This is a genomic window from Pseudomonas viridiflava (genome assembly GCF_003702045.1).
Classification (GTDB): domain Bacteria; phylum Pseudomonadota; class Gammaproteobacteria; order Pseudomonadales; family Pseudomonadaceae; genus Aquipseudomonas; species Aquipseudomonas viridiflava_C.
In genome coordinates this window covers 54,914-110,994 of record NZ_RBTP01000011.1, presented here as the reverse complement: position 1 = coordinate 110,994, position 56,081 = coordinate 54,914, and the positions used below count along the sequence as shown (strand labels likewise).

56 protein-coding genes (1 of these 56 cut by a window edge) are annotated in these 56,081 nt (G+C 58.4%); 35 read left to right on the top strand and 21 right to left on the bottom strand.

Annotation, left to right across the window (positions count from 1 at the left end; genetic code table 11):
• From cobT to ALP40_RS01960, 6 genes are all read left to right on the top strand, one after another.
• On the top strand, positions 1-869 hold the 3' portion of the coding sequence (gene cobT, locus ALP40_RS01980) for a nicotinate-nucleotide--dimethylbenzimidazole phosphoribosyltransferase (RefSeq protein WP_122206622.1). 184 nt of this gene lie to the left of the window's left edge; the window shows 869 of its 1,053 coding nt (coding positions 185-1,053); its start codon lies off the left edge, out of view; it ends in the stop codon at positions 867-869.
• Entirely contained in the window at positions 866-1,438 is a 573-nt protein-coding gene (gene cobC / locus ALP40_RS01975; RefSeq protein ID WP_122206621.1) for an alpha-ribazole phosphatase family protein, read from the top strand. The genes cobT and cobC overlap by 4 nt, the downstream gene beginning before the upstream one ends.
• Before the next feature lies 1 nt (position 1,439).
• Complete coding sequence (locus ALP40_RS01970; protein ID WP_122206620.1) at positions 1,440-2,171, top strand: adenosylcobinamide-GDP ribazoletransferase; 732 nt, start codon at positions 1,440-1,442, stop codon at positions 2,169-2,171.
• Positions 2,172-2,275: 104 nt separating this feature from the next.
• Complete coding sequence (locus ALP40_RS01965) at positions 2,276-3,484, top strand: MFS transporter (RefSeq protein ID WP_122206619.1); 1,209 nt, start codon at positions 2,276-2,278, stop codon at positions 3,482-3,484.
• Complete coding sequence (locus tag ALP40_RS25695) at positions 3,481-3,603, top strand: hypothetical protein (RefSeq protein ID WP_258198104.1); 123 nt, start codon at positions 3,481-3,483, stop codon at positions 3,601-3,603. Before ALP40_RS01965 ends, ALP40_RS25695 begins: the two co-directional genes overlap by 4 nt.
• 61 nt (positions 3,604-3,664) lie before the next feature.
• Complete coding sequence (locus ALP40_RS01960) at positions 3,665-4,216, top strand: glutathione peroxidase (protein WP_122206618.1); 552 nt, start codon at positions 3,665-3,667, stop codon at positions 4,214-4,216.
• Between the two features lie 406 nt (positions 4,217-4,622).
• On the opposite strand, the gene ALP40_RS01955 is transcribed toward ALP40_RS01960, so the two are convergent.
• From ALP40_RS01955 to ALP40_RS01940, 4 genes are all read right to left on the bottom strand, one after another.
• Positions 4,623-5,897 carry an OmpP1/FadL family transporter gene (locus ALP40_RS01955; RefSeq protein ID WP_181114842.1) on the bottom strand — a complete coding sequence of 425 codons (1,275 nt, stop codon included), beginning with the start codon at positions 5,895-5,897 and terminating at the stop codon, positions 4,623-4,625.
• A 158-nt stretch (positions 5,898-6,055) separates the two neighbouring features.
• Positions 6,056-6,535, bottom strand: a complete 480-nt coding sequence (locus ALP40_RS01950; protein WP_122206616.1) for a hypothetical protein — start codon at positions 6,533-6,535, stop codon at positions 6,056-6,058.
• A 272-nt stretch (positions 6,536-6,807) separates the two neighbouring features.
• The gene (locus ALP40_RS01945; protein ID WP_122206615.1) at positions 6,808-7,032 is read right to left on the bottom strand and encodes a hypothetical protein; all 225 of its coding nucleotides are present in this window, start codon (positions 7,030-7,032) and stop codon (positions 6,808-6,810) included.
• A gap of 482 nt (positions 7,033-7,514) precedes the next feature.
• On the bottom strand, positions 7,515-7,820 hold the full coding sequence (locus ALP40_RS01940; protein WP_122206614.1) for a hypothetical protein: 306 nt from the start codon (positions 7,818-7,820) through the stop codon (positions 7,515-7,517).
• Positions 7,821-8,583: 763 nt separating this feature from the next.
• Here ALP40_RS01940 and rmuC point away from each other — a divergent pair.
• Together rmuC and ALP40_RS25935 are read left to right on the top strand one after the other, a co-directional pair.
• Entirely contained in the window at positions 8,584-9,948 is a 1,365-nt protein-coding gene (gene rmuC / locus ALP40_RS01935; protein ID WP_181114844.1) for a DNA recombination protein RmuC, read from the top strand.
• A gap of 180 nt (positions 9,949-10,128) precedes the next feature.
• Positions 10,129-10,251, top strand: a complete 123-nt coding sequence (locus ALP40_RS25935) for a PA1414 family protein (protein WP_308812324.1) — start codon at positions 10,129-10,131, stop codon at positions 10,249-10,251.
• Between the two features lie 84 nt (positions 10,252-10,335).
• Here the strand turns inward: ALP40_RS25935 and ALP40_RS01930 are convergent, their stop codons facing one another.
• Positions 10,336-10,650 (bottom strand): hypothetical protein, encoded by a 315-nt coding sequence (locus tag ALP40_RS01930; RefSeq protein ID WP_122206612.1) that lies wholly within the window; start codon positions 10,648-10,650, stop codon positions 10,336-10,338.
• A 209-nt stretch (positions 10,651-10,859) separates the two neighbouring features.
• Between ALP40_RS01930 and ALP40_RS01925 the strand changes: the two genes are divergently transcribed.
• Positions 10,860-11,462 carry a tRNA-uridine aminocarboxypropyltransferase gene (locus ALP40_RS01925; RefSeq protein WP_122206611.1) on the top strand — a complete coding sequence of 201 codons (603 nt, stop codon included), beginning with the start codon at positions 10,860-10,862 and terminating at the stop codon, positions 11,460-11,462.
• A gap of 99 nt (positions 11,463-11,561) precedes the next feature.
• Positions 11,562-12,521 carry a DMT family transporter gene (locus ALP40_RS01920; RefSeq protein ID WP_122206610.1) on the top strand — a complete coding sequence of 320 codons (960 nt, stop codon included), beginning with the start codon at positions 11,562-11,564 and terminating at the stop codon, positions 12,519-12,521.
• A gap of 19 nt (positions 12,522-12,540) precedes the next feature.
• On the opposite strand, the gene ALP40_RS01915 is transcribed toward ALP40_RS01920, so the two are convergent.
• On the bottom strand, positions 12,541-13,155 hold the full coding sequence (locus ALP40_RS01915) for an NAD(P)H-dependent oxidoreductase (protein WP_122206609.1): 615 nt from the start codon (positions 13,153-13,155) through the stop codon (positions 12,541-12,543).
• On the bottom strand, positions 13,148-14,542 hold the full coding sequence (locus tag ALP40_RS01910) for a class II fumarate hydratase (RefSeq protein ID WP_122206608.1): 1,395 nt from the start codon (positions 14,540-14,542) through the stop codon (positions 13,148-13,150). The genes ALP40_RS01915 and ALP40_RS01910 overlap by 8 nt, the downstream gene beginning before the upstream one ends.
• A gap of 169 nt (positions 14,543-14,711) precedes the next feature.
• On the opposite strand from ALP40_RS01910, the gene ALP40_RS01905 reads away from it, so the two are divergent.
• From ALP40_RS01905 to ALP40_RS01875, 7 genes are all read left to right on the top strand, one after another.
• Positions 14,712-15,239 carry a DUF2059 domain-containing protein gene (locus tag ALP40_RS01905; protein WP_122206607.1) on the top strand — a complete coding sequence of 176 codons (528 nt, stop codon included), beginning with the start codon at positions 14,712-14,714 and terminating at the stop codon, positions 15,237-15,239.
• 12 nt (positions 15,240-15,251) lie between these two features.
• Positions 15,252-15,545 (top strand): BolA family transcriptional regulator, encoded by a 294-nt coding sequence (locus ALP40_RS01900; protein ID WP_122206606.1) that lies wholly within the window; start codon positions 15,252-15,254, stop codon positions 15,543-15,545.
• Between the two features lie 170 nt (positions 15,546-15,715).
• The gene (locus tag ALP40_RS01895; RefSeq protein ID WP_122206605.1) at positions 15,716-16,669 is read left to right on the top strand and encodes a rhodanese-related sulfurtransferase; all 954 of its coding nucleotides are present in this window, start codon (positions 15,716-15,718) and stop codon (positions 16,667-16,669) included.
• Between the two features lie 3 nt (positions 16,670-16,672).
• A complete protein-coding gene (locus ALP40_RS01890) occupies positions 16,673-17,305 on the top strand; it encodes a DsbA family protein (protein ID WP_122206604.1) in 633 nt (210 codons plus the stop codon).
• Positions 17,306-17,339: 34 nt separating this feature from the next.
• Entirely contained in the window at positions 17,340-19,124 is a 1,785-nt protein-coding gene (locus ALP40_RS01885) for an ABC transporter ATP-binding protein (protein WP_181114846.1), read from the top strand.
• 123 nt (positions 19,125-19,247) lie between these two features.
• Positions 19,248-21,710, top strand: a complete 2,463-nt coding sequence (locus ALP40_RS01880; protein WP_122206602.1) for an EAL domain-containing protein — start codon at positions 19,248-19,250, stop codon at positions 21,708-21,710.
• Between the two features lie 30 nt (positions 21,711-21,740).
• Positions 21,741-22,526, top strand: a complete 786-nt coding sequence (locus ALP40_RS01875) for a TenA family transcriptional regulator (RefSeq protein WP_122206601.1) — start codon at positions 21,741-21,743, stop codon at positions 22,524-22,526.
• Between the two features lie 30 nt (positions 22,527-22,556).
• On the opposite strand, the gene ALP40_RS01870 is transcribed toward ALP40_RS01875, so the two are convergent.
• The 5 genes from ALP40_RS01870 to ALP40_RS01850 all read right to left on the bottom strand — a co-directional run bounded on the left by ALP40_RS01870 (position 22,557) and on the right by ALP40_RS01850 (position 27,308).
• Entirely contained in the window at positions 22,557-23,483 is a 927-nt protein-coding gene (locus tag ALP40_RS01870; RefSeq protein ID WP_122206600.1) for a GGDEF domain-containing protein, read from the bottom strand.
• 260 nt (positions 23,484-23,743) lie between these two features.
• Positions 23,744-24,484, bottom strand: coding sequence for a YciK family oxidoreductase (locus tag ALP40_RS01865; RefSeq protein WP_122206599.1), 741 nt, complete (start codon positions 24,482-24,484; stop codon positions 23,744-23,746).
• A gap of 27 nt (positions 24,485-24,511) precedes the next feature.
• On the bottom strand, positions 24,512-25,183 hold the full coding sequence (gene mupP, locus ALP40_RS01860; protein WP_122206598.1) for an N-acetylmuramic acid 6-phosphate phosphatase MupP: 672 nt from the start codon (positions 25,181-25,183) through the stop codon (positions 24,512-24,514).
• Positions 25,184-25,186: 3 nt separating this feature from the next.
• Positions 25,187-25,885 (bottom strand): bifunctional 2-polyprenyl-6-hydroxyphenol methylase/3-demethylubiquinol 3-O-methyltransferase UbiG, encoded by a 699-nt coding sequence (gene ubiG, locus ALP40_RS01855; RefSeq protein ID WP_122206597.1) that lies wholly within the window; start codon positions 25,883-25,885, stop codon positions 25,187-25,189.
• 82 nt (positions 25,886-25,967) lie between these two features.
• Positions 25,968-27,308 carry a TRZ/ATZ family hydrolase gene (locus ALP40_RS01850; protein WP_122206596.1) on the bottom strand — a complete coding sequence of 447 codons (1,341 nt, stop codon included), beginning with the start codon at positions 27,306-27,308 and terminating at the stop codon, positions 25,968-25,970.
• A 117-nt stretch (positions 27,309-27,425) separates the two neighbouring features.
• On the opposite strand from ALP40_RS01850, the gene mtnA reads away from it, so the two are divergent.
• The 14 genes from mtnA (at position 27,426) to ALP40_RS01780 (ending at position 45,633) form a co-directional block, all read left to right on the top strand.
• Entirely contained in the window at positions 27,426-28,502 is a 1,077-nt protein-coding gene (gene mtnA, locus ALP40_RS01845; RefSeq protein ID WP_122206595.1) for an S-methyl-5-thioribose-1-phosphate isomerase, read from the top strand.
• Positions 28,503-28,806: 304 nt separating this feature from the next.
• The gene (gene gyrA, locus ALP40_RS01840; RefSeq protein ID WP_122206594.1) at positions 28,807-31,593 is read left to right on the top strand and encodes a DNA gyrase subunit A; all 2,787 of its coding nucleotides are present in this window, start codon (positions 28,807-28,809) and stop codon (positions 31,591-31,593) included.
• 205 nt (positions 31,594-31,798) lie between these two features.
• A complete protein-coding gene (gene serC / locus ALP40_RS01835; protein WP_122206593.1) occupies positions 31,799-32,884 on the top strand; it encodes a 3-phosphoserine/phosphohydroxythreonine transaminase in 1,086 nt (361 codons plus the stop codon).
• Positions 32,884-33,978, top strand: coding sequence for a prephenate dehydratase (gene pheA / locus ALP40_RS01830; RefSeq protein WP_122206592.1), 1,095 nt, complete (start codon positions 32,884-32,886; stop codon positions 33,976-33,978). The genes serC and pheA overlap by 1 nt, the downstream gene beginning before the upstream one ends.
• 75 nt (positions 33,979-34,053) lie before the next feature.
• The gene (locus tag ALP40_RS01825) at positions 34,054-35,649 is read left to right on the top strand and encodes a prephenate dehydrogenase/arogenate dehydrogenase family protein (RefSeq protein ID WP_122206591.1); all 1,596 of its coding nucleotides are present in this window, start codon (positions 34,054-34,056) and stop codon (positions 35,647-35,649) included.
• Positions 35,646-36,335, top strand: coding sequence for a (d)CMP kinase (gene cmk / locus ALP40_RS01820; RefSeq protein WP_122206590.1), 690 nt, complete (start codon positions 35,646-35,648; stop codon positions 36,333-36,335). Before ALP40_RS01825 ends, cmk begins: the two co-directional genes overlap by 4 nt.
• A 122-nt stretch (positions 36,336-36,457) precedes the next feature.
• Positions 36,458-38,143 carry a 30S ribosomal protein S1 gene (gene rpsA / locus ALP40_RS01815; protein ID WP_024689000.1) on the top strand — a complete coding sequence of 562 codons (1,686 nt, stop codon included), beginning with the start codon at positions 36,458-36,460 and terminating at the stop codon, positions 38,141-38,143.
• Between the two features lie 296 nt (positions 38,144-38,439).
• Positions 38,440-38,733: an integration host factor subunit beta gene (gene ihfB / locus ALP40_RS01810; protein ID WP_122206589.1), complete on the top strand. Its 294-nt coding sequence runs from the start codon at positions 38,440-38,442 to the stop codon at positions 38,731-38,733.
• Positions 38,734-38,757: 24 nt separating this feature from the next.
• The gene (locus tag ALP40_RS01805) at positions 38,758-39,009 is read left to right on the top strand and encodes a lipopolysaccharide assembly protein LapA domain-containing protein (RefSeq protein ID WP_122206588.1); all 252 of its coding nucleotides are present in this window, start codon (positions 38,758-38,760) and stop codon (positions 39,007-39,009) included.
• A 407-nt stretch (positions 39,010-39,416) separates the two neighbouring features.
• Positions 39,417-40,853 (top strand): MBL fold metallo-hydrolase, encoded by a 1,437-nt coding sequence (locus tag ALP40_RS01800; RefSeq protein WP_122206587.1) that lies wholly within the window; start codon positions 39,417-39,419, stop codon positions 40,851-40,853.
• A 211-nt stretch (positions 40,854-41,064) separates the two neighbouring features.
• The gene (locus tag ALP40_RS01795) at positions 41,065-42,042 is read left to right on the top strand and encodes an SDR family oxidoreductase (RefSeq protein ID WP_122206586.1); all 978 of its coding nucleotides are present in this window, start codon (positions 41,065-41,067) and stop codon (positions 42,040-42,042) included.
• Positions 42,035-43,051, top strand: coding sequence for a glycosyltransferase family 4 protein (locus ALP40_RS01790; protein WP_122206585.1), 1,017 nt, complete (start codon positions 42,035-42,037; stop codon positions 43,049-43,051). The genes ALP40_RS01795 and ALP40_RS01790 overlap by 8 nt, the downstream gene beginning before the upstream one ends.
• A gap of 98 nt (positions 43,052-43,149) precedes the next feature.
• Positions 43,150-45,144: a nucleoside-diphosphate sugar epimerase/dehydratase gene (locus ALP40_RS01785; RefSeq protein WP_122206584.1), complete on the top strand. Its 1,995-nt coding sequence runs from the start codon at positions 43,150-43,152 to the stop codon at positions 45,142-45,144.
• 159 nt (positions 45,145-45,303) lie between these two features.
• Complete coding sequence (locus tag ALP40_RS01780; protein ID WP_122206583.1) at positions 45,304-45,633, top strand: helix-hairpin-helix domain-containing protein; 330 nt, start codon at positions 45,304-45,306, stop codon at positions 45,631-45,633.
• A gap of 54 nt (positions 45,634-45,687) precedes the next feature.
• Here ALP40_RS01780 and ALP40_RS01775 read toward each other — a convergent pair whose 3' ends face one another.
• Positions 45,688-46,314, bottom strand: a complete 627-nt coding sequence (locus tag ALP40_RS01775; protein ID WP_122206582.1) for a TetR/AcrR family transcriptional regulator — start codon at positions 46,312-46,314, stop codon at positions 45,688-45,690.
• 319 nt (positions 46,315-46,633) lie between these two features.
• Between ALP40_RS01775 and ALP40_RS01770 the strand changes: the two genes are divergently transcribed.
• On the top strand, positions 46,634-47,911 hold the full coding sequence (locus ALP40_RS01770) for an aromatic amino acid transport family protein (RefSeq protein ID WP_122206581.1): 1,278 nt from the start codon (positions 46,634-46,636) through the stop codon (positions 47,909-47,911).
• 68 nt (positions 47,912-47,979) lie between these two features.
• Here ALP40_RS01770 and ALP40_RS01765 read toward each other — a convergent pair whose 3' ends face one another.
• The 4 genes from ALP40_RS01765 to ALP40_RS01750 form a co-directional block, all read right to left on the bottom strand.
• Entirely contained in the window at positions 47,980-48,516 is a 537-nt protein-coding gene (locus tag ALP40_RS01765; RefSeq protein ID WP_122206580.1) for a PaaI family thioesterase, read from the bottom strand.
• 232 nt (positions 48,517-48,748) lie between these two features.
• Positions 48,749-48,955: a hypothetical protein gene (locus ALP40_RS01760; RefSeq protein WP_122206579.1), complete on the bottom strand. Its 207-nt coding sequence runs from the start codon at positions 48,953-48,955 to the stop codon at positions 48,749-48,751.
• A gap of 114 nt (positions 48,956-49,069) precedes the next feature.
• The gene (locus ALP40_RS01755) at positions 49,070-49,552 is read right to left on the bottom strand and encodes a transcription elongation factor GreAB (RefSeq protein WP_122206578.1); all 483 of its coding nucleotides are present in this window, start codon (positions 49,550-49,552) and stop codon (positions 49,070-49,072) included.
• A 3-nt stretch (positions 49,553-49,555) separates the two neighbouring features.
• Positions 49,556-49,942, bottom strand: a complete 387-nt coding sequence (locus tag ALP40_RS01750) for a hypothetical protein (protein WP_122206577.1) — start codon at positions 49,940-49,942, stop codon at positions 49,556-49,558.
• 163 nt (positions 49,943-50,105) lie between these two features.
• On the opposite strand from ALP40_RS01750, the gene earP reads away from it, so the two are divergent.
• Together earP and ALP40_RS01740 are read left to right on the top strand one after the other, a co-directional pair.
• The gene (gene earP, locus ALP40_RS01745) at positions 50,106-51,239 is read left to right on the top strand and encodes an elongation factor P maturation arginine rhamnosyltransferase EarP (protein WP_122206576.1); all 1,134 of its coding nucleotides are present in this window, start codon (positions 50,106-50,108) and stop codon (positions 51,237-51,239) included.
• A 99-nt stretch (positions 51,240-51,338) separates the two neighbouring features.
• On the top strand, positions 51,339-51,908 hold the full coding sequence (locus tag ALP40_RS01740; RefSeq protein WP_002554550.1) for an elongation factor P: 570 nt from the start codon (positions 51,339-51,341) through the stop codon (positions 51,906-51,908).
• Between the two features lie 77 nt (positions 51,909-51,985).
• Here the strand turns inward: ALP40_RS01740 and ALP40_RS01735 are convergent, their stop codons facing one another.
• The 3 genes from ALP40_RS01735 to ALP40_RS01725 all read right to left on the bottom strand — a co-directional run bounded on the left by ALP40_RS01735 (position 51,986) and on the right by ALP40_RS01725 (position 54,265).
• Complete coding sequence (locus ALP40_RS01735) at positions 51,986-53,005, bottom strand: alpha/beta hydrolase (protein ID WP_122206575.1); 1,020 nt, start codon at positions 53,003-53,005, stop codon at positions 51,986-51,988.
• A 25-nt stretch (positions 53,006-53,030) separates the two neighbouring features.
• Positions 53,031-53,450: an organic hydroperoxide resistance protein gene (locus ALP40_RS01730; RefSeq protein ID WP_122206574.1), complete on the bottom strand. Its 420-nt coding sequence runs from the start codon at positions 53,448-53,450 to the stop codon at positions 53,031-53,033.
• A gap of 341 nt (positions 53,451-53,791) precedes the next feature.
• The gene (locus tag ALP40_RS01725; protein WP_122206573.1) at positions 53,792-54,265 is read right to left on the bottom strand and encodes a MarR family winged helix-turn-helix transcriptional regulator; all 474 of its coding nucleotides are present in this window, start codon (positions 54,263-54,265) and stop codon (positions 53,792-53,794) included.
• Positions 54,266-54,456: 191 nt separating this feature from the next.
• Between ALP40_RS01725 and ALP40_RS01720 the strand changes: the two genes are divergently transcribed.
• Complete coding sequence (locus ALP40_RS01720) at positions 54,457-55,203, top strand: sulfite exporter TauE/SafE family protein (RefSeq protein WP_183135986.1); 747 nt, start codon at positions 54,457-54,459, stop codon at positions 55,201-55,203.
• Here ALP40_RS01720 and ALP40_RS01715 read toward each other — a convergent pair.
• A complete protein-coding gene (locus ALP40_RS01715) occupies positions 55,193-56,047 on the bottom strand; it encodes a LysR substrate-binding domain-containing protein (RefSeq protein WP_122206571.1) in 855 nt (284 codons plus the stop codon). The two genes, ALP40_RS01720 and ALP40_RS01715, sit on opposite strands and share 11 nt — an antisense overlap.
• Positions 56,048-56,081: the final 34 nt, after the last annotated feature.

Below are 56,081 nucleotides of genomic sequence, written 5' to 3'. Positions count from 1 at the left end.
CGATTTTCGCAGGCGATCATGGTGTGGTTGCAGAGGGTGTGTCGGCGTACCCGCAGGCGGTCACCGGGCAGATGTTGCACAACTTCGTCAATGGCGGCGCGGCGATCAGCGTGTTGGCGCGTCAATTGTCTGCGCAACTGGACGTGGTCGATCTGGGCACCGTGCTGCCGGTGGACCTGCCGGGTGTGCGTCATTTGCGCATCGGCGCAGGCACCGCCAACTTTGCTCAAGGCCCGGCCATGATCGAAGCGCAGGGTCTCGCGGCGTTGCAGGCCGGGCGTGACAGTGTGCAGCGTGCCAAGGCGGCGGGCACCGAGCTGTTCATCGGCGGCGAGATGGGCATCGGTAATACCACCGCTGCAAGCGCCGTGGCATGTTCCATGCTGGAGTGTGACGCCCAATTACTGGTCGGCCCGGGCACTGGTTTGAACGCTGAAGGCATCGCGCACAAGATTCGGGTCATCGAGCGCGCCTTGACGCTGCACGCCGATCACGCGGGTGACCCTTTGCGCAGCCTTTACAGCCTGGGTGGTTTCGAGATTGCCGCCTTGGCAGGCGCCTACCTGGCGTGCGCCCAGGAAGGCATCGTGGCACTGGTCGACGGTTTTATCTGCAGCGTGGCGGCGTTGGTGGCGGTGCGCCTCAATCCATCGTGCCGCGACTGGCTGCTGTTCGGACATCGCGGTGCCGAGCCCGGCCATCGCCACGTCCTTGAAATTCTGCAGGCCGACCCCTTGCTTGATCTGGGCTTGCGCCTGGGTGAGGGCAGCGGCGCGGCGTTGGCGGTCCCGCTGGTGCGTATGGCCTGTGAGTTGCACAACGGCATGTCGACCTTTGCCGAAGCCAGCGTGTCGGATCGCCCGGCATGAGCCTGCGTCTGGATTTGTTGCGTCATGGCGAAACCGAACAAGGTGGCGGCTTGCGTGGCAGCATCGACGACGCGCTGACTGAACCGGGCTGGCAGCAGATGCGTTCGGCGGTGGCTGAAGCCGGTCCCTGGGACCGCATCGTGAGTTCGCCTTTGCAGCGTTGTGCCCGCTTTTGCGAAGAGCTTGCCGAGCGGTTGTCGCTGCCCCTTGAGCTTGAACCGGGCGTGCAAGAACTGCATTTTGGCGACTGGGAAGGCCACAGCCCTGCGCAGTTGATGGAAACCGACGCCGACGGCCTTGGGCGATTCTGGAACGACCCTTACACCTTCACGCCGCCCAACGGTGAGGCCGTGATCGATTTTTCGGCGCGGGTTCTGGCTGCCGTGCAGCGTTTGCATCAGGCCTACGACGGTGAACGAGTACTGCTGGTCAGCCACGGTGGCGTGATGCGCTTGCTGCTGGCGCAGGCGCGTGGCCTGCCGCGTGAGCAACTGCTGCAAGTGGTGGTCGGGCACGGCGCGCTGCTGTCGATCAACGTCGCCGCTCATGGCGTTCTGACTGAGGCCTGACATGCTGCCATTCTGGATTGCCTTGCAATTCCTCAGCAGTTTCCCGATTCGCCTGCCAGGCATGCCAAGGCCTGAAGAAACGGGTCGCTCGCTGTTGTTCTATCCGATGGTAGGCGTGCTGTTCGGCGTGGTACTGATGAGCCTGAATGCGTTACTGGCGGGTGCGCCGCTGATGCTGCACGCCGCGTTGCTACTCAGCGCCTGGGTGTTGCTCAGTGGCGGTTTGCATCTGGACGGTCTTGCGGACAGCGCCGATGCCTGGCTGGGCGGATTCGGTGATCGCGAGCGAACGCTGGTTATCATGAAAGACCCGCGCAGCGGACCGATTGCCGTGGTTACGCTGGTGTTGGTACTGCTGCTCAAATTCACGGCTATTCTGGCGTTGATCGAGAGCCATCACACCATTGCCCTGTTACTGGCTCCGCTGATCGGGCGCAGCGCAATGCTCGGCCTGTTTCTGAGTACGCCTTACGTGCGGGCTGGCGGGTTGGGGCAGGCCCTGGCGGATCATCTGCCCCGTGGCGCGGCCCGGCAGGTGTTACTGGCCTGTGTGGTGGCCTGCGTGCTGCTGGCGGGTTGGTCAGGTCTGGTGGTTGTTCTGGTGTCGATGGCCTGTTTCCTGTGGTTGCGACAGGTGATGCTTCGTCGCCTGGACGGCACTACGGGCGACACGGCGGGCGCATTGCTGGAGTTGCTGGAGCTCGCAGTATTGGTGACGATGGCGCTGCACTGATCGGCTGGGATAAGCGATTGACAGGCTCGCCTGACGGAGCGTAATTTCGCCGCTAGTGATTTACGGGTATATCCACGCAATTCCGGACAGGGAGCATAAGAACAATGACATCAGTCTGGCGTACCAGCGGCTGGATACTGCTCGGGAGTGCGCTGATCCTCGCGCTTTCCCTGGGCACGCGGCACGGTTTCGGTCTGTTCCTTGCGCCCATGAGCGCGGACTTTGGCTGGGGGCGCGAGGTCTTCGCGTTCTCCATCGCTCTGCAGAACCTGATGTGGGGGCTGGCTCAACCGTTTGCCGGCGCGCTGGCGGATCGTTTTGGTGCGGCCAGGGTCGTGTTCGTGGGGGGCGTGCTGTATGCCGTCGGGCTGTTGTGCATGAGCATGGCCGATTCGCCATTGAGTCTGTCGCTGAGCGCGGGCCTGTTGATCGGCATCGGTCTGTCCGGCACTTCGTTTTCCGTGATCCTCGGCGTTGTGGGGCGTGCCTTGCCCGCCGAGAAGCGCAGCATGGGGATGGGTATCGCCAGCGCAGCCGGATCGTTCGGCCAGTTCGCCATGTTGCCCGGTACGCTGGGGCTGATCGGTTGGCTGGGCTGGTCCGGCGCCTTGCTGGTGCTGGGTGTGTTGGTGGCGCTGATCCTGCCGCTGGTGAGCATGCTCAAGGACAAGCCAATCGAGTCCGTGGGCATTCAGCAAACCTTGGGCGAAGCCTTGCGCGAGGCGTGTACCCACTCCGGCTTCTGGCTATTGGCTCTGGGCTTTTTCGTCTGTGGTTTTCAGGTGGTGTTCATTGGTGTGCATTTGCCTGCCTACCTGGTCGACCAGCACCTTCCAGCGAAAGTCGGCACAACGGTGCTGGCGCTGATCGGCCTGTTCAACATCTTCGGCACCTATACCGCAGGTTGGCTGGGTGGGCGCATGTCCAAGCCGCGTCTGCTGACAATGCTGTATCTGCTGCGAGCGGTTGTGATTGTGCTGTTCCTGTGGATTCCGCTCAGCCAGACCACGGCTTATCTATTTGGGGTGGCGATGGGGCTGTTGTGGTTGTCCACCGTTCCGCTGATCAACGGTACGGTCGCGACGCTGTTCGGGGTGCGTAACCTGTCGATGCTTGGGGGGATCGTTTTCCTGTTCCACCAATTGGGCGCTTTCCTTGGCGGCTGGCTGGGTGGCCTTGTGTATGACCGGACCGGAAGTTACGACTTGATCTGGCAGGTGTCGATTCTGCTCAGCCTGTTGGCGGCAGCCCTCAACTGGCCGGTGCGTGAACGGCCTGTGGCACGCTTGCAGGCGCAGGCGGGTGTTGCGTGAGCAGGCGATGGCCGTTGCTGGCGGCGCTTGCCGCAGGTGTCGCGGTGCTAGCGCTGGTCTGGTGGGGCTGGCAGCACGTTGGCCTTGCAGCATTGCAGCTGGGCATGGGCGCTTGCTAGGCAGAAGCCGTTTGTTGGGGTAGCGTGTCGCCAGACAGCCACCATTTCCAGGGACGCCTTGATGAACACTCGTTTTATATCGATTCCCTTTCTACTGCTGGCCATGAGCGGCACCGTAATGGCCGCCGACTGCCCGGAACTCCTTCAAGGCGAACTGCCCAAACTGCGCTCCAAGGAAAACATCGACCTGTGCCAGCGTTATGCAGGCAAGCCGATGGTGGTGGTCAATACTGCCAGCTTCTGCGGCTTCGCCCCGCAATTCAAAGGACTTGAAGAGCTAAGCCAGCGCTACAAAGGGCAGGGGCTCGAAGTGTTGGGCGTGCCGTCCAATGATTTCAAGCAGGAGGCCAAGGATGGTGAAGAAACCGCCAAGGTTTGCTACGTCAACTATGGCGTTACCTTCACCATGACCGAGCCGCAGGCCGTACGGGGTGACGACGCCACCCATCTGTTCAAGGTGCTCGCCGAACAGAGCAGTGCCCCGCGCTGGAACTTCTATAAGTATGTAGTGGATCGCCAGGGCAAGGTCGTCGCCAACTTCTCCAGCATGACCAAACCCGATGATCCTGAGCTGATTGCGGCCATTGAGAAGGCGATTGCGTCCAAGCCTTGAGACGGGTGACGTGAGGTGAGGCGAGCGCCCCGCAGCCGATGCGGATATTTACGGAGGCTCGCTGTCGTGCGGTAGTTCACCGGACTGAGGGGCGTCTCAACACGTTTTCGACGTAACGCTGTGTCGCAGCAAATACCGGCCATCGTGGGAGCGTACTTGTCCGCGAATGCTGCATTTCAGTCCCTGAGCCTGCATGCGGTGTATCAGATGCACTCAAGGGCCGCTGCGCAGCCCATCGCTGCCGTCGTAACCTCCGAGAGCTCCCTCGGCCTGCGGGCAGAGGCGGGTTTCATTGGTTCTTTAGCGGTTAGGTGTTCGATAACAGGCAGCATAATTCTGACGCAACAAAAAGCCCGCCATCCCTGAGGATGAGCGGGCTTTCTTTCAGCCGATTTTCAGTCGTCTATCAGAAGCGATAGGTAACGGAGGTGCCGACGCCGTGCGCAGTGTTGCGGAAGTCTGCGCTGTACGCGCCTTTGGTCGCGCTGCTGTTGCGGATCTTGGCTTCGTCTTCACGCAGGTACGAGTACGCCACGTCGATGGTCAGATCGTCGGTCGGGCTCCAGCCAGCGCCGAAGCTGACGATCTTGCGGTCGCCTGTCGGGATGCGTGGAGAGCGGTTGACGTTGTTGGTCGGCGCCTGATCCACGGAGAAGCCTGTGCGCAGTGTCCACTCCTTGTTGACCTTGTACGAAGCACCAATGGCGTGAGCCCAGGTGTCGTGCCAGTCCTGCTCTTCGGAGATGGTGCCGATCGGGCCTGCCGAGCCGCCCAGCTGCGCAGGAACGCCGTCGTTGTTGACGGTGATATCGGTCAGACGGCTCCAGCGGGTCCAGGTGCTGCCTGCGTAGACAGTCCAGTTCTCGTCGATCTGCTGAGTGACGGAGAAGTCCACCGACTCAGGCGTAGAGATGTCCAGCGAGGCGTCATATTTCTGGCCGCCGAACGGACCGAAGCCCGAACCTTCGACCTTGGTTTTGCCCTTGAGCTTGTAATCGACCTTGGAGTGATACGTCAGGCCCAGGCGCGTGGTGTCAGTGGCCTGCACGAGTACGCCGACGTTGAAGCCCAGCGCAGTGTCGTCGCCTTCGATCTTCACCTTGCCGTCGTTGCGGCCTGGCGTTGCGGCGTTGAGCGTGGAGGAAGTCAGCTCGCCGTCGATGCGGTTGAGGGTCGGGCCGAAACCGATGGACACCTTGTCATTGAAGGCGTAGCTGACAGTCGGCTGAAGCGTGACGACCTGTACGTGGCTCTTGTCGCCCCAGTAGCGGCCAGCGAAACCGCTTTCATAGTCGGTCACCAGACCGAACGGTGCATACATGCCCAGGCCGAATGCCCAGTGATCATCGATGGGTTTGACGTAGTAGCCCATCGGTACGCCCACGACGGGAACCATGTCGCCGTCGTTGCTGCCACCGAAAGTGCCACGGCCGTTGTCGATGTTGGTCTTGGCGATCACCGCTGCCGCGCCCACGCTGATTTCTTCACGTTTCAGGCGGGACATGCCGGCAGGGTTGCCGAAGACGGTGCTTGCATCATCGGCAGACGAGGAGCGACCAGCGAAACCGGTGCCCATGCCACTGACACTTTGTTCGTTGAGCGCGAAACCGGCAGCGAACAACTGCGTGGAGGCCAGGCCGATAGCCAGACCCAGTGTTGTCCTGTTCATTACTTTTGTCATTATTTTCATTATTAGAACTCCTGTGATCACCGGGCGGAAATTACCAACATTTTCGGCGGCGCGCTATAGGCTGAAGAGCCCGAGATAGAGCTATTCTTGTAGGACAATCCGTCTCGCTTGTGGCGAACGCTCTGGATCTTCGAATTACGCTGCCTGGCTCATGCCGGTAAATACAACGGTGCGACGGTGGCGTGCCAGCACGCGACAAAATCCCTGAGTCGACCTTGCGGCTGAAACACCGCTCGCCAGATCCGTGCCATTGCCACTGGATCATCCTCGGCGGGCAGGGTGGCCTTGTGCGATTCGATCATCATCCAGGCGATCGCGGTGGCGTACCGCAGGTTCACGGTCAGCTCCAGATGGGGGCCGCTGAGAAAGGCATGTTGGCTGGCGAGGCCTCTGACCCGGCTGGCCAGGTCCGGATCCAGTGCCAGGTAGTTGTCCCAGAGTTGTCGATGCCGGGGTTCCGGGATGCGGTAGAGGCCGTGTCCGCGTCGGCTGTCGAGTGCGGCGCCCAGTGCGGACTGGCTGGCGGCGATGCCCAGCAGCAACGACTCGGCGCGATGGCTGCGGCGGTCCAGATAAACCAGGGTCGGTCGGATGACGTGACGGCATAATTCTATGGCTGCAATACCCATAATACTGTCGGCGCTCGGAAGGGTGGCCGGAGGCTCCTGACGAATGGTCATTGCAAGCAGGGCAGGGGCTGCCGGAGACGACGTGGGTCGTTCGAGTTGAAGTGTAGTGTCAAAGATGCGGTGTAAAGGGCTGTTTTTAAATTGTTTGCGGTTTTGCCGATAAGTGGATGGATAATCGGGCGATTAGCTGCAGCGTTCTCCCGGAAAACGCCAGGCAATAAAAAGCCCCGCTTGTGAGGGCGGGGCTTCGGCTTGCGGTGTGACGTTCGTCTTTAGGCGGTCAGGGCCTGACGCGTACGCTCGATCACGGCCTGCAGCGGTTCGGCGCTGGCGTATTGATCGGGGTACAGGCGTTCGCTGTGACGGGCGATGCCGTGTTCGTTGACGATGGTGAAGCTGAAGCAGCCTTTGCGGGCGGCCATGATCAGGCAATTCATAGGGGCAAAAGCATGGGTAAGCGTATGAATGGCGTGTTGGGTCTGGTTATGGTGAGTCATGTAGGTGTTTCCTGAATCAACACGGAACAATACCGTGCATAAATAAAGATTCCAGTAAACGCGGGCCGGCATTGGGGTAATTAAAGCCTGGCAGGGCGAAGAACCTGACTGGAACAAGACAGTCAGTTGAAGCGCGCTTTATCGAATGGCGCTCTGGCTGGCTGGTAGGTACTTAGGAGGGCAGGCAACACAACAGGAGCAAAGGTTCGACGCTCCAGGTGAAGATCCTGATCAATTGCAGGCTGGTTGAAGCAGAACATGGTAGCCGTAACTGCACTGTCGCCTTGATGGCTCACGAATGCGATAGGTCATGTCTGGAAACCATCGAGGTGGTCGATCCCTTGTAGCCAACATTCTCTTCCTTTGGAAAGAGCTAACGTTGGGGGACTTGTCGACCGGAATTGATTTTCAGCTTGGTACTAACGATGGCAATGCTAATGAAGTGCGTGGGGATTTGCAAGGGGGCGATTAAAAATAATCAGCTACCAATTCCCGGCAATCCGATAGATCAGTACCGTGGCGCAGGCGACCATCGAGCAGCCCAGAAGGTAGGCGGCAATGGTCAGCCGCATGGATTTGCGGCGCTCAATGGCCCGCATGATATCGCCCACCGTGTTGATGCGTCCGTGGCTCAGGTCGCTGCAGATGATCAGTGCGACCGCAATGCCTGACAAGAGAGTGGTGTAGGAGAAGACACCGCCATCGGGTGGAGGCAAGATAACGCTCGCGCCCACTGCGAGGGTGCAGGCAGCCACCAGCAGCACGAAGAACTGTACGACTTCTCTCATCGTGTCCCTTGAGTAATGACAGGAATCAGCGGCGACGCTGCGTTTTTCAGCGCACGTTGGACCGCAACGAGTGCTATTTGTGCTGCGCTGACATGCGCGTTGCCGATCATGGGCCCAAACAAGGCTGCGCATTGATGGTTTTAGGCCATCAATTACCGCCATGAAAGCCATGTATCCATTGATAAAACCCTGCAATTACGCGTCTTCTGTTCAAGGTTTGAAACACGCCAAAAGTCGATCATTTCGCAGTTGTACACATTAGCGTCACAAGCTGCCACATCACTGTCACATGCGTCGCTAAGGGTTTGATTTCTGATGGTGAATTATTAAGTCAATGAAAAACATCGTTTTTTTAAACTGGTGAAAAAATCGTCAGTTTGAGCGCAAGCCCCATTCTGCCTGCGTTTGAGAGAGTAAAAGGGGTGTTGTCCACTGAGTTATCCACAGCTTCTGTGGATTGTCCCGATTGAAAACGATACGAAATTGGGGGTGTGCGTGACACGTAAAGGGAGTAGAATCTTGGCCCCCGATTTGCCCCTTCACCCTTCCACTCTCTCAGCCTGACGCGCCGTCGCGGCTGAACGCTCTGTTTTTCTGAAGGCTTTACGCATAATGCCGCTGGCATTCACTGGGCACGCACGGAGTCGTTATGGCATTTGACTTGAACAGCCTGTTGCTTGGCCTTGGCGCAGCCGCATTGCCCTTGCTGGCATGGGCCTGGCAGTTGCAACGCCGGTTGGCGCGTCGTGATGCCGATACCGCACTGCTGGACGAGCGCCTGAGCATGGCGCAGATGGCGCAGGACGGCCTCAATGCTCAGCTCGATGCCTGTCGCGATGAGATCAGCGACCTGAGCCAGGCCAATGCTGCCAAACAGGCAGACCTCGCCGCGTTGCGCCGTGAAGTCGAGCTGTTGCGGCAGGAGTGTGACACTGCCCGCGATGTGAACCAGGGGTTGAATCAGGAGCGCGCCACCAAAGAGGTCGAGTTACGCCGTCTCGATGCGCAGTGCGCCGCTCTGGGTGCCGAGTTGCGCGAACAGCAAGACAGCCATCAGCAGCGGCTCAATGATCTTCAAGGGTCTCGTGATGAACTGCGTGCTCAGTTCGCGGAGCTGGCGGGCAAGATTTTCGATGAGCGCGAGCAGCGCTTCGCGGAAACCAGTCAGCAGCAATTGGGTCAGTTGCTCACCCCCCTGAAAGAGCGCATTCAATCCTTTGAGAAGCGCGTTGAGGAAAGCTATCAGAACGAAGCCCGTGAGCGATTCTCGCTGGCCAAGGAGCTGGAGCGCTTGCAGCAGCTCAATCTGCGCCTGAGCGATGAGGCCACCAACCTGACGCGGGCACTCAAGGGGCAGAAGACCCAAGGTAACTGGGGCGAGTTGATTCTGGAGCGAGTGCTGGAACATGCGGGGTTGGAGAAAGGCCGTGAGTACCAAACCCAAGTCAGCCTTAAAGGACCGGATGGCGAGCGCTTCCAGCCCGACGTGCTGATCATGCTGCCGGGCGACAAGCAGGTGGTGGTGGATGCCAAGGTCAGTCTGACGGCTTACCAACAGTATGTGTCGTCAGATGACGACGTGATCGGTCAGGCTGCGCTGAAACAGCACGTTCTTTCGCTGCGCAATCACGTCAAAGGGCTCTCGGGCAAGGATTACAAAAGGCTCGAAGGCCTTCACAGCCTGGATTTCGTCCTGTTGTTCGTGCCCATCGAGGCGGCGTTTTCCGCTGCGTTGCAGGCCGAGCCGAACCTGTTTCAGGAAGCTTTCGACCGCAACATCGTGATCGTCAGCCCAACGACACTGCTGGCCACACTGCGGGTGATCGACAGCCTGTGGAAGCAGGAGCGACAAAGCCAGAACGCCCGCGAGATCGCCGAGCGTGCAGGCTGGCTATACGACAAGTTCGTGCTGTTCATCCAGGACCTGGACGAAGTGGGCAGCCGTCTTCAACAACTGGACAAGGCTTATTCTGCTGCGCGCAACAAACTGACGGAGGGCCGTGGGAATCTGATCAGTCGCAGCGAGCAACTCAAGCTGTTGGGTGCGCGCGCCAGCAAAAGCCTGCCCCCGGATCTGCTGGAGCGGGCGATGACGGATGAAGAGGGTCTGATGCGTCTGCCTGAATGAATTCACGCGGATTGATCGCCGTCCGTCGCAAAGACGTGAAGGAAGTATCAGTAGCTGTCACATTGCCCATATCGGGAAAATTGTTTTCCGTAATGCTCGGCGAATCGACTGCAGGCTTCTATGATCTCTAATGAGCGATCGGTACAGGTTGATTTCCGTGTTTTCCCTGAAGGGGGCTTTATGAACAGCAAACTGCAAGAATGGCTCCATGATGTGGGTGTTGCGCTGGGTCTTATCGAGCGACCAAAGCTGCAGCCCATCCCGGTTCGCACTGACGACCCACGTCGCCGTCCGCGCCGATAGGTTTCACCGGCCAGCGTTGTCGCAATGACAATGCAAGACGCCTAGGCTTCGGGGCGCCCCAGCGTCCCGAAATGAATGCTCAGGTCAGCGCCGCCAAGGGGCGCGACCCGGTTTTTTCTTCTCACCTTCCAATGCTTGCGACGAATCCTGCTGCATCAACAGAATCAGATCCACCACCATCGGCAATGACAGGTGCTGGGGTTTGTTGACGGCACGTTTTCGGATGAATTCGGGAAACTCGAAGTTAAACTCGCTTCCCAATTGACTGAAGAGCGTCTCGACATCCTCGTCATCCAGCACCAAGTCCTTGAACGTGGCGTCGTCGCGGATTTGCGCCTTGTCCACCAGAATGACGCCCAGCGCATCCAGCACCCGTTGTTTAATCCCCTCGCGATTCATGAGAACCCCTGATATTGATCGTGCTGATCCAAGCAGGGGGACTTCATGTCACCAGCCCTGTGCATTGAGGCTAGCGCAAATCCGAAGCGCAACCGCTGATTGCCCGGACGTAAAGGTGTCGAGTTGTTTAAACTGCCGCGTTGGGCGACAGGCGGTATGCCATGCCTGTCGAGTGGTCTGCCTGTGTGCCAAGTGAGTGCTGGAAAACGATGTCCCGAGCCCGATGTGAGCGTTGCCTTCGTCCTGACGATCATTGTCTGTGCGCCCTTATTCCCCAGCTGAACAGTCGAACCCGCGTGCTGATCCTGCAGCACCCGAGCGAGGTGGGGCATGCGTTGAATACCGCGCGTCTCGCAGCGTTAGGGCTGGTCAATGCGCAGCTTCTTGTCGGCGAGGTTTTCGACGATCTGGACGTTTTGCTCAACCCGCCCGGCTATCAGGCAAAATTGCTGTTTCCAGGCGATGCTGCCACGCCATTGGCAGGGGAGCGCTGCGCAGACCTGCCCACGCTGCTGGTGGTGCCGGATGGCACTTGGCGCAAGGCCCGCAAGTTGTTGCACCTCAACCCTCTGTTGGCAGCGCTGCCACGGGTAACGCTTGACGATGTCCCGGCGTCCCGCTACCGGCTGCGCAAGGCACCCGGCCCCGAAGCGGTGTCGACGCTGGAAGCCGTTGTTCATGCCCTGCAAACGCTTGAGGCACCCGCATCCTTCGATGCGTTGCTCAAGCCGTTCGATGCCTTGATAGAGGGGCAGATTCGAGCGATGGGCAGCGAGATTTACCGGCGCAATCATGGTGACCGTCGGCCGTGAACAAAACACTTTACGGCGATAACGCTGCCTGACTGTAACTGTCGCTTTGCGCATCAGCGCCTAGAATGAAGGCTTCGTCTTTCTTGTCTGGAACCTGTGATGCACATCTCTTCCGGCCGCTGGGTCTATGGCCTCTGTCTTGCGCTGCTGACTGCGCTGCTCTGGGGCGTCTTGCCCGTCAAACTCAAGCAGGTCTTGCAAGCGATGGATCCGGTTACCGTGACCTGGTTCAGGCTGCTGGTGTCCGGCTCCGTGCTGTTCGTCTGGTTGGCCTCGGTCAAGCGTTTGCCCAGTTTCAAATTGCTGGGGCGCAAGGGCAAGCTGCTGGTGCTACTGGCGGTATTGGGGTTGGTGGGCAATTATATGCTGTACCTGGTGGGTTTGCGCATGCTCAGCCCCGGTACGACGCAGTTGCTGATCCAGATCGGCCCGATCCTGCTGCTGATCAGCAGTATTTTTCTATTCAAGGAGCGTTTCAGTCTGGGCCAGGGCATCGGTCTGGCGATTCTGCTGATCGGCTTCGGGCTGTTCTTCAATCAGCGTCTGGTCGAACTGCTCACGTCGTTGGGCGATTACACCCTGGGTGTACTGATCGTGATTATGGCGTCAGTGGTCTGGACTTTTTACGGACTGAGCCAGAAGCAATTGCTGACCGTCTGGAATTCGCTTCAGGTCATGATGGTGATCTACCTGTTTTGCGCATTGCTCATCACGCCGTGGGCGCACCCTGCCGAAGCGTTGCAGTTGAGCCCGCTGCAGGGTTGGCTGTTGCTGGCTTGCTGCCTGAATACACTGGTGGCCTATGGCGCCTTCGCCGAAGCGCTGGCGCATTGGGAAGCCTCGCGGGTCAGTGCGACGCTGGCTCTGACGCCGTTGATTACGCTGGCGTCGGTCGCCATCGCTGCCTGGCTGTGGCCGACGTACGTACAGGCTGAGGATATCAACGCGCTGGGTTACGGGGGCGCGTTGCTGGTGGTGCTGGGGTCGGCGGTGACGGCTCTGGGGCCTTCGATGATCGAAGGACTCAAAGCCAGAAAGGCCAGACTGGCGCAAGTATGAAGCAGCCAGGCGAACGTGGTCAGCGTTTGCCCAACTCCAGCGCCTGACGAATCCATTGCTGGCGCTGCTCCTCGGTGGAGCTGCGCACCGGGGCGAACTTGGTCAGGCGCTTGGTCTTGATGCCACAAAAGCCGAGGATAGTGCGAATCATCTGCCGATGTGCCGGGGCGCCGTATATCCAGTGAAAGTAGCGGGGCGGGGTGTCCATCGTCACCAACAGTTCCGCCGTTCGGCCCTTGAGCAGTTCATTGGAGGGGTGTTTGCGCCCATGCGCCTTGAAGGCAAAACCGGGCATCAGCACCCGGTCGAAAAAACCGGTCAGCAAGGCCGGCAGACCGCCCCACCACACCGGATAAACGAACACCAGATGCTCGGCCCAGTGAATCTGCCGCTGGGCGTCGAGCAGGTCGTGTTCCAGCGTTTGGCTCTGTTCGTAACCGTTGTGCAGCACCGGATCGAAATCCAGCTCGCCAAGCTTCAGGATTCGGACCACATGCCCTTCACTGCGAGCGCCCTGGGTATAGGCTTCGCCGAGGGCATGGCACAAACTGATGGTCTTGGGCGTGCCATAGACCATCAGGATGCGTTTACCGCTGCCTTCCAGGGGTGTAGCGCCACTTTTGGCATCAGCCATTGCTGCCTGCCTCAAGCATTTTCTCAGGGCGTACCCACGCGTCGAACTCCTCGTCCGTCAGGTAACCCAGCGCCAGTGCCGCTTCTCGCAGGGTGAGCCCTTCGGTGTAGGCTTTCTTGGCAATGTGTGCCGATTTGTCGTAGCCGATGTGCGGGTTCAGCGCGGTGACCAGCATCAGGCCACGCTCAAGGTGCTCGGCCATTTTCTCTGCGTCCGGCTCCATGCCGGTAATGCAGTGCTCGTTGAAGTTGCTGCAACCATCAGCCAGCAAGCGGATCGACTGAAGAACGTTGTGAATGATGACCGGCTTGTAGACATTCAACTGCAAGTGACCCTGGCTGGCGGCAAAGCCGATGGTTACGTCGTTGCCCATGACCTGACAGGCCAGCATCGACAGCGCTTCGCACTGGGTCGGGTTGACCTTGCCGGGCATGATCGAGCTGCCGGGTTCGTTGGCAGGCAGTCTGACCTCGGCCAGACCGGCGCGCGGACCGGAACCCAGCAGGCGCAGGTCATTGGCAATCTTCATCAACGTGCCGGCGAGCGTTTTCAAAGCCCCCGACAGGGCCGCGAGCGGCTCATGGCCCGCCAGCGCGGCGAACTTGTTGGGGGCGGTGACGAAGGGCAGGCCAGACAGCGCGGCCAGCTCGGCGGCCACGGCTTCGGCAAAGCCTTTTGGCGAGTTCAGGCCGGTGCCCACGGCAGTACCGCCCTGCGCCAATTCGTAGACCGCTGGCAGCGTGGCGCGAATGGCTTTTTCCGCGTAGTCCAGTTGCGCCACGAAGCCGGACAGCTCTTGGCCAAACGTGATCGGCGTCGCATCCATCATGTGCGTCCGGCCGGTCTTGACCAGTTTCATGTGGCGTGCCGACTGCTCGGCGAGCCCGGCCGACAGCTCGGCAATGGCCGGCAAGAGCTTTTCCTTGACGGCCTGTGCGGTCGCGATGTGCATGGCGGTCGGGAAGCAATCGTTTGAGCTTTGCGAACGGTTGACGTGGTCATTGGGATGGACCGGCGACTTGCCGCCACGACCCTGGCCGGCCAGTTCGTTGGCTCGTCCGGCAATGACTTCGTTAACGTTCATGTTGCTCTGTGTGCCACTGCCGGTCTGCCAGACCACCAGCGGAAACTGGGCATCAAGCTGACCATCCAGCACTTCGTCGGCAGCTTGTTCGATCAGGCGGGCGATGTCGGCAGGCAAGTCGCCGTTGCGGTTGTTCACACGTGCGGCGGCCTTCTTGATCAGCGCAAGCGCATGCAGGACCGGCAGCGGCATGTGCTGATCGCCAATCGCGAAGTTGATCAGTGAGCGTTGGGTCTGGGCGCCCCAATAAGCGTCTTCGGGGACTTCGATCGGGCCAATGCTGTCGGTTTCTGTGCGGCTCACTGTGCTTACTCCTTTAAGTGCATTGCAGGGTTAGGTGTCCATATGGGAGCAGGGTTCCCGAGCGTTGCTTTTTAACCGCTCGACGAACCGGGGGTTGAGCCAAAAGGCTACATAAGCGCAGAATGGTCGGCCCTGAGGTATTGCCTCGCTTGCTAGATAAGGAAACTCGATGACCCGTCTTCGTGCCATTTGTACCGCGGTAGTTCTGGTCTGCGCCAGTGGCCAGGTCCTCGCCGATACCGCCAGTCACAACGCGAGCGCCGAAACGTTCCTGAAGCTTGCCAACGCTGATCGCCTCGGCGCTCCGGTGTACGCACAAGTCCAGCAGATGTTTGCCCAGCGCTTCGCCGAAACCAAGGCGCCTGCCTCGAAAAAGGCGCTGCTGGAAACCTATCAGGCCAAAGCCAATACCGCGCTTGACCAGGCCATTGGCTGGAACAAGCTCAAGCCTGAAATGGTAAAGCTCTACACCGCCAACTTCACCGAAGCCGAGCTTAAGGATCTGGTTGCGTTCTACCAGTCCCCGCTGGGCAAGAAAGTGATGACCAAAATGCCTGAGCTGGCCCAGCAATCGGCCCAGTTGACTCAAGGTAAACTGGAAAGCGCAGTGCCGGTGGTCAATAAGCTGCTCGCCGACATGACTGCCGAACTGGAACCTGCCAAGGCATCGGCTCCGGCCCCGGCCAAGAAGCCTTAAGCGAATCTCATCATGACCATGCAAACACGTATCGAGTCGGCGCTGGCGCTGCTGCAACCGCACCACCTGCAAGTGCTTGACGAGAGCCACATGCACAGTCGCGGTGAGCAGACGCACTACAAGGCCATTCTGGTCAGCGACCAGTTCGAGGGTCTGAACTCGGTCAAGCGTCACCAGAAGGTGTACGCCACGCTGGGTGGCCTGATGGGCGAGTTTCATGCCCTGGCCTTGCACACCTACACGCCTGAAGAATGGGCGAAGACCGGCGCAGCACCGGCTTCACCGACTTGCGCGGGCGGTCATTGACCGTCAAGGCCGGTGTGCCGTCGGGTTGTTGAGTCAAATCGGCAACCCGATGTGTCTGCCTGACATCTGTTTTTGCTAGAATCCGCACCGCGCCGCTTGGCCGGTGCGTTTTTTTTATTCAGATTTTTGTCCGGTAGGCCCTTTGCGAGGGTCGCCACCTGGAGAGATACATGACTCAACAGTCGATCAGTCAGCCGATCGTCGTGGCTGCGCTATACAAGTTCGTCACCCTCAGCGATTACGTCGAGTTCCGTGAGCCTCTGCTGCAGGCTATGGTGGACAATGGCGTCAAAGGCACTTTGTTGATTGCCGACGAAGGCATCAACGGTACGGTTTCCGGCACTCGCGAAGGCATCGACGGGCTGCTGGCCTGGTTGCGCAGCGACCCGCGTCTGGTGGATATCGACCACAAGGAATCGTACTGCGAAGAGCAGCCGTTCTACCGCACCAAGGTCAAACTCAAGAAAGAGATCGTGACCCTGGGCGTGGAAGGTGTCGACCCCAACAAGGCCGTGGGGACTTACGTCGAGCCCAAGGACTGGAACGAGCTGATCGCTGACCCTGAAGTGCTGCTGATCGACACGCGCAATGACTACGAGGTTTCCATCGGCACCTTCGAAGGCGCAATCGACCCCAAGACTACGTCCTTCCGCGAGTTTCCCGAGTACATCAAGGCACACTTCGACCCGACGGTACACAAGAAAGTCGCGATGTTCTGCACCGGCGGCATTCGCTGCGAGAAGGCCTCCAGTTACATGCTGGGCGAGGGCTTCGAAGAGGTCTACCACCTCAAGGGCGGAATCCTCAAGTACCTGGAAGAAGTGCCGCAGGAAGAAAGTCAGTGGCGCGGAGACTGTTTTGTCTTCGACAATCGTGTCACCGTACGCCACGACCTGACTGAGGGCGACTACGACCAGTGCCATGCCTGTCGCACCCCGATCAGCGCCGAAGACCGCGCCAGCGAGCATTATTCGCCCGGCGTGAGCTGCCCGCATTGTTGGGATTCGCTGAGCGAGAAGACCCGGCGCAGTGCCATTGATCGACAAAAACAGATCGAACTGGCCAAGGCGCGTAATCAGCCCCATCCGATCGGTCGTAACTACCGTCTGCCATCCGAGGCCTGAGCCATGTCCGCCCGCCTGATCTATGTCATGGACCCCATGTGTTCATGGTGCTGGGGCTTTTCCCCGGTTGCCGATGCGCTGGTTCACCAGGCTCGGGCGGAAGGAGTGCCCCTGCATCTGGTCATGGGCGGGCTGCGCTCCGAGGCCGCGCCGCTGGAGGCTTCCAAGCGGCGTTACATCCTTGAGCACTGGCAGTCGGTCGAAGAGGCCACCGGTCAGCCGTTCCTGCGCGAAGGTGCTTTGCCGGAAGGCTTTGTCTACGACACCACGCCGGCCTGCCTCGCGGTCACGGCAGCGCGTTCTCTGGATCCTGAGCGCGCCTGGGAATTGGTCAAACTGATCCAGCAGGCGTTTTATGGCGAAGGCCGCGACGTGACGCGTCCCTCCGTGTTGGCCGAACTGGCCGAACTCGCTGGCCTGTCGCGGCAGGCGTTTGCCGACGCCTTCGACAGCCACGAGCAGCAAGCCGCTACCGCTGCAGACTTTGCCTGGTCGCAGGGTCTGGGTATCGCCGGTTTCCCGACGCTGCTTGCCGAACGTAATGGCCAGTTGGCGCTGCTGACCAATGGTTACCAACCCTTGAGCGAACTGTCGCCGTTGCTCGGCCGATGGCTGGAGCGTGCGGCCAGTGCGTGAGGATTCCACGGGTGATTCGCTCAAGTCCGAAGAGGTGCGGCATGACGCGCTGAGCTGGGCCGAGATTCGTCGGCTCGCCCTGCGTCACAAGAAGGCCCTGTGGGTCGCCAATGGCGTCGCGATACTGGCGACCCTGTGCAGTGTGCCAATTCCGCTGCTGTTGCCCTTGTTGGTCGATGAAGTCTTGCTGGGTCGCGGTGATGCTGCCCTCAAGGTCATGGATCATCTGTTGCCCGACAGCCTGCAAAAGGCGGTGGGTTATATCGGTCTGATGCTGTTGCTGACGCTGATCCTGCGCGCGGGGGCGTTGTTGTTCAACGTTTTGCAGGCCCGGTTGTTCGCCCGGCTGGCCAAGGACATTGTCTACCGCATTCGGCTGCGCCTGATTGAACGCCTCAAACGCATCTCCCTGCGCGAATACGAAAGCCTGGGCAGCGGGATGGTTACAACCCATCTGGTCACTGATCTGGACACCTTGGACAAGTTCGTCGGTGAAACCCTGAGTCGCCTGCTGGTGGCGACGCTGACCCTGGCTGGCACCGCTGGCATCCTGATGTGGATGCACTGGAAGCTGGCACTGCTGATCATGTTGTTCAACCCGCTGGTGATCTTCGTCACGGTCAAACTGGGCAAGCGGGTCAAGCACCTGAAGAAACTGGAAAACGACAGCACGTCGCGGTTTACCCAGGCGTTGAGCGAAACCCTGGATGCCATACAGGAGGTTCGGGCGGGCAATCGCCAGGGTTTTTTCCTGGGGCGGCTGGGCCTGAAGGCCAGGGAAGTTCGCGATTATGCAATCAACTCCCAGTGGAAAAGTGATGCCTCGGGGCGTGCCAGCGGCCTGTTGTTCCAGTTCGGTATCGACATTTTTCGCGCGGCCGCCATGCTCACGGTGCTGTTCTCGGACCTGTCCATCGGCCAGATGCTCGCGGTGTTCAGTTACTTGTGGTTCATGATGACGCCGGTCGAGCAGTTGTTGAACCTGCAATATGCCTACTACGCCGCAGGAGGGGCTCTGACCCGCATCAATGAGCTGCTGGCACGTGGCGACGAGCCGCAGTATGTGGGCACTGTCGATCCGTTCGAAGGGCAGGAAACGGTAGGCATTGAAGTGCGCGGGGTCAGCTTCGGTTATGGCGAAGATTTGGTTCTGGATCAACTTAACCTGACCATCGCTCCCGGCGAAAAGGTCGCCATCGTGGGTGCCAGCGGAGGCGGCAAGAGCACGCTGGTGCAGTTGCTGCTGGGCTTGTACACCGCCCGCAGCGGGACGATTCGCTTCGGCGGTGCGACCCAGCAGGAGATCGGTCTTGAGCGGGTGCGCGAGAACGTCGCGGTGGTTCTTCAACACCCTGCGCTGTTCAACGACACCGTCCGGGCCAACCTGACAATGGGGCGCGATTGCTCCGACGAGGCCTGCTGGCGGGCGTTGGAGGTGGCGCAGCTGGCGCCTGCGATTCGTGAACTGTCCGAAGGGCTGGACAGCATCGTGGGCCGTTCCGGGGTTCGCCTCTCCGGCGGCCAGCGGCAGCGCATGGCCATAGCCCGCATGGTGCTTTCCGATCCCAAGGTGGTCATTCTTGATGAGGCGACCTCAGCGCTGGATGCCGCGACTGAATACAACCTTCATCAGGCATTGGCGCGCTTTCTGCGCAGCCGCACCACGTTGATCATTGCACACCGGCTTTCGGCGGTTAAACAGGCTGACCGTGTCCTGGTATTCGATGGCGGGCGCATTGCCGAGGACGGTGACCATCAACAGCTCATCGCCGATGGTGGCCTTTACGCCAAGCTGTACGGCCATCTGCAACAAATTTGAGTCATTACGCCCCGTATTTACGCAAATGTTGTATCAAGTTCGAAAAAATCATCTGCCATCATTCGCGTATTTAGCCTAGGCTCTGCTCTGAACGATCATTCAGGCACGTGGTGACGCGAACCCATGAAGCAGCCATGGACCTTTCCCAAGCCTCGTTTGACAGGCATCGTGTGGCCCTTCATTGCGGTAGCTTTATTTCAGGCGCTGTTGGGGTGTGTCAGCCTTTACACGATGTCTGCAGTGCGCAGCTATGTGGTCGGCGAGAGCCTCTGGTCCAAAGGTCAGAAGGACGCCATTCATTACCTCGGTCTTTATGCCAATTGGCATGACGAGGCGGACTACCTGAAATACCAGGAGGCTTTTGCGGTTCCGCAAGGCGGCCATGCCCTGCGCGAAGCCCTGGACAGGCCCATACCGTCACTCTCCGACGCCAAAGCCGCCATTCTCCAGGGCGGCAACCACCCGGACGACGCGTCCGGCATCATCTGGATGTACCTTAATTTTCACAATTTCAGCTTCATGAAAACCGCCATCCATTTCTGGATGGTCGGCGACAGCTACCTGACGCAGCTGGATATCTTGGCCAGGGAAATCCATGATCGGGTGCGTGCGGGTGATGTCACGCCTGCCGAAGTCGATCTGTGGCGTGCCCGCATCAAGGCCATTAACGAAGGCGTGGCCCCTGCTGCCAAATCGTTCAGCGATGCGCTGGGAGAAGGGTCCAGGTTCATTCTCAAGCTGCTGGTGGTTATCAACCTGGTGACCGCGTTCGTCCTGATTCTGCTGGCGTTCTGGCGGGTGCGCAAATTGATCGCCCAACGTCGCTTGTTCGCCGATGCCTTGCAACTGGAGCGCGAGCGGGCGCAAATCACGCTGGAATCGATTGGCGACGGTGTGATCACCACCGACGTAAAAGGCGTGATCGTCTACATGAACCCGGCGGCCGAAAGTCTTACGCACTGGAAAAACGGTCAGGCCAACGGCTTGCCGTTGGGCGCACTGTTCAACCTGCTGGACGAGAACGATCAGCGTGACAGCTCCGCGCTCATTGAGCATATCCTCAGCGGCAAGCTCAAGGGCGGCAGCGCCAACACCAAGCTCATTCAGCGGCTTGACGGCAGTACGGTGTCGGTCGCGCTGGTAGGCTCGCTTATCTACACAGACGGCGTGGTCAGTGGCGCGGTGTTGGTGCTGCACGACATGACGCAGGAGCAGCAATACATCGCTAACCTGTCGTGGCAGGCGGCCCACGATGCGCTGACCGGCCTGGTCAACCGCAGCGAGTTCGAACATCGCCTGCAGCACGTTCTGAAGGATGTACAGTCGGGGTCCGTTGGCCATTGCCTGATGTTCCTGGACCTGGACCAGTTCAAGTTGGTCAACGACACCAGTGGCCACGCCGCCGGTGACGAGTTGCTGAGGCACATCTGCAAGGCTTTGCCGCAGGGCCTGCGCGAAGGCGACACCCTGGCGCGGCTGGGCGGCGACGAGTTCGGGGTGCTGTTGGCCGATTGTCCTGCGACGAAAGCCCATGAAATTGCCGAAAATCTGCGTCAGATTGTGCATAGCCTGCACTTCATGTGGAAAGGCCGACCGTTCGTGACCACCGTCAGCATCGGCCTGGTGCACCTGGGCGATGCGCCCGCCACCCTCGAAGCCTCGCTGTGCGCTGCCGACATGGCGTGTTACATGGCCAAGGAAAAGGGGCGCAACCGCATTCAGGTGTACCGTTCCGACGACACGGCCTTGTCGTCGCGCTTTGACGAGATGGCCTGGATTCAGCGACTGCACATTGCGATGGACGAGGACCGCTTCTGTCTGTTTGCGCAGGAGATTGCGTCGATCAGGCAGCCGGGCGATGGCGTGAGGCATATCGAGATTCTACTGCGGCTGCGCGACGAGTCAGGACGCATGGTCGCGCCCGACAGCTTCATACCGGCCGCCGAGCGGTATGGAATGATGACTACACTTGATCGTTGGGTGGTGCATCACGTGTTTCAGGTGATCGCCCGATGCAGGGTTGAGGCTGGGCATCAGTCGCCGCAGGCCATGTGTGCGATCAACCTGTCCGGATCGAGCATCGGCGACGATGCGTTTCTCGCCTATCTGAAGTCGCAGTTCACGCTGTTTGGTGTCACGCCGGGCATGATCTGTTTTGAAATCACTGAAACCAGTGCGATTGCCGACCTGGGCAGTGCCATTCGATTCATCAATGAACTGAAGTCGCTGGGTTGCCTGTTTTCGCTGGACGATTTCTGCTCGGGTATGTCGTCTTTTGCCTACCTCAAGCACCTGCCCGTGGATTTCTTGAAAATCGACGGAAGCTTCGTCAAGGACATGCTCGACAACCCGATCAATCGGGCGATGGTCGAGGTCATCAATAATATCGGTCATGTGATGGGCAAGCGCACCATTGCAGAGTTTGTCGAAACGCCGCAGATCGAGTCTGCTCTGGAGGAAATAGGCGTGGATTTTGCTCAGGGGTATCTGATCGGGCGCCCTGAGTTGTTTACGTGTGAAAGTCTGTACACACACCCCATCCGCCCCGACCCTGTAATGTTCCACTCGCCAGGAACGTTCAGTTAAACCGTATAAGCCACTATAAGGAGCTACACAGTGATCGACACTTTCAATAGAACCGGTCCGCTCATGGAAGCCAGTAGTTACCCGGTCTGGGCTCAGAAGCTGATCACCGACTGCAGCGCAGCCAAGGCGCGCGTGGTCGAGCACGAGTTGTACCAGCACATGCGCGATGCGACGCTCAGTCCTCGAATCATGCGCCACTACCTGATCGGCGGCTGGCCTGTCGTTGAACAATTTGCTGTCTACATGGCCAAGAATTTGACCAAGACCCGCTTCGGTCGGCACCCCGGCGAGGACATGGCGCGTCGATGGCTGATGCGCAACATTCGTGTTGAACTCAACCATGCAGATTACTGGGTAAACTGGTGCGCCGCGCATGGCGTTTCGCTGGACGACCTGCATGCCCAGCAGGTATCCCCCGAGCTGCATGCGTTGAGCCATTGGTGCTGGCAGACCAGTTCGTCGGATTCGCTGGCTGTGGCGATGGCGGCCACCAATTACGCCATTGAAGGGGCGACCGGGGAGTGGTCGGCAGTGGTGTGTTCCACTGGTGCCTACGCTGAGGCGTTCCCGGAGGAGACCCGCAAAAGGGCCATGAAATGGCTCAAGATGCATGCACAGTACGACGATGCGCACCCTTGGGAGGCACTGGAAATTATCTGCACACTGGTAGGCAACAGCCCGAGCCTGCAACTACAGGCCGAGTTGCGTCAGGCAATCACCAAAAGTTACGACTACATGTACCTGTTTTTGGAGCGGTGCATGCAGTTGGAGAAGGTCAAGCCGTCTCGCGAGCGCGCTGCCGTTGCGCAAGCCTAGTAAAACCCTTCAAGCGAGGCGCCTGATACCTCAACTGGCGATGGCCAGACGGTTACGGCCCTCGCGCTTTGCGGCGTAGAGCGCATCGTCCGCTCTGCGCAACAGGCTTTCAGCGGTTTCACTGGGCAGCAGTGTCGAGCAACCCAGGCTCACGGTCGTGGTCAGCGCTGGAGCAACGTCCCTGAAGCGCAGTTCCCGTACTGCCTGACGCAGACGCTCGCCCACGACCGCGGCGCTTGCACCGTCAGTATTGGCCAAAACCACGACAAACTCTTCCCCGCCGTAACGGAATACCCGGTCAATGTTGCGCAGTTGCCCTTTGAGCGCTTGAGCAATGGCCTTGAGCACTTGATCGCCGGTGTAATGGCCATACCCGTCGTTCACGCTCTTGAAATGGTCGATGTCCAGCATCAGCAGCGACAAAGGCTGCTTGTGTCGACGAGAAATGTCGACTTCACGGCTCAGGCTCTGATCCATCGCGACACGATTGCCTGTATTGGTCAGCGCATCGCGAAGCGCACTCTGCGTGGCGAGTCGGTACAGCAGTGCATTCAGCAACGGATAGAGAAGGCAGGCCAGCAGTGTTTCCAGGTCGCGCAACCGGGACGCGTCGATGGGCTGGACAGTCTGGAACTCAAGCTGTCCAATGTCCTCGCCTTCGTGACGCAAATGGAAGTCGATGATGTGATGTGCGTTTTCACCCAAGCGCAATTTCAGATCGCTTTTTTCATGGCGATAGACCAAGCCTTCCAACGGGATAAGTCGCTGAACGCTTTGAAAGAACAGCGTCAGGATTCTTTCGGCTTCCAGGCTGGTCTGCAATTGCAGGCTCAACTGTTTGACCAGTTCAGGCAAGGTCAGGGGCGGCAGTTCGGCGTTGGGACGGTTCCGGAAACCGAGGCATTGCAGCCTGGCAGCATCGAAATCGATTGCATGGGTCTGGGTCGGAGAACTCATCACTTCGCTCCTCAGCACGTGTTGCTGGCTTGGCAGGGTTAGAGCGAAAGTCGTGCCATTCGGTTCACTAACAGTGGGACATTAAATTAATCAACGGGTTAGCGTGTTGCGCTGTCGTCACACGCTGGGATGAACGACGATTTTTTGACTTCTAGGGGGCTTGCGGCACCGACTGACGGTGGGAGGTGGCTTGCCAGCGATGGTGCCTCGCCGCGTACGGCTTCATGTTCATTCAGTGGGTAGCGCCTCGTTCAGGCATCCTACTGCGCGTTCAATGCCTGACCATTGATGCCCTTGCTGTCTGGCCCCATCAGGTACAGGTAGACCGGCATGATGTCTTCAGGCGCCGGATTATTCAGCGGGTTTTCGGCTGGATAGGCCTGGGCACGCATGCTGGTGCGGGTTGCGCCAGGGTTGATGCTGTTGGCCCTTACCGCCGCTACATCTTCCAGTTCGTCGGCCAACGTCTGCATCAGGCCTTCGGTGGCGAATTTCGACACGCCATAGGCGCCCCAGTGAGCGCGACCCTTGCGACCCACGCTGCTGGAGGTGAAAACCACCGATGCGTCTTGAGAGCGCTTGAGCAGCGGCAGAAGTGCATGTGTCAGCATGAACGTCGAATTGACGTTAATGTGCATGACACGTGCAAAGTCTTCGCCTGACAGCTGATCAAGCGGTGTGCGCGGTCCGATGATCGATGCATTGTGCAGCAGGCCATCCAGGTGACCGAACTCGGTTTCGATCATGGTCGCCAGCTCTTCGTAATGTCGAGGCAGGGCCGGTTCCAGATCGAAGGGGATCACGACCGGTTGAGGCTGGCCAGCGGCTTCGATTTCGTCGTAGATCTGAGTGAGGCTCGCTTCGGTCCGGCCCAGCAGCAGGACGGTCGCGCCATGTGCGGCATAGGTTCTGGCCGCTGCAGCACCAATGCCCCGGCCAGCGCCGGTCACGAGGATCACCCGGTCCTTGAGCAGGTCAGGGCGAGCGGAATAATCAAACATGAAACACCTCGAGCGATGGGCTGTGGCTCAGCAACTGCACAGGGCGTTGTCCAGTACCTTGCGCAATTGCAGCGGATGATCGACCACGACGTCGGCGCCCCAGTGATCGGGATTGTCGTTGGGGTGGATGTAACCGTAGCGCACGGCGGCCGTACGTGTGCCGGCATCGCGGCCCGATTCGATGTCACGCAGGTCGTCGCCGACGAACAGGACGCTGGAAGGATCCAGGCCCAGCATCTTGCACGCCAGGGTCAGCGGTTCAGGATGCGGTTTGCTGTGCGTAACGTGGTCCGGGCAGATCAGCAGCGCCGAGCGCTCGGACAGGCCCAGTTGTTCCATGATCGGCTGAGCGAAGCGCACCGGTTTGTTGGTGACGACGCCCCAGATCAGTCCGGCCTTCTCGATGTCCGCCAGCAGTTCGGCCATACCGTCGAATAGCTTGCTGTGGACGGCGCAGTCACGTTGGTAGCGCTCAAGAAACTCCAGGCGCAAGGCCTCGAACTCCGGCTCGTTAGGCGACATGGCGAACGTCGCCGCAACCATCGCCTTGGCACCGCCTGATATTTCATCGCGAATCAGCTTGTCCGACACTGCCGGGAAGCCGCGATCGGCCAGCATCGCCTGGGAAATGGCGATGAAGTCCGGTGCGGTGTCGAGCAGTGTGCCGTCCATGTCGAATAAGACCGCTCTCAAGCGCATGCCTTAGGCCTCCCGCAGGGTCTGGATCATGTAATTGACGTCGACATCCGAGGCCAGCTTGTAATGCTTGGTCAACGGATTGTAGGTCAGGCCGGTGATGTCTTTGACCTGCAAGCCTGCGTCACGGCTCCAGGCGCCCAGTTCGGAAGGGCGGATGAATTTCTTGAAGTCATGGGTGCCACGCGGCAGAAGGCCCAGAATGTACTCGGCACCGACTACCGCGAACAGGTAAGCCTTTGGATTGCGATTGATCGTGGAGAAGAACACCTGGCCGCCCGGCTTGACCATGCGGTAGCAGGCGCGGATCACCGAGGAAGGGTCCGGTACGTGCTCCAGCATTTCAAGGCAGGTGACGACGTCGAACTGCTCGGGCATCTCTTCGGCCATGTCTTCTGCCGTGATCTGCCGATACTCGACGCTCACACCCGATTCCAGTTGATGCAATTGGGCTACGGCCAACGGCGCTTCGCCCATGTCGATACCGGTCACGGTCGCGCCTCGCAAGGCCATCGCCTCACTCAGGATGCCGCCGCCGCAACCGACGTCCAGCACCTTCTTGCCGGCCAGACTGACGCGTTCGTCGATCCAGTTGACGCGCAACGGGTTGATATCGTGCAGCGGCTTGAATTCGCTCTCGCGGTCCCACCAGCGATGGGCCAGTGCCTCGAATTTGGCGATTTCTGCGCGGTCGACGTTGCTCATGGGGTATCCCTCTTGAACTCAAAATTCGTTTTCATCTGTCTGGCTATAGATAACCAGACAGTCATCTGTTCGGTTTGATCAGTCAGAGCGTTTCTTCGCCGTGCCCGGAAATGCGCTGGCCCCAGGCCATAGCGGTATCTCGTAGCGCCTGTTCATCCATACGGGTCAGGCGGCGATTGTCGAGTAAGGGTTTGCCAGCCACCCAGACGTGACTCACGCAGTCGCGGCCGGTTGCATAGATAAGCTGGGAAACCGGGTCGTAGATCGGTTGCTGGGCGAGCCCGGACAGGTCGAATGCCACGATGTCGGCCGCTTTGCCCAGTTCCAGCGAGCCGGTTTCAGCCTGAATGCCCAGCGCACGTGCGCCATTGAGCGTGGCCATGCGCAGAGCGCGGTGGGCGTCCAGCGCCGTGGCCGAACCGGCAACAGCCTTGGCGAGCAGGGCTGCGGTGCGGGTTTCGCCTAGTAGGTCCAGGTCATTGTTGCTGGCGGCGCCGTCGGTGCCCACGGCCACATTGACGCCCGCTTGCCACAGGCGTTCCACCGGGCAGAAGCCGCTGGCCAGTTTCAGGTTGGATTCGGGGCAATGGATGATGTTGGTGTTGCTTTCGACCAGCAGGGCCAGATCCTCGTCGCTGATCTGCGTCATGTGCACCGCTTGAAAGCGCGGGCCCAGCAAACCCAGGCGGTGCAGGCGCGCCAGCGGGCGTTCCTGATGCTGCTCCACGGCCTGTTCGACTTCAAACGCTGTCTCGTGTACGTGCATTTGAATCATCGCATCGAGTTCGTCGGCGATCACCCGGACCTTTTCCAGGTTCTCGTCGCCCACGGTATAGGGCGCGTGTGGGCCAAAGGCGATTCGGATGCGGGGGTGGTGAGCCAGATCGTTGAACAGCTCGATCCCGGCGTGCAGGGCTTCGTCGGTGGTGCGGGCGCCTGGAATCGGAAAGTCCAGCACCGGTACGGTGATTTGTGCGCGTATACCGCTGGCATGAACGCGCTCGGCGGCCACCTTGGGGTAGAAATACATGTCCGAGAAACAGGTGATGCCACCCTTGAGCTGTTCGGCGATGGCCAGATCGGTCCCGTCGCGCACAAAGGCTTCGTCGACCCATTTGCCTTCGGCAGGCCAGATGTGGTCCTGCAGCCAGGTCATCAGTGGCAGGTCATCGGCCAGGCCCCTGAACAGCGTCATCGCGGCGTGGCCATGCGCATTGATCAGGCCGGGGCTGAGCAGCGTGCCCGCAAGCTCCAGAACCTGCATGGCGTCTTGCTTCAAGGCCTCGGCCCTTGGACCTATGTAGGCGATGAGCCCGTCGCGGATGCCGATGCCGTGTTCCTTGAGAACCACGCCTGCGGGCTCGACCGGCACCAGCCATGTGGGCAGGAGCAGAAGATCGAGCGGTGCTGTGGCGTTCGGCATGACAGGTTTCCATAGCTTATTACGGTGATGGCGAAGTATACCCGAGCGTCTTGGCGGGCGGCTCGCTATAATCAGCCGCTTTTGATTCTGGCTATGGATTTGACGATGGAGTGGGCGATGCGCGATCGACTGTTGGCTGCGGAGAAAGTAAAGGCCATCGATTGGCGAGATAACGCTCTGTACCTGCTGGACCAGCGGGTGCTGCCGTTCGAAGAAACCTGGCATGCCTACACCAGCGCGGCGGGTGTGACCGAGGCCATTCGCTCGATGGTGGTGCGTGGCGCGCCAGCCATCGGCATCAGTGCGGCGTATGGGGTGGTGCTCGGCGCGCGCGCGCGTATCGCGGCGGGCGGGGACTGGCGGGCGTCGCTGGAAGAGGATTTCCGGCAGCTTGCGGATTCGCGTCCTACGGCCGTCAACCTGTTCTGGGCGTTGAATCGGATGCGTGACCGGCTGCAGCGCTTGAAGGCGACCGATGACCCTCTGGCTGTTCTGGAAGCCGAAGCCGTGGCCATTCACCTGAGTGATCGTGAGGCCAATCTGACGATGGCTCAGCTCGGTGCCGACCTGATCCGCAAGAATCAAGGCAATCTGCAAACTGTGCTGACCCACTGCAACACCGGTGCGCTGGCCACCGGCGGCTTCGGTACGGCGCTGGGCGTCATCCGCGCCGCACACCTGGAAGGCATGATCGAGCGCGTTTACGCCGATGAAACCCGTCCGTGGCTGCAGGGTTCCCGGCTGACCGCGTGGGAGCTGGCCAACGAAGGCATCCCCGTGACCTTGAACGCCGATTCAGCAGCCGCTCACCTGATGCGCACCAAGGGCGTTACCTGGGTAATCGTCGGTGCCGATCGCATCACCGCCAATGGCGACGTAGCGAACAAGATTGGCACCTACCAACTGGCCGTCGCTGCCATGCACCACGGTGTACGTTTCATGGTGGTGGCGCCGAGTTCGACCATCGACATGGAAATGGCCAGCGGTGAAGACATCGTCATCGAGGAGCGCGACGGTCGCGAGCTGCTTGAGGTGGGCGGCCAGCGGGTCGGGGCCGAGGTCGATGCCTTTAATCCCGTGTTCGATGTGACGCCTGCGGATCTCATCGACGCCATCGTGACCGAAAAGGGCGTTGTCGAGCGTCCCGACACTGCCAAGATGGCGCAATTGATGAGCCGTAAACATCTTCACTGAAATTTCATGTCTGGGCGCTTGCCTGTCGAGCGTCCTGTCTGAAAGGGTCTGTAAGCGCCTCTCAGGCGTCCTGCGGGCACATGGCTCGTTTTCAGCGCTTGCAAAGGATGTGAGCGCCTCGGCGATTGTGGTAACATCCGGCGGTTTCCAGGGACGCTATAAATAGCCTCCCGCACTGCGCAGATCCAAGTCTTAACTCATTGATTTGTCGTAAGTCGTTGCCCGGCACATGCTGGCAGCGGCGAGCTTCGTTTACCCCGAATGGGTTTGCGAGGTTTCACCAGAAAAAGGAATCAGGCTTCTCATGGGCGAACTGGCCAAAGAAATCCTCCCGGTCAATATCGAAGACGAGCTGAAACAGTCCTACCTCGACTACGCAATGAGCGTTATCGTCGGTCGAGCTCTGCCGGATGCGCGCGATGGCTTGAAGCCCGTGCACCGGCGCGTATTGTTCGCAATGAGCGAACTGGGCAACGACTGGAACAAGCCGTACAAGAAATCCGCCCGTGTGGTTGGTGACGTGATCGGTAAGTACCACCCGCACGGCGACACGGCTGTCTACGACACCATCGTTCGTATGGCTCAACCGTTCTCGCTGCGCTACCTGCTGGTCGACGGTCAGGGCAACTTCGGTTCGGTCGATGGCGATAACGCCGCGGCCATGCGATACACCGAAGTGCGCATGACCAAGCTGGCTCACGAGCTGCTGGCCGACCTGCACAAGGAAACCGTGGACTGGGTGCCGAACTACGACGGCACCGAGATGATCCCCGCGGTCATGCCGACCCGTATTCCCAACCTGCTGGTCAACGGCTCAAGCGGTATCGCCGTGGGCATGGCGACCAATATTCCGCCGCACAACCTGGGTGAAGTCATCGACGGTTGCCTGGCGCTGATCGACAACCCCGAGTTGACGGTCGACGAATTGATGCAGTACATCCCGGGCCCCGACTTCCCGACAGCTGCGATCATCAACGGTCGCGCCGGCATCATCGAAGCCTATCGCACCGGTCGCGGCCGCATTTACATGCGTGCCCGCTCCATCGTCGAAGACATCGACAAGGTCGGCGGTCGCCAGCAGATCGTCATCACCGAACTGCCGTACCAGTTGAACAAGGCGCGTCTGATCGAGAAGATCGCCGAACTGGTCAAAGAGAAGAAGCTGGAAGGTATCACCGAACTGCGCGACGAGTCCGACAAGGACGGTATGCGCGTTGTGATCGAGCTGCGTCGCGGCGAAGTGCCTGAGGTTATCCTCAACAATCTTTATGCCCAGACCCAGCTGCAAAGCGTTTTCGGCATCAACATCGTTGCGCTGATCGATGGTCGTCCGCGAATCCTGAACCTCAAGGACCTGCTGGAAGCCTTCGTTCGTCACCGTCGCGAAGTCGTCACCCGTCGTACCGTATTCGAACTGCGCAAGGCCCGTGAGCGCGGCCATATCCTTGAAGGCCAGGCGGTTGCGCTGTCCAACATCGATCCGGTCATCGCCCTCATCAAGGCGTCGCCGACACCGGCCGAAGCCAAGGAAGCGCTGATCAGCACGCCTTGGGAATCGAGCGCGGTGGTCGAGATGGTCGAGCGCGCCGGTGCCGACTCGTGCCGTCCGGAGAACCTCGACCCGCAATACGGTCTGCGCGAAGGCAAGTACTTCCTGTCGCCGGAACAGGCACAGGCCATTCTGGAGCTGCGTCTGCACCGTCTGACCGGCCTGGAGCACGAAAAGCTGCTGGGTGAATATCAGGAAATCCTGACCCAGATCGGCGAGCTGATCCGCATCCTGAACAGCGCTACGCGCCTGATGGAAGTGATCCGCGAAGAACTGGAACTGATCCGCTCCGAATACGGCGATGCCCGTCGCACCGAGATTCTCGATGCGCGTCTGGACCTCACCCTGGGTGATCTGATCACCGAAGAAGAACGCGTCGTGACCATTTCCCATGGTGGCTATGCCAAGACCCAGCCTCTGGCGGTCTATCAGGCGCAGCGCCGTGGCGGTAAGGGCAAGTCGGCGACCGGCATCAAGGATGAGGACTACATCGCTCACCTGCTGGTTGCCAACAGCCACACTACGTTGTTGATGTTCTCCAGCAAGGGCAAGGTGTACTGGCTCAAGACCTACGAGATCCCGGAGGCCTCCCGTGCCGCCCGTGGTCGTCCGCTGGTCAACCTGTTGCCGCTGAGCGACGGCGAGTACATCACTACGATGCTGCCGGTGGATCTGGAAGCCATGCGCAAGCGGGCTGACGAAGAAGGCGAAGCGCTTGAAGGCGAGCTGGTCGACGATGCGGAAAACAGCAACGAGACCGAAGACGAGCGCAAGGCGCGCGTCAAGGCTGCAGACAAGAAGAAGGCTCCGTTCATCTTCATGTCCACCGCCAACGGTACAGTCAAGAAAACCCCTCTGGTGGCGTTCAGCCGTCAGCGCAGCTCAGGCCTGATTGCACTTGAGCTGGACGAGGGCGACATCCTGATCTCCGCTGCCATTACCGATGGTGAGCAGGAAATCATGTTGTTCTCCGACGGCGGCAAGGTGACACGCTTCAAAGAGTCCGACGTTCGTGCGATGGGTCGTACCGCTCGCGGCGTGCGCGGCATGCGTCTGCCGGAAGGTCAGAAACTGATCTCGATGCTGATTCCGGAAGAGGGCAGCCAGATTTTGACCGCTTCCGAGCGCGGCTACGGCAAGCGTACGGCCATCTCCGAGTTCCCGGAATACAAGCGTGGCGGTCAGGGCGTGATCGCAATGGTCAGCAACGAGCGTAACGGCCGTCTGGTCGGCGCGGTTCAGGTGCTCGATGGCGAGGAGATCATGCTGATCTCCGACCAGGGCACGTTGGTGCGTACTCGTGTCGGCGAAGTGTCGAGCCTGGGTCGTAACACTCAGGGCGTGACCCTGATCAAACTCGCCAGCGACGAAAAGCTGGTGGGTCTGGAACGTGTTCAGGAGCCATCGGAAGTCGAAGGCGAAGAGCTGCTGGAAGGCGAAGAGGGCGTTGATGCTCTGGTCGCGGATGGCGCCGAGCCAGGCGATGCCGGTGAGGATCTGCAGGTCGATGCCGCATCGGATGACGATGAATCGCAGGGCTAAGCTGTAACGTAAATCAGGTAAGGGCTGGCTCGTCTGTGAGTGCATGTGCATCTCAGGCAAGTCCAGCCCTTACGGCATTCGGCCAGCGCTACGGGCGAATCGGAATTCCTGCCGAAGCTGTCGGAGACCGGAAACCGCTGTTTCTTCTCTGACGGTCTTGTGCAAAGACAGTGCGTAAAGACCAACGTGTTTGACGAGAGTGGATATGACCAAGCGAGCCTTTAACTTCTGCGCAGGTCCTGCTGCGCTTCCTGAAGCTGTTCTGCTGCGTGCTCAGGCCGAGCTCCTGGACTGGCATGGCAAAGGCCTGTCGGTCATGGAAATGAGCCACCGCAGCGATGAGTTCGTCTCCATCGCCACCAAGGCCGAGCAGGACCTGCGTGACCTGCTGTCCATTCCCTCCAACTACAAAGTGCTGTTCCTGCAAGGCGGCGCCAGCCAGCAATTTGCGCAGATCGCGCTGAACCTGCTGCCTGAGAACGGCAAAGCCGACTACATCGACACCGGCATCTGGTCGCAAAAGGCAATTGAAGAGGCTTCCCGTTACGGCCACGTCAATGTGGCGGCGAGCGCCAAACCGTATGACTACTTCGCCATTCCCGGCCAGAACGAGTGGACGCTGTCCAAGGATGCGGCCTACGTTCACTACGCGCCGAATGAAACCATCGGCGGTCTGGAATTCAACTGGATTCCGGAAACCGGTGACGTGCCGCTGGTCGCCGACATGTCTTCGGACATCCTGTCGCGTCCTGTGGATATCTCGCGTTTTGGCATGATCTACGCCGGTGCCCAAAAGAACATTGGCCCGAGCGGTATTGTTGTCGTGATCATTCGCGAGGACCTGCTGGGTCGTGCGCGTTCGTTGTGCCCGACCATGCTCAATTACAAGGTCGCGGCTGACAATGGCTCGATGTACAACACGCCGCCGACGCTTGCGTGGTATCTGTCGGGGCTGGTCTTCGAGTGGCTCAAAGAGCAGGGCGGTGTCGAAGCAATCGGCAAGCTGAACGACATCAAACAGCGCACGCTGTATGACTTCATCGATGCCAGTGAGCTGTACAGCAACCCGATCAACACGCCTGATCGCTCGTGGATGAACGTGCCGTTCCGGCTCGCCGACGATCGTCTGGACAAGCCGTTCCTGGCCGGCGCCGACGCTGCCGGTCTGCTCAATCTGAAAGGCCACCGCTCGGTCGGCGGCATGCGCGCTTCTATCTATAACGCAGTGGACATCCATGCAGTCAATGCGCTGGTGGCCTACATGAAAGATTTCGAGAAGGAGCACGGCTGATGTCCGAACAGGAACTCAAGGCGCTACGCGTCCGTATCGACAGCCTCGACGAGAAGGTTCTGGAGCTGATCAGCGAGCGCGCTCGCTGTGCGCAGGAAGTCGCCCGGGTCAAAATGTCTGCCCTGGCTGAGGGCGAAGCGCCTGTGTTCTATCGCCCGGAGCGCGAGGCTGCAGTACTCAAGCGCGTTATGGAGCGCAATCGCGGTCCATTGAGCAATGAGGAAATGGCGCGTCTGTTCCGCGAGATCATGTCTTCCTGTCTGGCGCTCGAGCAGCCGTTGAAAGTCGCCTACCTGGGGCCGGAAGGCACGTTCACCCAGGCTGCGGCCATGAAGCACTTCGGTCACGCGGTGATCAGTCTGCCGATGGCGGCCATCGATGAGGTGTTCCGTGAGGTCGTGGCCGGTGCCGTGAACTTTGGCGTCGTGCCGGTGGAGAACTCCACCGAAGGCGCGGTCAACCATACGCTCGACAGCTTTCTCGAACATGACATGGTGATCTGTGGCGAAGTCGAGTTGCGCATTCACCACCACCTGCTGGTCGGTGAGAGCACCAAGACCGAAAGCATCTCGCGTATCTATTCGCATGCCCAGTCGCTGGCCCAGTGCCGCAAATGGCTGGACGCCCACTACCCGAACGTCGAGCGCGTCGCCGTGGCCAGCAATGCAGAGGCGGCAAAGCGCGTCAAGAGTGAGTGGAACTCCGCGGCCATCGCTGGCGACATGGCGGCAGGCCTTTACGGTCTGACGCGTCTGGCGGAAAAAATCGAAGACCGTCCTGACAACTCCACGCGTTTCCTGATCATCGGCAGCCAGGAAGTCCCGCCGACCGGCGACGACAAAACCTCGATCATCGTGTCGATGAGCAACAAACCGGGTGCCTTGCACGAACTGCTGGTGCCGTTTCACGAAAACGGCCTGGACCTGACGCGCATCGAAACCCGTCCGTCGCGAAGCGGCAAGTGGACCTACGTGTTCTTTATCGACTTCGTGGGGCATCACAGGGATCCATTGGTCAAGGCGGTGCTTGAGCAGATCAGCCATGAAGCCGTGGCCTTGAAGGTGTTGGGTTCCTACCCGAAAGCCGTTCTGTGAGGGGGCGATCCATGAGCAATCTGTCTTTCGCCTCCAGGTGCCGCGAAAGCCTTTCGGGGTTTCAGGTATTTTCGCGTGATTGAAGTCCTGTCAGAGCGAGCGACCGCTCCGCTCATCGGGCGCCTGGTCGTCGTTGGCCTCGGGCTGATCGGCGGTTCGTTCGCCAAAGGTGTGCGTGAAAGTGGTCTTTGTCGGGAAGTGGTCGGGGTGGATCTCGACCCGCAGTCGCGCAAGCTGGCCATTGAGCTGGGTGTGGTTGACCGTTGCGAAGAAAGTCTCGCGGTTGCCTGCCGTGGTGCTGACGTTATCCAGTTGGCTGTCCCTATTCTGGCAATGGAGAAACTGCTGGCACTGCTCGCACCCCTCGATCTGGGTCGTGCGGTGTTGACCGACGTTGGCAGTGCCAAGGGCAATGTCGTTCGCGCAGCACGCCAGGCGTTTGGCTGCATGCCTTCGCGTTTTGTGCCCGGCCACCCGATTGCGGGGTCGGAGCAGAGTGGCGTGGAGGCGTCCAATGCCGGTCTGTTTCGCAGGCACAAAGTCATTCTGACGCCGCTGGCTGAAACCGATGTCGATGCCGTGGCGCTGGTCGATCGGCTTTGGTCGGCACTGGGCGCCGATGTCGAGCACATGCAGGTCGAGCGTCATGACGAAGTGCTGGCTGCGACCAGTCATCTGCCCCATCTGCTGGCGTTTGGTCTGGTGGACTCGCTGGCCAAGCGCAACGAAAACCTGGACATATTCAGGTACGCGGCCGGTGGTTTTCGCGATTTCACGCGTATCGCAGGCAGTGATCCGGTGATGTGGCATGACATTTTTCTGGCCAACCGCGACGCAGTGCTACGAACGCTGGACACCTTTCGCAGTGATCTTGATGCGCTGCGTGACGCCGTGGATGCCGGTGATGGTCATCAGTTGCAACGGGTGTTTACCCGCGCCCGTGCCGCCCGTGAACATTTCGGCAGAATCCTCGCGCTGCGTGCGAAGGGAGAGGTGAGGGCGGCCGACATGCAGGGCGTTGCGGCTGGCAGCGCCCGTCATCGTATCGAGGGGCCGTTGGATAATGCCTCGGCGGCGCTGTTCATGGTGGCCGCCTCTATCAGCGAATCCGTCGATCTGCTGCTCGAAAGTGTCAGCATCGACACAGCCTGCACCGGTGTCATCGATGTGTTGCGCCTGATGGGCGGGGATGTGGTGCTGCATGACGTTCGAAGCCGGGCGGGCGAAACCGTTGCCGACGTGCATGTGCGTTCCGCCCGCTTGCGAGGTGCCGACATTCCTGAAGCACTCGTTCCATTGGCTTTTGGAGCGTTTCCTGTGCTGTGCATTGCCGCAGCGTGTGCTGAAGGGCGTACCATTCTGCGCGGTGCGCAAGAATTGCGCGGCAGTGAACTTGAAACCGTGCGGCTCATGGCGGCTGGCCTGAGTGCGCTGGGTATCGAGGTTGAACCTGCGCCGGACGGCATCATTATTGAAGGCGGTGTACCGGGCGGCGGCGAGATCGACGCGCACGACGATCAGCGCGTCGCAATGGCTTTCAGCGTCGCTGCATTGCAAGCGTCGGGCCCTGTGCATATTCATGATTGTGCAAATGTTGCTCCATCGTTTCCCCATTTTCTGGCGCTGTGCGCTCAAGTCGGCATGCATATAGCGCAAGAGGACAAAAAGTGAAGATCAAAGCACCTGTTATAACCATCGACGGACCCAGCGGTTCGGGCAAAGGCACCGTAGCCGGGTTACTGGCCGCAAAGCTGGGCTGGTGCCTGCTCGACTCGGGGGCGCTCTATCGCCTGCTGGCTTTCGCTGCACGCAATCACGGCGTTGATCTGACCAACGAAGAAGCCCTCAAGCTGTTGGCGGCTCACCTTGACGTGCAGTTCGAGGCGTCAGTGTCCGGGCATGGGCAGCGTATCGTCCTTGAGGGTGAAGACGTGACCCAGGCGATTCGCAACGAACAGATCGGCAGTGGCGCTTCGCAGGTGGCTTCGCTGCCAGCGGTGCGCGATGCCCTTCTGCAGCGCCAGCGCGCTTTTCAGGAAGAGCCGGGCCTTGTGGCAGACGGGCGCGACATGGGTACCGTCGTGTTTCCTGATGCGCCATTGAAGATATTCCTCACCGCCAGCGCCGAGGAGCGTGCAAGACGGCGTTACTTGCAGTTGAAGGCCAAGGGCGATGATGTTAGTCTGTCGAGTCTGCTAGATGAGATATGTGCACGCGACGAGCGTGACACCCAGCGAGCGGTAGCACCGCTCAAACCGGCGCACGACGCCATACAGCTGGATTCCACTGAATTGTCCATCGAGCAGGTGCTGGAACGCATCATGAGTGAAGTCGCCTTGCGCGATATCGCCGGATGACCAAGGAGCCAGGCAGGAGACCAGACCCCGTCCTGCAGGCTTCCTTTTATATGAACGAAACCCACGTTGTCTGGAGCGTGGCAGATGGGCGTATTCTTCGCCCTTGATCAACAGGAATTAAAATGAGCGAAAGCTTTGCAGAACTCTTTGAAGAAAGCCTAAAAACCCTGAACCTTCAGCCGGGCGCAATCATTACCGGTATCGTTGTCGACATCGACGGCGATTGGGTAACTGTACACGCCGGTCTGAAGTCCGAGGGCGTCATCCCGCTCGAGCAGTTCTACAACGACGCTGGCGAGCTGACCATCAAGGTCGGTGACGAAGTGCACGTTGCGCTGGACGCGGTCGAAGACGGCTTTGGCGAAACCAAGCTGTCCCGCGAAAAAGCCAAGCGCGCCGAGTGCTGGATTGTTCTGGAAGCAGCTTTCGCAGCTGAAGAAGTGGTCAAGGGCGTTATCAACGGTAAGGTTAAAGGCGGCTTCACTGTCGACGTTAACGGCATCCGTGCGTTCCTGCCTGGTTCTCTGGTTGACGTTCGCCCTGTGCGCGACACGACTCACCTGGAAGGCAAAGAGCTCGAGTTCAAGGTCATCAAGCTGGACCAGAAGCGCAACAACGTTGTCGTTTCCCGCCGCAGTGTCCTGGAAGCCGAGAACAGTGCCGAGCGCGAAGCTCTGCTCGAGTCCCTGCAGGAAGGTCAACAAGTCAAAGGTATCGTCAAGAACCTCACCGATTACGGCGCATTCGTCGATCTGGGTGGCGTCGATGGCTTGCTGCACATTACCGACATGGCCTGGAAGCGCATCAAGCACCCATCCGAAATCGTCAACGTTGGCGACGAGATCGATGTGAAAGTCCTGAAGTACGATCGCGAGCGCAATCGTGTTTCCCTGGGCTTGAAGCAACTGGGCGAAGACCCGTGGGTTGCTATCAAGGCTCGTTACCCGGAAAGCACCCGCGTTACCGCGCGTGTGACCAACCTGACCGACTACGGCTGCTTCGCAGAGCTGGAAGAAGGCGTGGAAGGCCTGGTACACGTTTCCGAAATGGACTGGACCAACAAGAACATCCACCCATCCAAAGTCGTTCAGGTTGGCGACGAAGTGGAAGTTATGGTTCTGGACATCGACGAAGAGCGTCGTCGTATCTCCCTGGGCATCAAGCAGTGCAAATCTAACCCGTGGGAAGATTTCTCTGGCCAGTTCAACAAGGGCGACAAGATCTCCGGCACCATCAAGTCGATCACCGATTTCGGTATCTTCATTGGTCTGGACGGCGGCATCGACGGTCTGGTTCACCTGTCCGACATCTCCTGGAACGAAGTGGGCGAAGAAGCCGTACGTCGCTTCAAGAAGGGCGACGAGCTCGACACCGTGATCCTGTCTGTTGATCCAGAGCGTGAGCGTATCTCGCTGGGCATCAAGCAGCTGGAAAGCGATCCGTTCTCCGAGTACGTCACTGTCAATGACAAAGGCGCTATCGTCCGCGGTATCGTTAAAGAAGTTGACGCTAAAGGCGCCATCATCACTTTGGCCGACGATATCGAAGCGACCCTCAAGGCTTCCGAAATCAGCCGTGACCGCGTTGAAGACGCGCGTAACGTTCTGAAGGAAGGCGAAGAGATCGAAGCCAAGATCATCAGCGTTGATCGCAAGAGCCGCGTAATCAGCTTGTCCATCAAGTCGAAAGACGTTGAAGACGAGAAAGAAGCCATTCAGAGCCTGCGTAGCAAGCCTGAAACTGCTGAAAGCACTGGTCCTACCACCATTGGTGACCTGCTGCGCGCGCAGATGGAAAAACAGAACTAAGTTCTGCTTGACCATTAAAAAGGGCGACTTCGGTCGCCCTTTTTTACGCCCTCATTTTGAATGCCTTGCGGCATGAAAATAGGTTCTCAATACTGCCCCAATGGCCTCCCAGGCCACGTGTTCTATGGTCCACACCTTCTCCCTACCGCATTCGTCCTCCTGTCATATGCTCGTCATGCGTCAGTGGGTGCTTGACAATGGTTCACATAAGTCAAGAGATGGGCTGTTCAAATTCATCCGGCCATGCTAAAACCTTCGGAGCGCTGACCTAGCTGCTTGAAAAAGAAGGGAAAAATATGACGAAGTCGGAGTTGATCGAACGAATTGTCACCCATCAAGGGCTGCTCTCATCCAAGGATGTCGAGTTGGCCATCAAGACCATGCTTGAGCAAATGTCCCAGTGTCTTGCGACGGGTGACCGTATCGAGATTCGTGGGTTTGGCAGCTTTTCCCTGCACTACCGCGCACCACGTGTGGGACGTAATCCCAAGACAGGCCAGTCAGTCAGTCTTGACGGTAAGTTCGTTCCTCACTTCAAGCCGGGCAAGGAATTGCGGGATCGCGTGAACGAGGACGAAGAAGGCCTCTAACCAGTAACGTCGAAGGATCACCCGATGCGTATCTTCAAACGAGTCATTTTGATCGCGGTTGTACTGTTCATCGTGTTGGCGACCACGGTTTTTGTGCTTGAGAACCGCCAGCCTGTCGATCTGGTTCTGTTTGGTTGGTCGATACCACAGCTTCCATTCGCCATACCGGTCGTGCTTGCTTTGCTGCTGGGTATGCTGATCGGCCCCGTGTTTGCCTGGATCGCCAGTCTTCGTCAAAAACGTCCGTCCTACTCTCGATCCGTCAAGGCAGAGTAAGTCGGTCAGCGCCGGGTGCAGGCCCGGCAGCAGTTTGTAAAATATCCCTTCTCGATGTTCTCCACGCTTGCCAGCGGGCAGTGCCCGTAGTCTTGCGTGTTATAGCTTGTGGGAAGTGAGCTAGAAGAGCTGCTATTAACGCTTTTAGTTGTGTAAGAAATTTCCTATATGGCAGGGGAATAAATACTGCCCCTTATAAGAAGAATTTTTGATCAAGCCGCGCATGCCTATTTTGCTCGCTTGGCCGCTCACACATTGAAAGCAGGCTTCGTTTGCTATCGTCGCAGCACTTTTGTGTCAAGACTTGAGTCCCGTATTTTCAGGCGCAGAATAGCCCCTGCTCATCATTAGGGTCGCTCGCCAGAAAGTTATTTACTATGGTTCTGGCTTTACACAAAGGTAGTTGAATGTCTTATCCAAAGCTTATCCATCACGGTGCAACTGAGACCGTGACAGGTTCTTGTCATCAGCTGTGTCTGGATGCGGTAAACAGTGTGCTGATTGATTGTGGTGCGACTCAAGCAGAGGAGAAGGGGGTTACAGCGTTCGGGTTTTCCCCTTCGAGCATCAGGGCGCTGTTGATCACCCATGTGCATACTGATCATGTTGGGCGGATTCCGCAGTTGCTGGCAGGCGGCTACACAGGTCCGATATTGTGCAGCGAGCCCAGCGCGCATCTGCTACCGCTGGTCATGGAGGACATCCTCAAAATTCAATTCGAGCATGATCCGGCCTACGTTGACCGATACCTTGATGTCATCCGCGAGCGAATTATCGCGCTGCCCTTTGACACCTGGTTTGATCTTGTCGCTACCGATGCGCTTCACTTCACGGTCAGGTTGCAACGAGCGGGCCATATACTGGGTTCTGCCTACCTTGAGTGCGATGTGGCTTATCCATTGGAGAGTCGTTCGCAGCGTGTGGTGTTCTCTGGGGACCTTGGCGCGTCACCTGCGCCTTTTCTGCCTGCTCCACAGTCGCCAGAGCGTGCTGACATTCTGGTGCTGGAGTCCACGTACGGCAATCGAATCCATGAACATCGCAGCGCTCGTCAGCAACGCCTCGAGCAGCTTATAGACAAGGCGCTGGAGGATAAGGGGACGGTACTGATTCCCGCCTTCAGCATCGGCCGTACTCAGGAGCTTCTTTACGATCTGGAGGATATCCTGCACCGCAAGGGGTTGTCAGGCCAGGCTAAGGCGCAGAATGGTGGCTCCCCAAGCGCAGACGCTTCCGTCGTGGACTGGCCGCAATTGCCGATCATTCTCGACTCGCCGTTGGCCAGCCGGTTTACCGCAATGTATCAGTCCTTTGCCGACTACTGGGACGAAGCCGCTCGCGAGCGGCTGGACCAAGGCAGAGCGCCTCTAGGCTTCTCTCAGTTGATCAAGATCGACACGCATGCTCGCCATTTGCAAACCCTCAACTACCTCGTCAGCACTGCACGTCCCGCCATCGTCATTGCCAGCAGTGGTATGTGCACAGGTGGACGCATCGTCAATTATCTCAAGGCCATGCTGGGCGACAGGCGTCATAACGTTCTCTTCGTGGGGTATCAGGCCAAGGGCACTCCGGGCGCTGCCATTCAAGAGCACGGCCCTGGAGGTGGCTACGTAGAGCTTGATCGTGAGCGATTCGATATCCAGGCAGGCGTTTCAACAGTGAGGGGGTACTCGGCGCATGCCGATCAGGCGCAGTTGGTGCAGTTTGTGACCGGTATGCAGCATTGGCCTGCCCAGATACGCCTGGTTCATGGAGAGGCGGGGGCCAAAAAGTCGTTGGGGCACGTTATCGAGCGCAAATATGCGCTTCAAAAACGCGCCGTTGAACTGATTATTCCCTGATCGACCCAGCGCAGTCGCGGGTGGCTAGTTATCGCAAGGACTCAGGACCTGCTAATAATCTTCGCTTGAATCTTGAGGTTGTTAAACGCACTGATTATTGTTGGGCGAAATAACCTGGCCAGCCCCGTTTATTCAAGGGCTTGCATGTAAATACGGTTGCTAAAAAGTCACACGTCAGTAATATTCCCATGCTTTGACAAGGCGTTGCGATATGAGCGATGAAGCTGCATGGGTTGCGATAACAGGTGCAACGGGCTTCGTAGGCAACGCCATCGTTCGTTATTTGATTGAAAACACCGGGTGCCAAGTGCGTGTTGCGGTGCGCGGTCAATACACAACATCCTGTGAGCGTATTGATGTGGTCACCGTCCGTTCGCTCGCGCCGGACAACCAATGGTCCTCATTCGTGAACGGCACAGACGTGGTGATCCACTGTGCAGCACGCGTGCATGTCCTTAATGACTCAGGCCTGCAGGCCGAACAGGAATACGTTCGCGCCAATGCTGCCGCGACGCTGAATCTCGCGGAACAGGCTGCGGCGGCAGGCGTCAGGCGATTCATCTTCGTCAGTTCGATCAAGGTAAATGGGGAGGCCACGACCATTGGCCAGCCATTCAAGGCTGACGATGTGTGCACCCCCGTTGATCCTTATGGGGCTTCCAAGCATCAGGCCGAGCAGGGACTGCGTGAGTTATCTGTCCGTACTGGCATGGAAGTGGTGATCATCCGTCCGGTGCTTGTCTATGGGCCTGGGGTCAAAGCCAACTTTCTAAACATGATGCGCTGGCTGGACAAAGGTGTGCCCCTGCCGCTCGGTGCGATCGATAACCGCCGCAGCCTGGTAGCCCTGGATAATGTTGTGGATCTTGTGGTGACCTGCATAGCGCATCCGGCAGCGGCCGGGCAGACGTTTCTAGTCAGTGACGGGCAGGACCTTTCCACCACCGAACTGTTGAAGGAAATGGGCAGGGCCTTGGGCAGGCCGGCTCGGCTTGTTCCTGTCCCGGCCTGGATGTTGAATCGCGTTGCGGCTTTATTGGGGAAAAAAGATTTTTCCCAGCGTCTGTGTGGTTCGCTGCAGGTCGACATCACCAAAACCCGCACGCTACTCGGCTGGACGCCCCCCGTGACCCCTGAGAGCGCGTTGAAAGAGACGGCCCGATTCTATCTGGAACACAAACATGCTTGAGTGGCTATCCATAACGTGCGTAGCGTTGCTTTCCCTGATGTTGACGGGGCTGCTTCGCAAATACGCCTTGGCCAAAAGCCTGATGGATATTCCCAACGCCCGCAGCTCTCATTCGGTGCCTACCCCAAGGGGCGGGGGTGTTTCGATCGTCATCGCATTTGTTCTGGCAATGGTCGCGCTGGCTTGGAGCGGACAAATACCTTTTGCAACGATTGCAGCGCTGATGGGCGCTGGCGGACTGGTTGCGGTGATCGGCTTCATGGACGATCACGGTCACATTGCTGCCCGCTGGCGGTTGTTGGGTCACTTCGCTGCTGCCGTATGGGCGCTGGTGTGGTCCCGGGGGCTGGCACCTCTGGACTTCATGGGCATGACCGTTAATCTGAGTGTGCTGGGTCATGTGCTGGCCGCCTTTTATCTAGTCTGGATGCTCAATCTGTACAATTTCATGGACGGTATAGACGGACTTGCCAGTGTCGAAGCGGTAACGGTCTGTGGTGGTATCAGCCTCATCTATGTGCTGAGTGGCTACAACGAATTGCTTTGGGGCCCCTTGTTGCTTGCCGCTGCAGTCGCTGGTTTTCTCTACTGGAATTTTCCGCCTGCGCGCATATTCATGGGGGATGCCGGTAGCGGGTTCCTGGGCGTTGTCCTTGGAATACTTTCCGTTCAGGCAGCCTGGGTTTCATCTCAGCTATTCTGGGCGTGGTTGATTCTGTTGGGAGTGTTCGTCGTGGATGCCACGGTCACGCTATTGCGTCGACTGATACGCGGAGAAAAGGTCTATGAAGCTCATCGAAGTCATGCCTATCAGTTCGCGTCCCGCCGTTATGGCCGGCATCTTCCGGTAACGCTGGCCGTGGGTCTGATCAACCTCGGCTGGCTGCTTCCCATCGCGCTGTGGGTAGCGTTGAAGGGCGTAGACGGAATGACAGGCGTGATTATTGCTTACTTGCCGTTGGTGATCCTTGCGATCAGGTTCAGGGCAGGTCAGGCGGAGATGCGTTAACTAAACGTGAATTGCAGTGTCCTAGTACGTGGAGTCTTGTACCGAAAAGGTCTTTCAGTGGCGATTCAGAGCAAAGGCACGGGAGTAATGACGATTTGATGAGCAAATTACGAGCTTTTCTGCTGGCGTTGCCGCGTCGCAAAAAGCGAATAATTCAGGTTGCCGCCGACGTTCTTCTGGTCTGGGCTGCCCTGTGGATGTCGTTTGTCGTCCGGCTGGGAATTGATGAGCTGATCAACCCTCTGGAAAAACACACCTGGCTTTTCATCAGTGCCCCTTTGGCGGCCATTCCCCTCTTTATCCGATTCGGTATGTACCGCGCGGTGATGCGGTATTTTGGCAATGATGCCCTGATTGCCATCATTAAAGCCGTTACGCTGTCTTCTTTGATTCTTGGCTGTATGGTCTACGTCTACAGTAACCACCAGCAACTGGTGCCGCGCTCGGTCATTTTCAACTACTGGTGGTTGAGTATGGTCATGATCGGCGGGCTCCGGCTGGCGATGAGGCAATACTTTCTGGGCGACTGGTTTGCAGCCGCCCAGCATGTGCCGTTTGCCAAGAGCGATAACGGTCTGCAGAAGGTGGCCATCTACGGTGCCGGCGCGGCCGGAAACCAGCTGGTCGCGGCCTTGCGTATGGGCAGGGTGATGCATCCGGTCGCCTTCATCGATGACGATGAGTCCATTTCGAATCGGGTGATTTCCGGGCTTCAGGTCTACAAGCCCAAACACATACAGCGAATGATCGATTCTACAGGCGCTCAGGAAATCCTGCTGGCCATCCCGTCCTCATCGCGGGGTCGCCGTCGCGAAATATTGGGCTTTCTGGAAGGCTTTCCACTTCATGTACGAAGCGTTCCGGGCTTCATGGATCTGGCTGCCGGACGGGTCAAGGTAGATGACTTGCAGGAAGTCGACATTGCCGACCTGCTGGGGCGTGATTCGGTGCCTGCCAGAGACAATCTGCTGGAACATTGCATCAAGGGCCAAACCGTATTGGTCACAGGCGCAGGAGGGTCCATCGGTTCTGAACTGTGTCGGCAGATCCTGTTGCTGGGGCCGACCAAGCTTCTGTTGCTCGATCACAGCGAGTTCAATCTCTACAGCATCGTGTCCGAACTTGAAGAGCGCTCGTCCCGCGAGTCGTTGAACGTCAAGTTGCTGCCGATTCTGGGTTCAGTACGCAATCATCCCAAGCTGCTGGCGATCATGAAGGCCTGGAAAGTCGATACGGTGTATCACGCCGCAGCTTACAAGCATGTCCCAATGGTCGAGCACAATATTGCCGAAGGCGTGATCAATAACGTAGTCGGTACGCTCAACACCGCCCAGGCAGCGTTGCAGGCCGGTGTCTCCAACTTTGTTCTGATCTCGACCGACAAGGCTGTCAGGCCGACGAATGTCATGGGCAGCACCAAACGTCTTGCCGAGCTGATATTACAGGCACTCAGCCGGGAGGCCGCTCCGGTCATCTTTGGCGACAAGTCCAACGTCTATCAGGTCAACAAGACACGCTTCACAATGGTTCGCTTCGGCAACGTTCTGGGCTCTTCGGGCTCGGTGATTCCGCTGTTTCACAAACAGATTCAGTCTGGCGGACCCCTGACGGTCACTCACCCCAAGATCACGCGTTACTTCATGACCATCCCGGAGGCCGCCCAACTGGTGATCCAGGCAGGTTCGATGGGGCACGGAGGAGATGTGTTTGTGCTGGACATGGGCGAGCCGGTCAAGATCATCGAATTGGCTGAAAAGATGATTCACCTTTCGGGCCTTAGCATTCGTTCCGAGAAAAACCCGCACGGTGATATTTCGATTGAATTTACCGGCCTGCGTCCCGGTGAAAAGTTGTATGAAGAGTTGTTGATTGGCGACAACGTCGTGGCAACCGAACACCCGATGATTATGAGTGCTACTGAAGATTATCTTCAGTGGGACGTATTGAAAGCGCGGCTTACAAAATTGCTGGACGCTGTCGACCGTGATGATTACACCAGCGTGCGTCAGTTACTCCGTGAAACAGTCAACGGCTATGCGCCAGAGGGCGAGATAGTGGATTGGATGTATCAGGAACGTCGCAGCGAAACGTAATGTTACTTGATAAAAAAGTCCGTTCTCAGTGCGCACAGGCGGCCCGCGCACTTTGTAATAACTGGCAACGCCAGACTTCATTGACAGCGTCGAGCGCGGCTCCTAAGTTTCGAGAGCAGCTTTTGGAAAGCTGCCTCAACTTGTAATGGAGCGTTAACGATGCGAACTGCCTTTTTCTCTTCTTTGATATTTGCCTTGCTGACCAGTGCTTCGGTTGCCGTCACTGCGGCGCCTGCGGCACCCGCCAAGAGCGATGCCTCGATAGCCACCGCCGTTCAGGAACAACGAGCAGACCGAATCAACCTAAATAAGGCTGATGCAGAAACCCTTCAAAAGGAACTGGCCAGTATTGGCAAGAATAAAGCGGACGCGATTGTGGCTTACCGAGAAAACAACGGAGCGTTCACATCCGTAGATGAGCTGATTGAGGTCAAAGGTATTGGCAAATCCATTCTCGAAAAGAACAGGGATAAACTGGCGGTTGAATGAGTGGTTCTTGAGTTGAAAAAAACAGGCCGATGAATGATCGGCCTGTTTTTTTATTCAGCTATGAAGTGTCGCGTCATCAGTTAACGGCAATGGCTTGGGCGCCGCGACTGCAACGGCGTCGTGCTGACTGATATGCAGTTTTACGTATTCACGTGTGACCTTGAGAATATGCTCGGACAGTTGAGGGTCATGCGCGCTGCGCGACAATATCAATGCGCCCACCAGGCTTGACAGCACCAACATGCTCTTGGGTTCAGGGTTTTCAATGTGCAACGCGTTATCGAACGTTTCCAGCAGGTGGACAATAATCTCGTCCGTCAAAGGACTGGGCCTGTTCTGTTGACCCAATTCAGCGCACATGTTGGGTAAAGGACATCCTGTACCAGGATCGTCACGGTGGGTCTCGGACAGGTAAACGTCGATGAATGTGTTCAATGAGTCCGGCCCATTGAACATCTCTTGAGTGCAAACCTTTGCTTCGTCGACAGACTGTCTCAAGGCCTGGTCGACAAGGTCGTCCTTGGATTTGAAATGCGCATAGAAGCCGCCGTGGGTCAGCCCCAGCGATTTCATTAAAGGTTGTAGGCCTGTTGCGCCTATGCCATCCCGGCGAAAACGTACGGATGCTTCCTTGACAATCCGCTGGTGAGTTTGAGCTTTACGATCAAGCGCGTAACGCATGCGCTGAGTCTCCAGGAAGTGGCCGAAATGCTACAAGGCCTTTATACATTGATAGGTGAAACGATGCAGCATAGGTTTCGAGAGACTTTGGCCCGTATTTGGGGGGCAGCGTCTTGGGGGCCAGGGCAAGCCTGGCACCGGCTCGAGCCATTTTGGCGTACCTGTCGCATCGTCATGTTTACAAAACTGTCCGACAAAAACGTTGATTTCTCGCGCTAATCCCGGAGAATCCGGCCCCTGTTTTCGAGGGAAGCGCTGACTGCCAGGTTTTTTCGATGCGTTTCCCTTTTTGATTAACCGGCCACGGAGAGTCCACCGGATGAACGATCAGGCTAATGGCGTCGTAGAACGCCTGGATACAACACCCGCGAGCATCACTGCGTGGAATCGCAACGACACGACCTGGATGCTTGGCCTGTTTGGCACCGCCATCGGTGCAGGCACCCTGTTCTTGCCGATCAACGCCGGCATTGGTGGTTTCTGGCCATTGCTGGTTCTGGCGGTGCTGGCCTTTCCGATGACGTTCTACGCACACCGAGGGTTGACGCGATTTGTGTTGTCCGGTCGCGAAGGCGCGGACATTACCGAGGTAGTGGAGCAGCATTTCGGCAAGGCTGCCGGTGCGCTGATCACATTGCTGTACTTCTTTGCGATTTTCCCGATTCTGCTGATTTACAGCGTGGCGCTGACCAACACGGTCAGCAGCTTCCTTGAGCATCAACTCCATGTTGAGCCGCCTCCGCGCGCCATTCTTGCGCTGTTGCTGATCGTAGGTTTGCTGGCGGTAGTGCGTTGTGGCGAGCGGTTCATCGTCAAGGCCATGAGCCTGATGGTTTACCCCTTTATCGTTGCGTTGTTGTTTCTCGCCGTATTCCTGATCCCGCACTGGACCGGCGGCATCCTGAGCACCGCGACTACATTGCCCGAGGCTTCGGCGTTCTGGCCTACGTTGTGGCTGGCCATCCCGGTCATGGTGTTCTCCTTCAACCATACGCCTATCATTTCGGCTTTCGCCGTTGACCAGAAGCGTCAGTACGGCGAAAACGCTGAAGTTCGCAGTTCGCAAATCCTTGCCCGCGCCCACGGGCTGATGGTGGTCATGGTGCTGTTCTTTGTGTTCAGTTGCGTGCTGACGCTGTCGCCCGTGCAGTTGGCCGAGGCCAAGGCTCAGAACCTCTCGATTCTGTCGTACCTCGCCAATCACTTCAGTAACCCGACCATTGCGTTCGTCGCGCCTCTGATCGCGTTCGTGGCGATCTCGAAATCGTTTCTGGGCCACTACATCGGTGCCAGCGAAGGTCTGAAAGGTCTGATCGTCAAGACAGGTCGTCGACCTGCCCCCAAAATGCTGGACCGGATGACGGCTGCGTTCATGCTGGTGGTGTGCTGGATTGTGGCGACGCTCAATCCGAGCATTCTGGGCATGATCGAGACACTCGGCGGTCCGATCATTTCGGCGCTGCTGTTCCTGATGCCGATGTATGCCATCCACAAAGTACCGGCGATGCGCAAATACGCGGGCAAGCTGTCCAACGTTTTTGTGGTCGCCGCCGGTGTGGTCGCCATCACCGCGCTGGTTTATTCGCTGATTCAATAATCACCGCCACAGACAGACAGGGCGCAGTCATCTGCGCCTTTTTTGTTTTTAAGAACAGCGAACATGCTTCAGCCCATGCTCAGGATGATGCAGGTCGTGCTGGCAGTTGCGTACAGGCGATCATCCACGTCATACAGACGGGCTTCGGCCAGGGCCGTGGATCGTCCGATGTGAACGACCTTGCCCTCGGCGCGAACCGGGCCGACTTTGTCGGTCAGGGCGCGGACATAGCTGACGCGCAGATCGGACATGGTGTAGCCCTGGCCTTTCTTGAGTCGGGTATGAATCGCGCAGGCCATGCATGAGTCAAGCAGGGTGGCGGCATAACCCCCATGCACGCTTCCCAGGGAGTTGTAATGTCGTTTATCCGGCGTGCCCTGAAAGATGAAATGCCCCTCTGCGAAAACCAGCGGAATGAAATCGAGCATTTCGCAAATTGCCGGGCTGGGTAAGTCTCCGCGACCAATCCCTTTGAAGTAATCGATCGGTTCCAGCAAAGCGGCTTCGGCAAGTGAAGTATTACCAGGGCCACCCAACGTTGCGCGCACCGTGCTCTCTTCCTCCAACCACTGTTGGATTTTTTCTTCGCGCGAGAGGTTTTGCATGACGCGGCACTCCTTCATCAGTCAAGCCAATGCTTTGATTACGATCGTAATCGCATGTTGATGATGGTCGCAATTAAATAATTCGATAAGGAGCGCAGCAATGGAGCCCAAACGGGTTCTGCCAATGAGTAATGCCAGTCTTTTAGAGGCGTACAGAGGTTTCACGGGGCTCCATTGCGGATGCCCCGATTTCACTGGAGATGTGTTTTCGTGTCAGCCGATATTCATGCGGTCAGTCGACAGGCTCCGGATACAGAGGTCTGGACAGGTGCATGATGCTCGCGTAGTCGTACACGTACTGACGTCCCGCATGGCTGGTCGAGCGCAGTTGGTCGATCAGCAGTCGCTCTTTTTTGTTCAGGTATCTCAACGCCGGATCTTGACTGGACTTCAGGCGATCACGTTCATGGGCGTCAGGGAATGCGATGACGTTCGTCATGAAAAATCTCCTTGGGTTTTAGTCCTTGCTTGCTTTGATGTAGCCCCGAGTACAGCGACGATGCCACCTTACCCATAAAAACTTGGCGTGATCAACCCTGAATAAGTCGTTATGTCAGAAGATGTGAGTGATCTCGAACAAATGTTCGCTGCCGTTTATGACAATCTGCACGTCGTCATCTGCAAATTTGCCCAGCAGTTGTTGACCCAACGGGGCTCTTGGTGTGATCACGGTGATCAATTGATCGCTCGCACTGACTTTCAAACCCGCAGCGTCGGGCCCCAGAAACAGGTACTGAGCCTGACCTGTGCCATTTTCGATTCTGATCAGATCACCGATCCGAATGCCGCGTGATGCATCAAACGGTGTGAATGGCCAGTCTTGATAGCACTTGAGCGATTGGCGGATTTCTTCGACCCGCCTGGCCTGGCCCGCAGCGAGGTAGGAGGCCTCAAGCCCTAATGTGTCGTACTTGTTCTCGGCGATGTTCTCTTCGTGCGTAGCGGTTTCATACGCGGTCTGAGCTGCCCGCTGTGCAACGTCCAGATCGATGTTCAGTTTCGCGACAATGCTTTGCAGTACAGCCTGTTTGTTCATGGTTTATCCGCAGAATTCATTGATGCTGGCGCGGCTTTTCTCGCTCGGCGCCGTACGGTCCTGCTGCATCCAGAAATCGCATTTGGAGCGGCTGAAATTACGTTGCTGTTGTTCCTGCACCTGTTCGCGCGCCTGGCGTGCTTCGCTTTCACGCAGGCTCTGTTCGTACTTTTTGAACATCGCGGTTTCCGGGTCCGCCTGCGGCACCGCTGGCGTGACCAACTGCGCCGCCGCTTTTTCCAGTATGACGGTCTGCGCTGGCGGCAGGCTTTTGTAGAGTAGCCAGCCAGTCAGAAACACTGCCATCGCACCCAGCCAGATGCCCGCTGCAATGCAAGCGATCAACTTCACGGAGACAGACAGTTCGCGACGACGGAGGTGAGACGGCATGGCTGAATTCCTGAGCAGGGCAACGGTGTGATTGTGCCATGTCTGAAGAGTGTGGATGACAATCGTAGATTCGGCGAATGTTCGTAAAGCGCTCTAGTCTGGTGCAGGCAGGTTGTTCTGAAGGACAATCGCATTTTTGATCACTCTGCCTCAGGGAGCCAGGATGAAAGCCTCTTGGGACATTTTTTGCAACGTTGTCGATAACTATGGCGATGTAGGCGTGACCTGGCGTCTTGCGCGCCAGTTGGTCGCCGAGCACGGCTTGAACATACGCTTGTGGATCGATGACCTGGCGGCGTTCGCGCGCCTGTGTCCGCAGGCCGATCCTCACGCTGCGCAACAGTGGCATGAAGGCGTCGAGGTGTGCCACTGGCCCAGGCAATGGGTGGACACAACGATGCCCGAAGGCGTGATCGAAGCCTTTGCTTGCCGTCTCCCCACACCCTACACGGACGCGATGCTGCAGTGTTCTGCGCGACCGGTTTGGCTGAACCTTGATTATCTCAGCGCTGAAGAGTGGGTGACCGGCTGTCATGGCCTGCCTTCGGTGCAATCGAGCGGCCTGAAAAAGTTCTTTTTCTTTCCCGGATTTCGTGAAACCACGGGCGGTTTGCTGCGCGAAAGAAGCCTGGTCGAGCAGCGTCGAGCTTACCAGCAGGACGCGGCGGCGCAGCGCGACTTCCTTGCTGACCTGGGGGTCACGGTACTTCCTGATACGCGCCTGCTCTCGGTGTTTGCCTACGAAAACCCGGCGCTGAGCAGTTGGCTGAATGCCTTGGCGAACGACACGCACGCTACGCACTTGCTGGTGCCGGAGGGGCGGATTCTGGTTGATCTTCAGCAGTGGCTCGGTGTAAGCGAGCTGTGTGCAGGCACGTTGCAGCAACGAGGTGCTCTGACCGTTCAGGTGTTGCCGTTCGTCAGGCAGGAAGATTATGACCGGCTGCTCTGGAGTTGCGATTTCAATGTGGTTCGGGGGGAAGATTCATTCGTGCGTGCGCAATGGGCGGGGAGGCCGATGCTCTGGCACATCTACCAGCAGGAAGGCGATGCCCATTTGCCCAAGCTTGACGCGTTTCTGGAGCTTTATCTGGCAGGACTCTCGCCTGAGGCAGGTCAGGCGCTCAACGCATTCTGGCAAGGCTGGAATGCTAGCCAAGGGCTGGACGAAGCCTGGCAACGCGTTGTGAATCACTGGCCCGAACTGCAAAGACACGCCGAGCAGTGGTGCGACGAGCAGGCCTCGCGGACTGATCTTGCTGCGGCGCTGGTGCAGTTTTATGTAAATTCGCTATGATACGCGGCCTTGATGTAAGGCTCTGTACGAAAAGTGCCTGCGCAGGCTATTTCTCGTACAGAGCCTTTGGTTAATTCAATCCAAATTCGGATATATGCAATGAAAACTGGTAAAGAGCTGAAACCCGGTACTGTGATCCGTCTGGAAAACGATCCTTGGCTGGTTCAGAAAGCTGAATTCACCAAGTCCGGTCGTAACAGCGCGATCATGAAGACCAAGCTGAAAAACCTGCTGACCGGTTACAAGACCGAGATCGTTTACAGCGCTGACGACAAACTGGACGACGTGATCCTGGACCGCAAAGAAGCGACCCTGTCCTTCATCAGCGGCGACACCTACACGTTCATGGACACTACTGACTACACCATGTACGAACTGAACGCCGAAGACATCGAAAGCGTTCTGCCTTTCGTTGAAGAAGGCATGACCGACGTTTGCGAAGCGGTGTTCTTCGAAGATCGTCTGGTTTCCGTAGAGCTGCCGACCACCATCGTGCGTCAGGTGGACTACACCGAAGGTTCGGCCCGTGGCGACACGTCCGGCAAGGTCATGAAGCCTGCCAAACTGAAGAACGGCACTGAGCTGAGCGTTGCTGACTTCATCGAAATCGGCGACATGATCGAGATCGATACCCGTGAAGGCGGTTCTTACAAAGGCCGTGCGAAGTAAGCAGGGTCGTGTAACCCGTTACGCAAGAAACCCGCAGCGATGCGGGTTTCTTTTTGCCTGCGATTTGACCGCTGTTGTTACTTCAAATGTGTTTTCAGTTCTTCGGACGCCTGCAGCATGGCAGAGCGAACTGCCGGCACCTGACTGACAACGTTGAGCAGGCCGTAGTCATGGATCATCCCGTTGTAGCGCACCGCGGTCACCGGCACGCCAGCCTGATCCAGTTTGCGGGCATAGGCTTCACCTTCGTCACGCAATACATCGGCGCTGGCCGTCTGAACCAGCGCAGGCGGCAGGCCTTTCAACTGCTCGGTCGTGGCGCGCAGCGGTGAGGCGTAAATCTCGTTACGCTGCGCTGCGTCGGTGGTGTAGTTGTCCCAGAACCACTTCATCATATTGCGGGTCAGGAAGTGACCCTCGGCATACTGGTCGTAGGAAGCGGTGTTGAAGTTGGCGTCGGTCACCGGCCATAGTAGCACCTGGTAACGCAGCGCTGGCGTGCCTTTGTCCTTGGCCATCAGCGCCACGACTGCCGCCATGTTGCCGCCGACACTGTTACCGGCCACGGCCAGGCGCTTGCCGTCGACGTTGATTTCTTTTCCGTGCTCGGCCACCCAGCGAGTGGCGGCGTAGGCCTGATTGATCGCGGTCGGGTAATGGGCTTCTGGCGAAGGCGTGTAATTGACGAACACCGCCACGGCGCCTGAACCTGCGACCAGATCCCGAACCAGACGCTCGTGAGTCTGGAAATCACCCAGTACCCAGCCGCCGCCGTGGAAGAACATGAAAACCGGCAAGGTCCCTTTGACGCTTGCAGGGCGCACGATAGTCAGGCTGATGGATTGCCCGTCGACCTTGATGGTCTTCTCGCTTACATCGGCCTTGGGCAGGGTCAGCTTCACGCCTGACTGAGCACCCACCAATACCGCACGCGCATCCTTGGGCGACAACTGCTCGATAGGCTTGCCGGTGCCCGAGTTCAGAGCATCCAGAAAGGCCTGAGTGTTGTGTTCCACACCCGAATCGCCAGCGGCAAATGCACTGCTGATTGATAGGGCGAGCAGGGTGCCGGCTAAAACATTGCTAAGGGTTTTCATGTTCGATTCCTGTGGCGATTAGGGGTTAGACGGTGACGTGCAGGTGCACATCGACGTTGCCACGGGTGGCGTTGGAGTATGGGCAGACCTGGTGAGCTGCCTCGACCAATTGTTGGGCATCGGCCTGTTCAAGACCGGGCAGGCTGATGTGCAGATCGATGTCCAGACCGAAACCGCCGGGAATCTGGCCGATACCGACATGGGCGGTGATCGAGGCATCGGCAGGGATGCTGCGCTTGCTTTGACCGGCTACGAACTTCAGTGCGCCGATGAAGCAGGCCGAGTAACCGGCAGCGAACAACTGCTCAGGGTTGGTGGCTTCGCCGCCTGCGCCGCCGAGTTCTTTCGGGGTCGCGAGTTTGACGTCGAGAATCTTGTCGCTGGAAACGGCGCGACCATCACGGCCACCGGTGGCGGTTGCAACAGCGGTATAGAGAGTGTTCATGGTATCGCTCCTCATTGAATCTTAATGTATACGCTAAATACTTGCGCGCCAACTAATCGCGAGCTGAATGTAGCTCGCAATTATTTTGCGCGCAAGTTAATTGTTGAAAAGAGTGAGGGCGGGCGATGAGGAGCGTATTCAGAGGGGGGGGCGTGCCGTACCGGCATTTCCGCACGGAGTACTCGCGGTCATGCACACGTCAGAAAGCGTGAAGAAACCTGGCTAAACCTCGAACGGCTGGCCGAATAGACATCGCGCAGGAGGTGGCTTGCCGACAGCCGCCTCCCCAAGGCGCATGGATCCAGTGCGACTGCTTACAGCAACCCGTCAGGCCGCGCTCGTTAGAGGCTGTTGTGCAGGTGTTTGCGCAGGCCGAGCAACTGGCCTTGCAGCTCCCGAAGCTGATCCATGTTCAGGCCACTGGCCGACAGGATGCACCCCGGCACTGTCAGGGCTTTGTGCTGCAGGGCGCGGCCTTGCTCGGTGAGGTGCAGCAACACCACGCGCTCGTCTTCCTTACTGCGTGTACGACTGATAAAGCCTTCACCTTCCAGACGCTTGAGCAGTGGCGTCAACGAACCCGGATCGGTCAGCAGGCGAGTGCTGACATCCCCTACGGTCAGGCCGTCCTGTTCCCACAGCACCATCATCGCCAAGTATTGCGGGTAGGTCAGTCCCAGTGCCTGAAGCAAAGGCTTGTAGACCTTGGTCATCATCAGCGAAGTGGAATACAAGGCGAAACACAACTGATTGTCCAGTAGCAGCGAGTCGCACTCGGTGGAGGCGTTGGGGGTAGAGCTGTCATCGGCGGCCATCGGCATTCCTCATGCGCTGTTAAAGAGGAGGGGTAATTTAGTGTTGCGATCTTTAATGCGCCAGATAATTCCGTCGCGCTCGGGTGTATGCCCCTTCAGGGAATTAAAAAAAGCAGCCTTACCCGTGATGATTGTTTGCGTCACGTACAAGACTGCGTAGCATTTGGCCATTGACTGGTTGGGGACGTGGCGTGATCGATGTTGTGATGTTTGTGGTGCTGGGAGCTGTAATGGGCACGCTGGGCGGGCTCTTCGGGATTGGCGGCGGTCTGGTGGCGATTCCCGCGTTGGGCGTGCTGTTCGGGCTGGATCAGCAATTGGCGCAGGGCACGGCATTGTTGATGGTGTTGCCCAACGTGTTGCTCGCGTTGTGGCGCTACAACCAGCGCAACCGGATTCTGCTGCGCAACGCACTCATGCTGATCGTGCCGAGTTTCATGTTCGCCTGGTTGACCTCTTTGCTGGCTGTGCGTCTCGATCCGCAAGGCATGCGGTTAGGCTTCATCGGATTTCTGGTCATCCTGACCGTGTTCAATCTTGCCCAGATGTACTGGCAAAAAGGGCAGGTCACTCCCCAATTACGCCACGAGAAAAGATTGTGGCTGCTGGGGGTGGGCTCCGGCATCACGGGCGGTCTGTTCGGAGTGGGGGGCGGAGTGATTGCAACGCCGATTCTGACCAGCGTCTTTGGCGCTACCCAGGTTGTGGCGCAAGGTCTGGCGTTGTCGCTGGCGGCCCCGAGCACTGGCATCACATTGGTGACGTATGCCTTGCATGACCATGTGAACTGGTCGATGGGCATACCGCTGGCCATTGGCGGCCTGGCCAGCATCAGTTGGGGCGTGAAGCTGGCGCACTCGCTGCCGGAGCGCAGACTGCGCTCGATGTTCTGCGTGTTTCTGGTGTTCTGCGCGGTGATCCTCGCGCTTAAAGTCTGAAACCCTCGGCAATGTAGTCGGCCATGCATTCGGTGATGGGCGAGGGGTTGTTCGGATTGCGCAACAACACCACGCTGGCGGTCGGCAGCTGCGGCAGGTTTTCCGCGTCGCCGAGGATGCGCAGGTCCGGCGTGACCAGGCTCTGCAGTTGTGCGGTCACCGCCAGACCCGCTCCGACCACTGCCATGATCGCCGACATGCTGGCGCTGCTGTAGGCGATCCGGTATTCACGCTCGATCGTGTCCAGCGCGTTGCAGGCCCACTCCCTGCAAAAGCAGTGCGTGTTGAACATCGCCAGCGGCATGGGTATCTGGTCGTGGGGCGCATGTCCTTCGGCCGCGACCCACACCAGACGCTCGCGTCGCAGCAATTGGCCGATCTCGTTCCCGGGCTGACGCGTCACGATGGTCAGGTCCAGGTCATGGCGCTGCAACAGCATGTCCGATGGCTCGCAATGCACTTCAACCTGCACCAGCGGATAGGCCTGTGAAAACTGCGACAGGATGCCCGGCAGAAATCGCATCACGTAGTCGTCCGGCGAGCCGATTTTTACCACGCCGACCATGTGCGGCTCACGCAACGTGTTGAACACTTCACTGTGAAGTTTGAGGATACGCCGCGCATAACCCAGCAGTACCTGACCCTCTGCCGTCAGGCTCAAGGTGCGGCCGTCCTTGCGAAACAGCGAGCGCTGGACGATGTCTTCTTCGAGCCGCTTCATTTGCATGCTCACCGCAGATTGCGTGCGATTGACCGCCTCGCCTGCCTTGGTGAAACCGCCGTGATCGGCAATAGCGACAAAGGTGCGTAACAGGTCGGTGTCGATGCTCGGGTAGTTGGCCACGCATCAATCTCCCAGATGGCTTTCATAAGAAACA

What these genes read in the sequence shown, in the direction of transcription:
- ALP40_RS01905 (WP_122206607.1), top strand. Translation starts at nt 14,712, where the DNA reads ATGACCCGTCTTCGTGCCATTTGTACCGCGGTAGTTCTGGTCTGCGCC.
- ALP40_RS01755 (WP_122206578.1), bottom strand. Translation starts at nt 49,552, where the DNA reads ATGAACAAACAGGCTGTACTGCAAAGCATTGTCGCGAAACTGAACATC.
- ALP40_RS01950 (WP_122206616.1), bottom strand. Translation starts at nt 6,535, where the DNA reads ATGGGTATTGCAGCCATAGAATTATGCCGTCACGTCATCCGACCGACC.
- ALP40_RS01870 (WP_122206600.1), bottom strand. Translation starts at nt 23,483, where the DNA reads ATGAGTTCTCCGACCCAGACCCATGCAATCGATTTCGATGCTGCCAGG.
- ALP40_RS01795 (WP_122206586.1), top strand. Translation starts at nt 41,065, where the DNA reads ATGAGCGATGAAGCTGCATGGGTTGCGATAACAGGTGCAACGGGCTTC.
- ALP40_RS01880 (WP_122206602.1), top strand. Translation starts at nt 19,248, where the DNA reads ATGAAGCAGCCATGGACCTTTCCCAAGCCTCGTTTGACAGGCATCGTG.
- ALP40_RS01780 (WP_122206583.1), top strand. Translation starts at nt 45,304, where the DNA reads ATGCGAACTGCCTTTTTCTCTTCTTTGATATTTGCCTTGCTGACCAGT.
- ubiG (WP_122206597.1), bottom strand. Translation starts at nt 25,885, where the DNA reads ATGAGCAACGTCGACCGCGCAGAAATCGCCAAATTCGAGGCACTGGCC.
- ALP40_RS01895 (WP_122206605.1), top strand. Translation starts at nt 15,716, where the DNA reads ATGACTCAACAGTCGATCAGTCAGCCGATCGTCGTGGCTGCGCTATAC.
- cobC (WP_122206621.1), top strand. Translation starts at nt 866, where the DNA reads ATGAGCCTGCGTCTGGATTTGTTGCGTCATGGCGAAACCGAACAAGGT.
- ALP40_RS01865 (WP_122206599.1), bottom strand. Translation starts at nt 24,484, where the DNA reads ATGTTTGATTATTCCGCTCGCCCTGACCTGCTCAAGGACCGGGTGATC.
- ALP40_RS01740 (WP_002554550.1), top strand. Translation starts at nt 51,339, where the DNA reads ATGAAAACTGGTAAAGAGCTGAAACCCGGTACTGTGATCCGTCTGGAA.
- pheA (WP_122206592.1), top strand. Translation starts at nt 32,884, where the DNA reads ATGTCCGAACAGGAACTCAAGGCGCTACGCGTCCGTATCGACAGCCTC.
- ALP40_RS01925 (WP_122206611.1), top strand. Translation starts at nt 10,860, where the DNA reads ATGTCCCGAGCCCGATGTGAGCGTTGCCTTCGTCCTGACGATCATTGT.
- ALP40_RS01960 (WP_122206618.1), top strand. Translation starts at nt 3,665, where the DNA reads ATGAACACTCGTTTTATATCGATTCCCTTTCTACTGCTGGCCATGAGC.
- ALP40_RS01805 (WP_122206588.1), top strand. Translation starts at nt 38,758, where the DNA reads ATGCGTATCTTCAAACGAGTCATTTTGATCGCGGTTGTACTGTTCATC.
- ALP40_RS01965 (WP_122206619.1), top strand. Translation starts at nt 2,276, where the DNA reads ATGACATCAGTCTGGCGTACCAGCGGCTGGATACTGCTCGGGAGTGCG.
- ALP40_RS01765 (WP_122206580.1), bottom strand. Translation starts at nt 48,516, where the DNA reads ATGCAAAACCTCTCGCGCGAAGAAAAAATCCAACAGTGGTTGGAGGAA.
- ALP40_RS01790 (WP_122206585.1), top strand. Translation starts at nt 42,035, where the DNA reads ATGCTTGAGTGGCTATCCATAACGTGCGTAGCGTTGCTTTCCCTGATG.
- mupP (WP_122206598.1), bottom strand. Translation starts at nt 25,183, where the DNA reads ATGCGCTTGAGAGCGGTCTTATTCGACATGGACGGCACACTGCTCGAC.
- ALP40_RS01735 (WP_122206575.1), bottom strand. Translation starts at nt 53,005, where the DNA reads ATGAAAACCCTTAGCAATGTTTTAGCCGGCACCCTGCTCGCCCTATCA.
- ALP40_RS01730 (WP_122206574.1), bottom strand. Translation starts at nt 53,450, where the DNA reads ATGAACACTCTCTATACCGCTGTTGCAACCGCCACCGGTGGCCGTGAT.
- ALP40_RS01890 (WP_122206604.1), top strand. Translation starts at nt 16,673, where the DNA reads ATGTCCGCCCGCCTGATCTATGTCATGGACCCCATGTGTTCATGGTGC.
- ALP40_RS01725 (WP_122206573.1), bottom strand. Translation starts at nt 54,265, where the DNA reads ATGGCCGCCGATGACAGCTCTACCCCCAACGCCTCCACCGAGTGCGAC.
- ihfB (WP_122206589.1), top strand. Translation starts at nt 38,440, where the DNA reads ATGACGAAGTCGGAGTTGATCGAACGAATTGTCACCCATCAAGGGCTG.
- ALP40_RS01920 (WP_122206610.1), top strand. Translation starts at nt 11,562, where the DNA reads ATGCACATCTCTTCCGGCCGCTGGGTCTATGGCCTCTGTCTTGCGCTG.
- ALP40_RS25935 (WP_308812324.1), top strand. Translation starts at nt 10,129, where the DNA reads ATGAACAGCAAACTGCAAGAATGGCTCCATGATGTGGGTGTTGCGCTG.
- ALP40_RS01775 (WP_122206582.1), bottom strand. Translation starts at nt 46,314, where the DNA reads ATGCGTTACGCGCTTGATCGTAAAGCTCAAACTCACCAGCGGATTGTC.
- ALP40_RS01760 (WP_122206579.1), bottom strand. Translation starts at nt 48,955, where the DNA reads ATGACGAACGTCATCGCATTCCCTGACGCCCATGAACGTGATCGCCTG.
- mtnA (WP_122206595.1), top strand. Translation starts at nt 27,426, where the DNA reads ATGCGCGATCGACTGTTGGCTGCGGAGAAAGTAAAGGCCATCGATTGG.
- ALP40_RS01955 (WP_181114842.1), bottom strand. Translation starts at nt 5,897, where the DNA reads ATGACAAAAGTAATGAACAGGACAACACTGGGTCTGGCTATCGGCCTG.
- earP (WP_122206576.1), top strand. Translation starts at nt 50,106, where the DNA reads ATGAAAGCCTCTTGGGACATTTTTTGCAACGTTGTCGATAACTATGGC.
- ALP40_RS01750 (WP_122206577.1), bottom strand. Translation starts at nt 49,942, where the DNA reads ATGCCGTCTCACCTCCGTCGTCGCGAACTGTCTGTCTCCGTGAAGTTG.
- ALP40_RS01770 (WP_122206581.1), top strand. Translation starts at nt 46,634, where the DNA reads ATGAACGATCAGGCTAATGGCGTCGTAGAACGCCTGGATACAACACCC.
- rpsA (WP_024689000.1), top strand. Translation starts at nt 36,458, where the DNA reads ATGAGCGAAAGCTTTGCAGAACTCTTTGAAGAAAGCCTAAAAACCCTG.
- ALP40_RS01940 (WP_122206614.1), bottom strand. Translation starts at nt 7,820, where the DNA reads ATGAGAGAAGTCGTACAGTTCTTCGTGCTGCTGGTGGCTGCCTGCACC.
- serC (WP_122206593.1), top strand. Translation starts at nt 31,799, where the DNA reads ATGACCAAGCGAGCCTTTAACTTCTGCGCAGGTCCTGCTGCGCTTCCT.
- ALP40_RS01930 (WP_122206612.1), bottom strand. Translation starts at nt 10,650, where the DNA reads ATGAATCGCGAGGGGATTAAACAACGGGTGCTGGATGCGCTGGGCGTC.
- ALP40_RS01785 (WP_122206584.1), top strand. Translation starts at nt 43,150, where the DNA reads ATGAGCAAATTACGAGCTTTTCTGCTGGCGTTGCCGCGTCGCAAAAAG.
- ALP40_RS01915 (WP_122206609.1), bottom strand. Translation starts at nt 13,155, where the DNA reads ATGGCTGATGCCAAAAGTGGCGCTACACCCCTGGAAGGCAGCGGTAAA.
- ALP40_RS01970 (WP_122206620.1), top strand. Translation starts at nt 1,440, where the DNA reads ATGCTGCCATTCTGGATTGCCTTGCAATTCCTCAGCAGTTTCCCGATT.
- ALP40_RS01800 (WP_122206587.1), top strand. Translation starts at nt 39,417, where the DNA reads ATGTCTTATCCAAAGCTTATCCATCACGGTGCAACTGAGACCGTGACA.
- ALP40_RS01850 (WP_122206596.1), bottom strand. Translation starts at nt 27,308, where the DNA reads ATGCCGAACGCCACAGCACCGCTCGATCTTCTGCTCCTGCCCACATGG.
- gyrA (WP_122206594.1), top strand. Translation starts at nt 28,807, where the DNA reads ATGGGCGAACTGGCCAAAGAAATCCTCCCGGTCAATATCGAAGACGAG.
- ALP40_RS01900 (WP_122206606.1), top strand. Translation starts at nt 15,252, where the DNA reads ATGACCATGCAAACACGTATCGAGTCGGCGCTGGCGCTGCTGCAACCG.
- ALP40_RS01945 (WP_122206615.1), bottom strand. Translation starts at nt 7,032, where the DNA reads ATGACTCACCATAACCAGACCCAACACGCCATTCATACGCTTACCCAT.